This window comes from Caulobacter sp. 17J80-11 (assembly GCF_014349105.1).
GTDB lineage: Bacteria > Pseudomonadota > Alphaproteobacteria > Caulobacterales > Caulobacteraceae > 17J80-11.
This window is the reverse complement of sequence record NZ_JACSJI010000010.1, coordinates 112,406-160,802: the sequence shown is the minus strand read 5'-3', so window position 1 is coordinate 160,802 and position 48,397 is coordinate 112,406. Positions and strand designations below refer to the sequence as shown.

The following is a 48,397-nucleotide window of genomic DNA, read 5'->3' as shown; positions in this document are numbered from 1 at the left end:
GCTCCGGCCGCCGCCGGCGCTGAGCCGTCCGCCGCTGCGGGCGCCCCCGCTCCGACCGCCACCCCGAGCCAGCCGGCCGCCCAGAAGGCCGCCACGGCCGAGCCGGGCAAGGCGGAAGCCCCGGCCCGCTGATCCCGGCGACGGACTGAAAATTGAGCCCCCGACGCTCCGGCGCCGGGGGCTTTTTCATGCGTCCGGCCTGAGGCGCGAGCGCGGTCAGCGCCAGGTGGCGGCGGCGATCAGGGTGGCGGGCGCGCGGCCGTCGTCGAGGCCGGTCTCCGGGAACTCGCCGGGCTCGGGCCGGCGGTACTTGCCGCTGACGAGGTCGTAGATCGGGAACAGGGCCGAGTAGTTGCAGTCGTGGTACTCGCTGGCCGTCGCGTGGTGCATGCGGTGGTACTGGGGCGCGTTCAGCAACCAGGACCAGCGGCCGAAGCCTAGCCGGATGTTGGCGTGCACGACGTAGTGCCAGAAGCAGATCAGGCTGTAGGCGGCCAGCGCCGCGGGCGTGACCCTGAACAGCAGGCCGACGATCGCGAAGATCGACACGCCCTTCAGCAGCGGGTCCAGCCAGTGATGGCGGTTGCTCGTGGTCACGTTCATGGCCGCGTCGCTGTGGTGCAGCGAATGCAGCCGCCAGAGGAACGGCACGACGTGCTGGGCGCGGTGGAACAGGTATTCGCCGAGGTCGGAGACGAGCACGTAGAGCGCCACGCCCCAGAGGCCCAGCGGCCCTAAGTCGATCAGGCCGCCGCCCAGGCGGTTGACCAGCAGCGCGGTGGCCGGCCCGACGGTCAGCAGCATCAGCTGGGTGCCGGCGTGGTTGATCAGGCCGATCCCGACGTTCAGCCGCCAGGCCCCCTGCCGGCCCGCCGGACGCGCCAGCTCGACCATCCGCAGGAAGCCGTAGATCAGGGCAGTGGACGCAATGAACACGAGCAAGTTCGTCACGCCGACGCTCCCCGATCGCTTCGGCGGGGAGAGTGGGCCTAGAGGGCCCCGACTGACAAGCTGGCGCTCGCGAGCCTCAGAGGCGGCGGAAGGTCGTCGGCGCGCCGACCCGGGCCACGGCCGCGGCGAGCGGCTCGACCGCCACCTGCATGTGCCAGGAGGTGGCGTGAATGATGCGGGCCTCGTCGACCATCAGCGCGACGTGGTCTTCCCAGAACACCAGGTCGCCGCGGCGCAGGTTCGCGAAGCCGTCGCCGGCCTCGATCGTCTCGCCGGTCTCGCGGGCCTGCATGTCGGCGTCGCGCGGGCAGGCGCGGCCGCAGGCGTACAGCGCCTGCTGCACCAGGCCCGAGCAGTCCAGTCCCAGGCTCTCGCGTCCGCCCCACTGGTAAGGCGCGCCGAGGTAGCGTTCGGCGACGGCGGCGGCGTCGCGCTCGAAGATGTCGAAGGCGGCCAGGTGGTCCTCGACCACCCAGCCGGCGCGGGCGATCTTCACGAACCGTCCCTCGCGGGCCTCGACCGTGACCAGGCTGTTCAGGGTCAGCAGCACGGCGACCGCCGACTTGTGGTCCGGTTCGGCGAAGGCGTAGGTGCGCAGGGCCGCGACCCGGTGGGTCGGCGCCAGCACCGGCTCGGCCAGGGCGGCGGCCTCGACCCAGCCCACATAGCCGTCGCGGCGCGCGCGGCCCCAGACCCAGCCGTCCTTTTCGTCGAGCACGTCGAAGGCTTCGCCGAAGACCAGCTGGTCCTGCTGTTCGGAGGCGGCGTCGGACGCCTTGCGGATGGCCGTCGCGGCGACGGCGCACTGGCGGCGGCTCGGCTCGGCGTAACGCTGGGCGCGCACGATCCCTTCCAGGGCCTGCTCGGCCAGATCGGGCCGGGCCAGGGTGGTGCGGGGATCGAATTCTTCGGTCACCGGGGACTCCGGGCGATGAACTAGCGGACCGCGATCCTTAGTCCCCGGTTCCGAAGACCCGGTTAACGCGCGGCGGGAAACCGCTTGGCGAGCATCGCGAACACCGCGCGGATCGCCTGCGCCTCGCCGCCGACCGGCCAGCCCGGCCGCCCGCGCGAGTTCCAGGCGAACACGTCGAAGTGGGTCCAGCTGCCCGCCTTCGGCGCGAAGTGCTTCAGGAACAGCGCCGCGGTCACCGAGCCGGCCTGGGCCCAGTCGGCGGAGTCGTTGCGCACGTCGGCGATGTCGCTCTTCACCGCGTCCTGGTAGCCGGGCCACAGCGGCATGCGCCACATCGGGTCGGCGTGCGCCTTGGCGGCGGCGGCGATCTCCACCGCCAGGCCCTCGTCGTCGGTGTAGAACGGCGGCAGCTCCGGCCCCAGCGCCACGCGCGCGGCGCCCGTCAGGGTCGCGAAGTCGAAGGTCAGGGTCGGCTCCAGCTCGCCGGCGCGGGCCAGCACGTCCGACAGGATCACCCGGCCTTCGGCGTCGGTGTTGCCGATCTCGATGGTCTTGCCCAGCCGCGTGGACAGCACGTCGCCGGGCCGGAAGGCGTCGCCCGAGATGGCGTTCTCCACCGCCGCGACCAGCACGACCAGCCGCACCGGCAGGTCCGCCTGCATGATCAGCCGGCCGAGCGCCAGGGCGTGGGCGGCGCCGCCCATGTCCTTCTTCATGTTGCGCATGCCCGACGCGGGCTTGATGTCCAGGCCGCCGGAATCGAACACCACGCCCTTGCCGACCAGGGCGATCAGCGGCAGCTCCGCGCGGTCCTCGCGCCAGGCCAGCTCGATCACACGGGGCGCGCGGTGCGGGGCGGCGGCGCGGCCCACGGCGTGGACGGCCGGATAGTTCTCCTCCAGCAGGTCGGCGCCGGTGACCACGCCGATCCGCGCGCCGTGCGCCTCGGCGATCTCGCGGGCGATGGTTTCGATCTGCAGGGGGCCCATGTCGGCGGCCGGGGTGTCGACCATCTCGCGCGCCAGCTCGCAGGCGCCGGCCACATGGCGGACGTGGTCGAGGTTCACGCCTTCCGGCGCGACGAGGCGCGGACGGACCCGGTCCTCGCGCTTCTTGTAGCGGTCGAACACGTACGACCCCAGCGCCCAGGCCAGGGCGACCATCTCGCCGGCGTCGGCCGGCGGGTTCTCGATCACGTAGTCGCCGGCCGGCAGCTTGGTCGGCAGGGCGCGCAGGCTCATCGGTTCCAGCTTGCCGCCCAGGCCCCAGATGATCCGCTCAAGCTTGCCGTCCGGTCCCGAGATCGAAGCGACGTGTCCGCTCTGCGCCTTGAACCGCTGGGCCTCGCAGGTGGCGCGCAGCACGCCCTCGGGCAGCGCCTTGAACTCCTCCTCCAGCATCAGCTGAACCGGGATGGCGGCGGCAGATTGGGCGGCGGTGATCAGAACGTCGTGCATGGGGCCTCGGACGGGCTGTTAACGCTTCCTTGGGGCGACGCGCCGACCCTCCGGACGAAGGTTCAAGGAGGCGCTCTGATGTCGCGCAAGCTGGCGTTCGCCGCAACCGTCGCCGTGGCGGTCTTCGCCGCCGCCGCGCCGGCGCAGGCCGGCCTGTTCGGCAAGTCGAAGAAGGACGCGCCCGCCGAGACCACGGCCAAGGCGCCGGCCGGCAAGACCGCGCCCGCCGCCGCAGCGGCCGCGCCGCGCAAGGCCAGCAAGGAGGAACGCGCCCAGGCCGACCGCCTCGACCCGCTGGCCCGCGCGGCCTTCTGGGGTTCGGTGTTCGACGCCGACCCGCAGGACGGGGAGGCGGGCGTGAAGCTGTCGGCCGCCCTGCGCGCTATGGAACGCTATCCCGAGGCCGCCGCCGCCGCCGACCGCGTGCTGGTGACGGATCCGGGCAATGTCGAGGCCATGCTGGAGCTGGGCCGGGCGCACATCGGCCGCGGCCAGGGCTTCTACGCCATCGATCCGCTGAAAAAGGCGATGGCCGCCGCGCCCAAGGACTGGCGCGCTCCCTCGTTGCTGGGCGTGGCCTACGAGCAGGTCAGCCGCCACGACGACGCCGTGGTCGTCTGGAAAGAGGCTCTGAAGCTGTCGCCGGAAAATCCGGCGGTGCTGACCAACCTGGCGCTCAGCTACGCGGCGAACGGCAACGCGGCCCAGGCCGAGACCCTGCTGCGCCAGGCCGTGGCCCGTCCGGGCGCGAGCCTGCAGACCCGCCAGAATCTGGCCCTGGTGCTGGGCCTGCAGGGCAAGACCGCCGAGGCCGAGCGGCTGATCCGCGAGGACCTGCCGCCCGAGCAGGCGGAAAAGAACCTGGCCTGGCTGCGCGCCAAGACCGCCGCCCCGGCCCCGGCCTCGACCGGGCGCACCTGGAACTCGCTTCAGGGCGGGTGAGACTGGATTCTCCCTCCCATGAAGGGGAGGGAGATCTGTCAGTCCCGCAGCAGGTCGTTGACGCTGGTCTTGGACCGGGTCTGGGCGTCGACGCGCTTGACGATGACGGCGCAGGCCAGGCTCGGGCCGCCCTTCGGGTCGGGCAGAGAGCCCGGCACGACCACCGAATAGGGCGGGACGTGGCCGCGGAACACTTCGCCCGTGGCGCGGTCGACGATCTTGGTCGAGGCGGACAGGAACACGCCCATCGACAGCACCGCGCCCTCGCCGACGATCACGCCTTCGGCCACTTCCGAGCGGGCGCCGATGAAGCAGCCGTCCTCGATGATGGTCGGGTTGGCCTGCAGCGGCTCCAGCACGCCGCCGATGCCAGCGCCGCCGGAGATGTGCACGTTCTTGCCGATCTGGGCGCAGGAGCCGACCGTGGCCCAGGTGTCCACCATCGTGCCCTCGTCGACGAAGGCGCCGATGTTCACGAAGGACGGCATCAGCACGACGTTCTTGCCGATGTGGGCGCCGCGGCGCACCACCGCGCCCGGCACGGCGCGGAAGCCGCCGGCGGCGAATTCTTTGTCGCCCCAGCTGGCGAACTTGTTCGGCACCTTGTCCCACCAGGGGCCCATGCCGGGCAGGCCGGCCGCGCTCGGCATCACCGAGTTGGGGTGCAGGCGGAAGGACAGCAGCACGGCCTTCTTCAGCCACTGGTTGGTGACCCATTCGCCGTGGACCTTCTCGGCCACGCGCGCCTTGCCGGCGTCGAGCAGGGCCAGCGCCTGCTCGACCGCGTCGCGCATCGGGCCGCGGGTGTCGGGGGTCAGCTCGACGCGCGCCTCCCAGGCGGCTTCGACTTCGGCTTGCAGGGGGATCAGCTCGTTCATGCGGCGGTCCTGATCCGCGCGTTCATCAGGAACGGCGGGAGTTTGTCGGTTCGGTGGTGGACGAAGTCGGCGCTGGACAGGGCCGCGTGGGCGCCGACCAGGACGGTGGCCATGCCCAGCACGGCGGCCGGCTTCAGGTTGCGTTCGCTGTCTTCGAAGAAGGCCGCGGCGCGCGGATCCACGCCGTGGATGCGCACCAGGTTCTCGTAGGTGGCCTGGGCCGGCTTGGGCACGAAGTCGGCCGCCTCCAGGTGGAAGACGTCCTCGAACAGGTCGCCGATCTGCAGGCGCTCCAGCACACGTTCGGCGTGCTTGGAGCCGCCGTTGGTGAACACCAGACGCCGTCCCGGCAGCCGCGCCAAGGCCGCGAGCAGGGCCGGGTCCGGCGTCAGCCGGTCCATGGCCACGTCGTGCACCTCGTCGAGGAAGGCGCGCGGATCCACGCCGTGGTGGGCCATCAGGCCGGCCAGGGTGGTGCCGTGCTCGTGCAGATAGCGTTTCTGCAAGGCCTTGGCCTCGTCGCGCGGCAGGCCGGTCTCGCGCATGACGAAGGCGGTCATCTTGCCTTCGATCAGGGCCATGTACTCGCACTCGGCCGGGTAGAGCGTGTTGTCGAGGTCGAAGATCCAGGTCTCGACCCGGCTCAGGTCCGCGCTCATCCCGCCTTCACCATGGTGCCGGCGCCGTGCTCGGTGAACAGCTCGACCAGCATGGCGTGCGGGCGGCGGCCGTCCAGCACGATCACGGCCTCGACCCCGCTCTCGACCGCGGCGATGGCGGTCTCCAGCTTGGGGATCATGCCGCCGGTGGCGGTGCCGTCGGCGATCAGCTTGCGGGCCTCGGCCACGGTCATCTGACGGATCAGCTCGCCGTTCTTGTCCAGCACGCCCGGCACGTCGGTCAGCAGCAGCATGCGCTTGGCCCGCAGCGCGCCGGCGACCGCCCCGGCCACGGTGTCGGCGTTGACGTTGAAGGTTTCGCCGTCCTCGGACACGCCGATCGGCGCGATCACCGGCACGTAGTCGGCCTCGGCGTAGATCAGCGCCTCGATCAACTGCGGGTCGACGTCCTTGGGCTCGCCGACGAAGCCGAGGTCGACGATGCGCTCGATGTTGCTGTCCGGGTCGCGTTTTGTGCGCCGCGCCTTTTCGACGGTGATCAGCCGCGCGTCCTTGCCCGACAGGCCCACGCCGCGCACGTCCGCCTCGCGGCCGGCCAGCGTGATCCAGTTGGCGATCTCCTTGTTGATCGCGCCGGACAGAACCATCTCGGCCACTTCCATGGTCGCCCGGTCCGTCACCCGCAGGCCGTCGACGAAGGTCGACTTCACCCCGGCGCGGTCCAGCATGGCCGAGATCTGCGGCCCGCCGCCGTGCACCACCACGGGGTGCACGCCCAGCAGCTTCAGCAGCACCACGTCGGCGGCGAACTGCTTGGCCACGGCTTCCTCGCCCATGGCGTGGCCGCCGTATTTCACGACCACCGTCTCGCGGTCGTAGATCTGGATGTAGGGGAGGGCTTCCGCCAGCGTCTTGGCGGTGGCCCAGCCCTGGTTCTCGGCGTCGGGGGTCGTGGTCATGTCGGGCGCGCGATAGCGCACGCGGACAGGCCTGTCACGGGCCTACCGCACGAAAGTCCGGGCGCGCGCTTCACCTCATGCCGGTCGGTGAACATGACGAGAGCCGGATCGACGGCCGGGGCGGCGACTCCCGGGGCTTTTCCGAAACCGCGCCTGACGCCGACGCGTTCTCCTGCCGGAGGCGCGTCATGAAAGAGCATGAGATCGACGACCAGGGCCTCGGTCCCCGCCCGGAGGGGGATCCTGTCTCCGCCGAGAACGTCTGTCCTGAATGCGGAGGCTCCGGCACGCTCGGCTCCGGCGAGGTCTGCCCGATGTGCGGCGGCACCGGCCGGCTCAACGAAAAGCTGGGCGGAGGCGGGGCCGTCTAAGCGGCGCCGTTGATCGGCGCGCGGCCGCGTGAGAGCGTCCCCCTCGAAGATTGGGGGAGTTCACATGTCGCGTTCGCTTCTCGGGGCCGCCCTGGCCGCCCTGCTGGCCGCCGGTGCGGCCCACGCTGAAACCGTGGCGGTCACCGCCGACCGCATGATCGACGTCGAGTCGGGCAAGGTGGTCGAGCGCCCGGTCGTGCTCGTCACCGACGGGCGCATCACCGCCGTCGGCTCGCAGGACCTTGTGCGGCTGTCGTCCGATGTGAAGCGGGTCGACCTGCCGGGCATGACCCTGCTGCCGGGCCTGATCGACGCCCACGTCCACCTGGACAGCCTGGCCGAGGTCGGCGGCTACAACTACCTGCAGTACTCCGACGCCTTCTGGACGGTGGTGGCCACCAAGAACGCCAAGGACACGCTGAACGCCGGCTTCACCACCGTGCGCAACGTGGGCTCCAGCGCCTATTCCGACGTCGGCCTGCGCGAGGCGATCGACGCCGGCTACGTGCCCGGGCCGCGGATCGTGACGGCGACCTACGCCATCGGCGCGACCGGCGGCCACTGCGACTCGACCTTCTTCCCGCCCTCGATGGAGGAGGTCAGCCCGGCGGTGATCGACAGCCCCGACGAGGGCCGCAAGATGGTGCGCAAGCTGCACAAGTACGGCGCCCAGGTGATCAAGATCTGCGCCACCGGCGGGGTGTTCTCCCACGGCGACACGCCCGGCGCCCAGCAGCTGACGCTGGAGGAGATGAAGGCCATCGTCGACGAGGCGCACATGACCGACATGAAGGTCGCCGCCCACGCGCACGGCGCCTCGGGCATCCGCGAGGCCATCCTGGCCGGGGTCGACACCATCGAGCACGTCAGCCTGGTCGACGACGAGGGCATCCGCCTGGCCAAGGAGAAGGGCGCCTACTTCTCTATGGACATCTACAACACCGACTACACCCAGGCCGAAGGGCGCAAGAACGGGGTGCTGGAGGAGAACATCCGCAAGGACGCCGAGATCGGCGACATCCAGCGCGAGAACTTCCGCAAGGCGGCCAAGGCCGGGGTGAAGATGATTTTCGGCACCGACGCCGGCATCTATCCGCACGGCGACAACGCCAAGCAGTTCGCGGTGATGGTCCGCTACGGCATGACCCCGCTGCAGGCGATCCAGGCCGCCACCGTCACCGCCGCCAAGGCGCTGGACCGCGACAAGGACGTCGGGGCCATCGCGGTCGGCCGCTACGGCGACATCATCGCGGTGAAGGGCGATCCCCTGAAGGACGTCACCGTGCTCGAGCACGTGCCGGTGGTGATCAAGGGCGGCGTGGTGGTGAAGGACGCGCGGTGATGGGCCCCGAGCGCCCCCGGCTGCACGGCAAGGTCGGGCTCGCGCTCGGCCTCGCCGCGCTGGCGGCGATCGTGATCGGCGCCCTGCTGGCGTCGGGGGTGGTCTGACGACGACTGTCCTTCTCCCCTTGCGGGAGAAGGTGGCGCGCGGAGCGCGTCGGATGAGGGGTGTCGGCGCGAGGCCTGAAGGCCTGGCGCTCGACAGCTCTTCATTCTGAAATCGAGGTGCAGGCACCCCTCATCCGGCCGGCTCCGCCGGCCACCTTCTTCCGCAAGGGGAGAAGGGAGGGTTAGATGCCGCCCAAGTCGATCTCGCAGGCCTGGGCGATCTCGGCGCGCAGCTCCGGCAGGCCGAAGCCCTTTTCACTGGAGGTCGCCTGCACCCGCGGGAAGGCCGCGGGGCGCTTGCGGATGGCCTCCAGGGTCTCGGCCGTGACCTTCTCGACCTCGGCCGGCTTCAGCTTGTCGGCCTTGGTCAGCACGATCTGGTAGCTGACCGCCGCCAGGTCGAGCGCGTCCATGGCTTCCTTGTCCGGCGCCTTCAGGCCGTGGCGGGAATCGATCAGCAGATAGACCCGCTTCAGGTTCGGCCGGCCGCGCAGGTAGGACCGCCCCAGGTTCTGGAACTTCTTGGCCGTCTCGCGCGACACCTTGGCGAAGCCGTAGCCCGGCAGGTCGACCAGCCGCAGCCGCTCGTCCAGCACGAAAAAGTTCACCTCGCGCGTGCGGCCCGGCTCGTTGGAGGCGCGCGCGAGGTGCTTCTGGTTCACCAGACCGTTGATCAGGCTGGACTTGCCGACGTTGGAGCGGCCGGCGAAGGCCACCTCCGGCAGGTCCGGGGCCGGCAACTGGTCGATCTTGGCCGCGCCCATCAGGAAAACGGCGGGCCGCGCGAACAGGATTCGCGCGGCCTCGATCGTCTCGGCTTCGGACGTCCCGGATTCGTACGTCCCGGAGTCGTGCGTCATTGGGCGGGCTTCGGCTGGCCGCGCAGCTTGGCGATCAGGTCGTCGATCGGGTTCTCCGTCCCGAACCGGCGCATGATCACGTACTGCTGGCCGATCGACAGCACGTTGTTCCAGATCCAGTACACCAGCAGCCCGGCCATGAACCCGGCCATGATGAAGGTGAACACGATCGGGAAGAACTGCATCATCTGCTTCTGCACCGGATCGGTCGCCGGCGGGTTCATGCTCTGCTGCAGCCACATGGTCAGGCCGTAGAGAATGGCCAGCACGCCGATGTGCAGGTTGCCGTGCAGCAGGCCGCCGATCATCGGCGCCGTCGACGGGTCCCACGGGATCAGGCCGAACAGGTTCCAGATGGTCGTCGGATCGGGCGCCGACAGGTCGTGGATCCACCCGAAGAACGGCGCGTGCCGCATTTCGATGGTGACCGACAGCACCTTGTAGAGGGCGAAGAAGACCGGGATCTGGATGAAGATGGGCAGGCAGCCGGCCAGCGGGTTGATCTTCTCCCGCTGATAGAGCGCCATGGTCTCCTGCTGCTGCTTCTGCGGATCGGAGCCGTACTTCTTCTTCAGCTCCTCCATCTTCGGCTGCAGCTTCTTCATCTTCGACATGGACTCGAAGGCCTTGTTGGCCAGCGGGAACATGATCGCCTTCACCGTGACGGTGAGGATGAGGATGGCGACGCCGAAGTTGCCGGCCAGGCCGTAGAACTTCTCCAGCAGCCAGAAGATCGGGCGGGTCAGGAACCAGAACATGCCCCAGTCGATCGCGTCGTCGAAGCGGGGAATGTCGAGCTTCTTCTGGTAGCCGCTCAGGATCTCTTCGCGCTTGGCGCCGGCGAACAGGTGGCTGGTCGAGCTGACCTGGCCGCCGGCCGGCACGACCACCGGCTGGCCGACGAAGTTGGCTTCGTACACGTCCACGGCGCCGCGCGGGGTGACGCGGAAGGCGCCGTTCATCTTGTGGGCCTGGTCGGGGATGACCGCGGCCAGCCAGTACTTGTCGGTGATGCCGACCCAGCCGCCGTTCGAGTCGGCGGTCTCCTGGATCAGCCCCTTCTTGCGCCAGTCCTTGTAGCGGGCCTTCTTGAACAGCTTCTGGCCGAACACGCCCACGGCGCCTTCGTGCGAGATCATGGTCTGGCGGCCGGTGACCGGGGGGACGCCCTGGCGCTGCACCGAACCGTAGGGGGCGAGCGTCAGCGGGCGGCCGCTCTCGTTCGCCACCGTGTCGGTGACGGTGAACATGTAGTTGTCGTCGACCGAGATGGTGCGCGTGAAGCGCAGGCCCGTCAGGTTGGCGTAGGTCAGGGTGATGGGCTTGCCCGGGGCCAGCACGTCGCCGGCGGCCAGCTGCCACTGGGTCGCACCGCCCGGCAGGTCGGACACGGCCGACGCGGCGTTGCCCGGGGTCCAGCCGAAATCGGCGAAGTAGGCGTGCTCCGCGCCCTCGGGGCGGAAGAGCTCGACCGGGGGCGAGTTCTTGGCCAGGGTCTCGCGGTACTGGGTCAGGAACAGGTCGTCGATGCGACCGCCCTCCAGCGACACCGAACCGGCCAGGTGCGGCGTCTGGATCTTCACCCGCGGACTGGAAGCCAGAGCCTGGCTACGCTCGGCGAACTGCGTGACCGCCGGGCGCCCCGTCGGGCCGGCCGCGGGCGCGGTCTGCACGGCGGCCGCCGCCGCCTTCGCCGCGGCCTGGCGCCGCTCGGCCTGCGGCTGCAGGACGAAGTGCTGGTAGAGAAGCAGGATCGCCAGGGTGCACACGATGAAGATGATCGTGTTGCGGGCGTTTTCTTTCTGCATCGCGGGCTTCTTTTCGCGGGAAACTTAAGGGCGCACGCTCAGGCGCCGGGGGCGCGCTCGCCGCCGGCCGCGAGCCTTATCAGCGCGGTTTTCACGTCGTCAAGCAAACGGACCCAGGCCCGCGACGTCGCGCCGCCGCGGGCGATGAGCACATAGTCGAAACCGGGCGTGCCGAACTGCGGCACCAGCAGGCGCGCGGCCTCGCGCATGCGCCGTTTGGCGCGGTTCCGCTCGACCGCCCCGCCGATCTTGCGCGTGGCGGTGAAGCCGACCCGGATGCGGGTGTCGCCGTCGGCGCGGTCCAGCGCCTGCAGCACGATGGCGCCGCGGGGCATGGAAACGCCTTTGGCGGCCGCGAGAAACTCGGGCCGCCGTTTTAGGCGATCGATTTTGGGCTGATCGGCCATTCTTTCGCCCGCCGGGACGAGCGGAAGAAACCGCTTAGGCGGTCAGGCGCTTACGGCCCTTGGCACGACGGCGCGCGACGATCTTCTGGCCGTTCTTGGTGGCCATGCGCGCGCGGTAGCCGTGACGGCGCTTGCGCACGAGTCGGCTCGGCTGATAGGTCCGCTTCACGAAACTGGCTCCACATCAAGAAGGCCCGCCGGTGGACGGGCCGTCGTCGAAACGAGGCGCGGTGTCTAACGGAGCGCTTTTCGAGAGTCAATCGCCCGGCGTGCGATCCGCTGGGGGACGCCCCTGCGACATGCTAGACTGCTGATCAGATGAAGACGCTCCTCCGGCGCGGCGCGCCGCTGCTCCTGATCGCGGCCCTCGTCGCCGTGGTCTATTTCAGCGGGCTTTACCGCTACGTCTCGCTCGACGTGCTGCGCGAGCGTCACCAGCAGCTTCGCGACTTCGTGGACGCGCACTTCTGGACGGCGCTGGCCCTATACGTGGCGGCCTACGCGATCGCCACCACCGCGGCCATCCCGGGCGCGCTGTTCCTGACCCTGACCGGCGGCTTCCTGTTCGGCACCTGGGTCGGCGGATCGGTCACGGCCGTGGCGGCGACCGCCGGCGCGATCTTTGTCTACTACGCCGTGCGTTCGGTGCTGGGCGGCTGGCTGCGCGAGCGGGCCGAGCACTCCGGCGGGACCATGGCGCGCCTGCGCGCCGGGTTCGACCGCAACGCCTTCTCCTACATCCTGACCCTGCGGCTGATCCCGGTCGTGCCGTTCGTGTTGATCAACATCGCCTCGGGCCTGGCCGCCGTGCCGATCCGCGCCTACGCCGCGGCCACCGTGATCGGCATCCTGCCGGCCACCTTCATCTACAGCGCGGTGGGCGCCAGCCTCGGCGAGGTCTTCGACCGCGGCGAGACGCCGAACCTGAAGCTGATCTTCGAGCCGTTCGTGCTCTTCCCGCTGCTGGGCCTGGCCTTCCTGTCGCTGGTCCTGCCGCCGATCGTCCGCGCCATAGCCGGGCGCAAGGCCCCGGTCCTATGACCCGCCGGCGCGTACGCGCCGACCTGGCGGTGATCGGGGCCGGCTCGGGCGGCCTGTCGGTCGCCGCCGGCGCCGCGCAGCTGGGGCTCAAGGTCGTCCTGTTCGAAAAGGGCGAGATGGGCGGCGACTGCCTGAACTGGGGCTGCGTCCCTTCCAAGGCCCTGATCGCCGCCGCCGACGCCGCCGCGTCCGCGCGCTCGGCCGAGCGGCTCGGCGTGCGCGCTCAGCCCGAGATCGACTTCCCCGCCGTCATGGCCCACGTGCGCCGGGCCATCGAGACGATCGCGCCGCACGACAGCCAGGGCCGCTTCGAGGGGCTCGGCGTCACCGTCGTGCGCGAGGCCGCCCGCTTCACCGGACCACGGGCCGTCGAGAGCGACAGCGTGGCGGTGACCGCCCGCAAGGTCGTGATCGCCACCGGCTCGCACCCCCGCCTGCCGGCCGTACCGGGCCTGGAGAGCGTCGCCTATCTGACCAACGAGACGATCTTTTCGCTGCACGAGCTGCCCGCACGCCTGCTGGTGCTGGGCGCCGGTCCGATCGGGCTGGAACTGGGCCAGGCGTTCCGCCGGCTGGGCTCGGAGGTGGTGGTGATCGAGCATGGCTCGCCGCTGCCGCGCGAGGACCGCGACCTGGTCGAGCCCCTGCTCGAGCAGCTGCGGCTCGACGGCGTCGAGCGTCTGTCCGGCGCGCGCGTCTTGGAGGTCGAGCACGCGCCGGCCGGCGTGGGCCTGACGGTCGAGGTCGGCGGCGAACGCCGGCGGCTGGAGGGCGCCCACCTCCTGGTGGCGGTCGGGCGCAAGCCGGCCCTCGACGGCCTGGACCTGGAAGCCGCCGGCGTCGCCTACGACGCGCACGGCGTCCACACCGACAGCATGCTGCGCTCGGTCTCCAATCGCGCGGTGTTCGCGGTCGGCGACGCGGCGGGCCGCCAGCTCTTCACCCATGTCGCCGGCGCCCACGCGGGCCTGGTGGTGCGCAAGGCGCTGTTCGCCCAGCGCGTGGACGTCGAGCGGCTGGTCGTGCCGCGGGTCACCTACACCGATCCGGAGGTGGCGGTCGTCGGCCTGACCGAGACGCAGGCGCGCGCCGCCCACGGCGACGCGGTCCGGGTCCTGACCGTCCCGTTCAGCGGCAACGACCGCGCGGTGGCGGAGGGCGACGTGCGCGGCTTCGGCAAGCTGGTGCTGGACCCGCGCGGCAAGGTCCTGGGCGCGGCCCTGGTCGGCCGTTCGGCCGGCGAGCTGATCCACCCGTGGGCGCTGGCGCTGGACGCGAAGCTGCCGCTGCGCGCCTTCACCTCCTTCATCGCGCCCTATCCGACGCGCGGCGAGATCCACAAGCGCCTGGCCGGGGCCTTCTACACGCCGATCCTGTTCTCCGGGCGCACGCGGGCGCTGGTTTCGTTGCTCAAACGGTTCGGCTGAAGTAGTCCGTGGTCTGCGGGCCGCATGTCGCGGTTCGCGCACGGTGACGCTGATGAAGCGCCTTTGGCCGCCGCTCAAGATCCGCTGGCCGAGCGGGCTGCACGCGCGCCTGCTGTTGCTGGCCAGCGCGTTCGCCCTCGTCACGGCGGCGATGATCCTGCTGCCGTCGCTCGCGGCCTACCACGAGCGCTGGTTGCTGGACCGTGTGCGCTCGGCCGAAATCGCCTCCCTCGCGGTCGAGGCGGCCCCCAACAACGAAGTCGCCGCCGACCTGCGCGGCCAGTTGCTGCAGGGCGCGGGCGTCACGGCCGTGGCCGTGCAGGTCGAAGGCGCGCGCCGCCTGCTGTCGGACGTGCCGCGCTTCAACCGGCCGCCGGTGCTGGTCGACCTGCGCCGCGGGCGCGACGCCTGGTGGCTGGTCGATCCGTGGCTGACCCTGTTCGGCGACCGCGACCGGATGATCCGGGTCGTCGCCAAGCCGCAGTTCCGCAGCGGCGAGTTCGTGGAGGTGGTGGCGCCCGCACGGCCGCTGCAGCAGGCGCTCGGGGTCTATCTGCTTCGCTCGCTGCTGGTCTCGGCGGCGCTGTCCCTGCTGGCCGGCGGCGCGGTGTTCACCGCCCTGACGGTCTTCATCGTGCGGCCCATGAAGCGCATCACCGGATCGATCGAACGCTTCCGGGCCGATCCCGAGGACCCGTCCGCCGCCCCTGAAGTCTCAGGCCGCCACGACGAGATCGGCATCCTCGAGGAAGAACTGGTCCGCATGCAGGAGGAGGTGCGCCAGGCGCTCCGCGCCCGCGCGCGTCTGGCGGCGCTCGGCGAGGCGGTGGCCAAGATCAACCACGACCTGCGCAACATGCTGACCAGCGCCCAGATGGCCTCGGACCGCCTGGCCGCCTCCGGAGACCCGGCCGTGGCCAAGGCCCTGCCGCGGCTGGAGCGGGCGCTGGACCGCGCCCTGGGCCTGGCCCAGAACGTGCTGAACTACGGCAAGAGCGAGGAGCCGGCCTCCGCGCCCCGCGCCCTGGCCCTGGCGCCGGCGGTGGAGGCCGCGGCCGAGGACGCCGGGCTCGCCCCGCAAGGCGTGCGGCTGGAGGTCGAGGCGCCGTCCGACTTCCGTCTGGAGGCCGACCCCGAACAGCTGCACCGCATCCTGCTCAATCTGATGCGCAACGCCCGCCAGGCGATCGAAGCCCTGCCCGAGCGGGAAGGCCGCGGCCAGGTGACCGTCGCCGCCGAGGTCCGCAGCGGCGACACCGTGGTGCGCATCGCCGACGACGGTCCCGGCCTGCCGGAGAAGGCCCGCGAGCACCTGTTCCAGCCGTTCGCCGGCTCGGCCACCGCCGGCGGCGCGGGCCTGGGCCTGGCCATCTCGCGCGAACTGGCCCGCAGCCACGGGGGCGACCTGGTGCTGGTGAGGACCGGCCCCGATGGCTCGGTGTTCGAGATCCGCCTGCCCGGCGCCCTGCGGGCGAACGCGCGCGGGGCGGCCTAGCTCTTCGGCTCTTACTGCGCCGTCAGCACCACGCCCTCGCGCCGCTTGTCCGCCCCGCCTTCCAGCCGGTCGCCGCGACGGATCACGCCGTGCAGGCCCGAGCCTTCGCCGCGGCCGGTCTGGACGGTCACGCCGCGCTCGGTCAGGCCCGCCCGCACCTCGGGGCTGAGCTTGTCCGCCTCGCCGTAGGTGGTGTCACCACGCGAGATCACGTTCGGCAGGTCGATGGCCTGCTGCATGCTCAGGTTCCAGTCCAGCACGCCCAGCAGGGTCTTCAGGTTGTAGGCCAGGATGTTCGAGCCGCCCGGCGAGCCCAGGGCGGCGACGAAGCGGCCCTGGCGGTCCAGCACGATCACCGGCGACATCGACGAGCGCGGCCGCTTGCCCGGCGCCACCGCGTTGGCGGCCGGCACGCCGTCCTTCTCCGTCGGCGAGAAGGAGAAGTCGGTGAGCTGGTTGTTCAGGAAGAAGCCCGCGGCCATGCGCCCCGATCCGAACAGGCTCTCCACCGAGGTGGTCATGCTGACCACGTTGCCTTCGCGGTCGACCACGACGAAGTGCGAGGTGCCGGCGGGCTCCCGGGTGCGGTCGGGGGCGCGCACGCCCGCGCCGGGCGGCGTGCCGGGCGAAGGCGCCGGGCCGGCCCGCTCGCCGATCAGGGCGGCGCGGCTGTCGACGTAGGCGGCGTCCAGCAGGCCGCCGGTCGGCACCTCGACGAAGGCCGGGTCGCCGACATAGCGGTCGCGGTCGGCGTACATCAGCCGCTGCGCCTGGGTGAACAGGAACCAGCCCTGCGGGTCGCCCGCGCCGTGCCGGGCGACGTCGGTGCGCTCCAGGATCTCCAGCGCCTGCAGCAGCGACACGCCGCTGGACGGCGGCGCGGCCGAGCAGACCAGGTAGACGCGGTAGTGCGTGCACACCGGCGCGCCCTTGCCGGGGCGATAGCCCTTCAGGTCGGCGACGCTCAGCGTGCCGGGGCGGGGGCCTTCGTGCACCTTGGCCTCGATGGCCGAGGCGATGCGTCCCTCATAGAAGGCGCGCGGGTCGGCGGCGATCTCGCGCAGGGTGGCGGCGTAGGCCGGGTTTTTCAGGGTGTCGCCGGTCTCCACCAGCGTGCCGTCGGCCTCGGTGAAATAGGCTCGCACGTCCGGCCGGGCGTTCTGCGGGGCCTGGCCGTTGACGAAGTTCGACAGCCGCGGGCTGACGGTGAAGCCTTCGTCGGCCAGCCGCTCGGCGCTGCCGAACAGGTCCTTCCAGGCCAGTCGGCCGTGCTCGCCGTGGGCGGCCGACAGCATGGCCACCACGCCGGGCGCGCCGGTGGAGCGGCCGCTGATCACCGCCTGGTCGAAGGGCAGGGGCTTGCCGGCCTCGTCCAGGAACATGGTCGGCGAGGCGCCGGCCGGAGCGGTCTCGCGGCCGTCATAGGCGGTGATCTCGCCCGATTTGGCGTCGTAGACCAGCATGAAGGCCCCGCCGCCGAGCCCGGAGCTCTGCGGCTCGACCAGGCCCAGCACGGACTGGATAGCGACCGCGGCGTCGACGGCCGAGCCGCCGCGCTTCAGGACGTCCATCCCGGCCTCCGCCGCCAGCGGGTTGGCCGCGGCCACCAGCATCTGCGGCGCGGCGCCGGCCGCGGGCGCGGCCGGCTTCTCGGCCGGGAACGGATTGATCTGCGCGCAGGCCGAGACGGCCAGGGCGGCGGCGAGTACGGCGACGAGACGCATACGACCTCCAGCTTCACCGACGCAGATAACGCGCGAACGCTTCCTCGCAAACCGTCGATGGACCCCGGACGTCGCTTCGCCGACCATGGTTCCTCATGAGCACCCCCGATTCGCCCCGCCGCGCCGGCCCCGGCCCGCGCAACCTGATCACCGACGTCGCTGGTCTTTCGGTCGGCTCCGCGCACGACGAGCTGGCCCGCACCGGCGTCACCGTCGTGCTCGCCGACGCCCTGACCGTGGCGGCGATCGACGTCTCCGGCGGCGGGCCGGGCACCCGCGAGGGCGACGCCCTGGCCCCGGAGAACCTGGTCGGGCGGGTGGACGCGGTGGTGCTGTCGGGCGGCTCGGTCTACGGCCTGGCCGCGGCCGACGGCGTGTGCGCGGGGCTGGGCGCGAGCGGGCGCGGCTACCGGGTGCGCGATATCGACGGGGTGCCGCCCTCGCCGATCGTGCCGGCGGCCATCCTCTACGACCTGAACAACGGCGGCGCGAAGGCCTGGGTCGACGCTCCGCCCTACGCCGCGCTGGGTCGCGCCGCCCTGGCGAACGCCGGGTCGGAGTTCGCGCTGGGCACGGCCGGGGCCGGCTACGGCGCGGTCGCCGGCGCGCTGAAGGGCGGGCTGGGCTCCGTGTCGGCGGTGACGGCCGACGGGATCACCGTGGGCGCGCTCGCCGCGGTCAACTCGTTCGGCTCGGTGGTCGGGCCGGACGGCTGCTCGTTCTGGGCCGCGCCCTACGAGATCGGCCGCGAGTTCGGCGGCACCGACCCGGGCGAGCTTTACGCCGAGCCGGACGCCTGGCCCTACGCCAAGCTCGACCCCGGCCCGCGCGAGAACACCACGGTCGCCTGCGTCGCCACCGACGCGGTCCTGACCGCCGCCGAGGCCAAGCGGGTGGCGGTGATGGCCCGCGCCGGCCTGGCCCGCGCCATCCGCCCGGTGTTCGCGCCCTTCGACGGCGACGTGGTGTTCGCGCTGGCCACCGGCCAGGTGGAGATCGCCGAGCCGCGCGCCTTGGCCGTGGCCCGCATCGGGGCGCTGGCCGCCGACTGCCTGGCCCGCGCCGTCGCCCGCGGCGTCTACGCCGCCCGCGCCTGGCCGGGCTGTCCGGTCGAGGACTGGGCGACCTCGGTGGCGGCCCGATAGGCAGGCCGATAGCCGGGCAAGCGTGGCTGTGTTAGGAACCTCGTTGTCTCATATAACGAGGTTCTCCGATGATGGAGTGGCGCAAGGCGACCGTGCTGGCGGCTGCGTTCATGGGCGTGGGCGCGGCCCCGGCCCAGCCCCAGCAGCAGGTGACCGGCCCGGTTTCGACCTACTGGATGAGCGCCGAGACCGCGAACGGCATGTTCGCCGGCGGGGGCGGCCGCCCGGACATGAGCGCGATGATGAGCATGGCGGCCGGGGGCGGCAGCCCCGACCAGGTCGTGCATACGCTTGATCTGCGGCTCGGCTCCTCGACGACTCCGACGGGCGCCCCCAGCGCCGAGCACCTGCCGCCGGCCGTCCTCAAGGCCGGCCAGAGCCTGCCGCTGGTCACCCCCGTGCGCGGGCCGGCGCCGGCGACCACCGGGCCGATGAGCTTCGAGGGCATGGAGAAGCCGCGCGGCAAGATGCTGATCTACTGGGGCTGCGGCGATCGCGCGCGGCCGGGCCAGCCGGTGGTGATCGATTTCGCCAAGCTGGGCCCGAACAGCCCCATGACGAACCTGCAGACCATCGCGGTCTCGCCGATGAAGGGCCCCTCGGCCGACCGCAACGCGACCTACGGCGAGTGGCCCAACCCGAGGACCCGCACGCGCGTGCCGGGCGACGGCTCGCTGATCGGCGAGCACCTGATCCGCGGCAACTACACCTCCGACATCCGCTTCGCCCTGGCCCAGGGGCAGGACTTCCTGGCGCCGCTGACCCTGACCTCGAACGATCCGACCGAGGCGGGTTCGGTGCGGCTGGCTTGGAAGCCCGTCGCCGGGTCCCAGGCCTACCTGGCCAACGTGGTCGGGGGCGACGGCGAGACCATGGTCATGTGGAGCTCCAGCGAGGTGCAGGGCCTGGCCATGGGGTGGCGCGACTACATGGCCCAGGACGACCTGCATCGCCTGGTGGCCCAGAAGGCGCTGATGAACCCGCAGACCACCGAGTGCCGCGTGCCGGCCGAGGTGGTGCAGGCCGCGCCCAGCGCCATGCTCAGCATGATCGCCTTCGGCGGCGAGGCGAACTTCAGCTATCCGCCGCGTCCGGCCGACCCGAAGGTCCCCTGGAACATCGAGTGGGCGGTGAAGGTCCGCTACAAATCCACCACCGGCGGCCTGCTCGGCATGGACATGGCCGCGATGGCGGACGGGGACGGCGAAACGCCGCAGGCCCCGCCGCAGAAGCCGTCGAAAGGGGACAAGACCCGGGCTGTCCTGCGCGGCCTGGGCTCGATCATCCCTTAATCAACAGCAGATTTTCCGCGCGCGCAGGTTCGTCGAGAAAACCGTCGCGGGACGGCTTGCGCGCCGGAAAGTTTCCGACTAGGTATCGCGCCCTCGCCGCCGGCCACCCGGCGGAAAGACAGGCGCCCGTAGCTCAGCTGGATAGAGCACCAGACTACGAATCTGGGGGTCAGAGGTTCGAATCCTTTCGGGCGCGCCATTTCCCTTCAAGGGATCGCGAAGAGGCCGGGTCGCAGGACCCGGCCTTTCTCGTTTCCGGCGTCGACCATCGTCAGCGGCTCTTCCGGGCGCGCAAACGCCCGCTTGACTCATTTAGACAATTAGCTAATCGTCTCATCATGAGCCATGTGTTCAAAGCCCTTTCCGATCCGACCCGCCGCCGCGTGCTGCTGCTCCTGCGCAAGGGGCCGATGAGCGCCGGCGAGCTCGCCGATCAGTTCGACGTCTCCAAGCCGACCATGTCGGCGCACTTCGCGGTGCTGAAGGAGGCCGACCTGGTGCACGCCGAAAAGGCCGGCAAGTCGGTCATCTACCACCTGAAGCTCTCGGTGCTTGAAGAGGCGCTGCTGGGCTTCGCCCATTCGTTCGGCTTCGGCGCCGAGGCCTCCGAGCCGAAGTCCGAGCCCAACAAGGAGACCGGACGATGAACAAGGACCTGAAGGGCGCGCTCGCCTGGGGCGGCGGGATCCTCGTCGTGGCGCTCGCCGCCAGCTACGCGCGCCACCATGGCTACGTCGACAACGACACGGTCACGCGGCTGGTCGTCGGCCTGAACGGGCTGATGATCGCCTGGTTCGGCAATCGCATTCCCAAGACCGTGGTCCCCAGCGCCTGCGCCCGCCAGGCCCAGCGGGTCGCCGGCTGGTCCATGGTGCTGAGCGGGCTCGCCTACGCGGGGCTGTGGGCCTTCGCGCCGATGCAGGTGGCGATCACGGCCGGATGTGGCGCGGTCATCGCGGGGATCGTCGTGACCATCGGCTATTGCCTGTGGCTGCGGGCCAGGGCGAAGACCGCCTAAGCAGGCGTGCGTTCGATCAGGATCGCGCGGAAGTCGTTGACGTTGGTCCGGGTGGGCCCGGTGAAGACCAGCCCGCCGACGGCCTCGAAGAAGCTGTGGGCGTCGTTGGCGGCGAGCCGGTCCTTGGCCGACACGCCCAGCGCCGCCGCGCGAGCGAGCACGTCCGGGCCGATCATGGCGCCGGCGTTGTCTTCCGACCCGTCGATCCCGTCGGTGTCGCAGGCCAGGGCTTCGACGCCTGGCGTGCCGTCCAGCTCGACGGCCAGCGCGAGCAGGAATTCGGCGTTGCGGCCGCCCCGGCCCGGGCCGCGCACGGTGACCGTCGTCTCTCCGCCCGAAAGCACGACGCAAGGCGCCTGGACCGGGCCCTTGCCGGCGAGGATGTCGCGCACGACCCCGGCGTGCGCGCGGGCGACCTCCCGGGCCTCGCCCTCGAGGTAGGGCCCCAGCACCAGGACCGCGTAGCCGAGCGCCTCGGCCGCCCGCTTCGCGGCTTCGATCGCCAGGGCCGGCGAGGCGATGATCCGGAAGTCGGGCGTCCGTTGCGGGTCCGGTTTCGGCGTCTCCGAGGCCGGGTCGGCCAGCCACGCCGTGACCGAGGCCGGGGCGTGCGGCACGTAGCGCGCCAGAATAGCCGCCGCGTCCTGGCGGGTGGTCGGATCCGGCGTGGTCGGCCCCGACGCCAGCACCGACGGATCGTCGCCGGGCACGTCGGAAACAGCCAAAGTCACCACGCGGGCCGGCGCGGCCAGTTCCGCCAGGCGCCCGCCCTTGATGGCGGACAGGTGCTTGCGCACGCAGTTGATCTCGGCGATCGGCGCGCCGCTCTTCAGCAGCGCCCGCGTCACCGCCTGCTTGTCGGCCAGCGGCACGCCCGGCGCGGGACGGGTCAGCAGGGCCGATCCGCCCCCGGAGAGCAGGCACAGCACCAGGTCGTCCTCGCCGAGGCCTGACACGCGTTCGACCAGCCGGTCGGTGGCCGCCAGGCCGGCCTCGTCCGGCACCGGATGGGCGGCCTCGACCACCTCGATCCGGCGGCAGTCGGCGCCGTGGCCATGGCGCGTGATAACCAGCCCGGACAGAGGGCCGGGCCAGGCGGCTTCCAGCGCCTGGGCCATGGCGGCCGCGGCCTTGCCGGCCCCGACCACGACCGTCCGTCCGCGCGGGGGCTCGGGCAGCCGCGCGGCCAAGCAGGCCCGCGGCAGCGCGGCCTCGACGGCCGCCCGGTAGAGGCGGCCGAGGACGTGCCGCGCCTGTGCGGCGCCCTCTACGCCCAGTAAGTCCATGCCTCGACCTATGGCCGGCCTCCGTTCTCCCGACGCTTTTATTCGATCGGGCTCCCGCCCGTCCTGCTTTTCGGTCCGGACGCGAACGCCCGCGCGGCTCGGCGGTTGAACCGGCAGGACCGGTCGCAGCGGGCGCCCATGGCGATTCCACGACAGAGGCTCGTCGGCGTCGTCGCCTTTCTGGCGGCCTACACCCTGCTGTCCTACGCCGGCCTGCAGTGGACCACCTCGACCACGCCGGTGTCCCAGGTCTGGCCGGCGTCCGGCGTGGCGATCGCGGGCCTGCTGATCGGCGGCCTGCGGCTCTGGCCGGTGGTGTTCGTGGGCGCGCTCGCCGCCGGCGGGCTGGACCGGGCGCCCTATCCCGTGGCGCTGAGCGTGCTGATGGCGGCCGGCAACACCGCCGCCTCCGCCGCCAGCGTCTGGGGGTTGCAGCGGCTGGGCATGGACCGGTGCCTGCGCCGCCCGCGCGACATGCTGAACCTGACCTTCGTCGGCGGCCTGGGCAGCGGCGCGATCTCGGCCCTGATCGCGGTCCTCGGCCTGATGGCCCTGACCGGCATGAGCCGCGGCGCCGCCGAGGTGGTCTTCGCCCGCTGGACGTTGGGCGACATGCTGGGCGTCGTGGTGGTCGCGCCGGCGATCCTGACCTGGGCCCGGCCCGAGCCGCTGAGCCGCGAGCGCCAGTGGTGGCTGATCTTCGCCGGCCTGCTGGCGGCGACGGCGGTCATGGGCTGGGCCGCCTACGTCGCCCCTGACCATCCCGGCGGCATCTATCCCATGCACCTGGTGCCGGTACTGATCCTCACCGCCTTCCTGCTGGACGCGCGCGCCACCACCACCGTCACCCTGTTCGCCGCCGCCCTGGCCCTGTTCGGGGCCCTGACCGGCTCACGAACGCGGGCCGGCCTGCAGTGGCTGGGCGACGAGCAGTTCGTCACCATCATGGCCTTCACCCTCGCCGTGGTGGCGATCATGACCGAGAACCTGCGCCGGGCGCGCTCGGCCATGGAGGACCAGCGCCTCTATCGCCTCACCGCCGAGAACGAGGAGCGCCTGCGCATGTCGCAGGAGATCGGCCGGGTCGGCAGCTGGGACTGGGACGCGCGCACCGGCCACGCCGTCTGCAGCGCGACCTTCTGCGAGATCTTCGGCTGGCCGCGGGAGAAGCCCTACGTGACCTTCGGGGAGTGGGCCGGACGCGTGCACCCCGATGACCGCGACCAGGCCATAGCCGACGTGCGTGGCTGCATGGAGGGGCTCGGCTCATGCGACCGCGGCTATCGCATCGAACTGCCGTCCGGCGCGGTCCGCCACATCGAAAGTCGGGCCCGGGTGATGGAGCGCGACGACGGACGCGCGCTGCGCCTGCTGGGCGTCGTCCAGGACGTCACCGAACGCAAGGAGGCGGAGGAGCACCAGCGCCTCCTGATGCGCGAGGTCGATCACCGGGCCAAGAACGCGCTCGCCGTCGTGCAGGCGGTGGTGCGCCTGACCAAGGCCGAGACCCGCGAGGCCTTCGCCGCCGCCGTCGAGGGCCGCATCCAGGCCATCGCCCGGGCCCACGACCTGCTGGCCGCCTCGCGCTGGACCGGCGCGAGCCTGGGCAAACTGGCCGAGGAGGAGGTCGAGGCCTACCAGGGCGTGCTGGAGGGCGGCCGGCGGCGGATCCGGCTGGACGGGCCGGAATTCATGCTGCGCCCCGACGCGGCCCAGCCGATCGCCCTGGTGCTGCACGAACTGGTCACCAACGCCGCCAAGCACGGGGCCCTGTCCGTCCCCGGCGGCTCGGTGGACCTGAGCTGGAGCGTCGACCGCGAGGCGGGCCGGCTCAAGCTGGTCTGGAGCGAGAGCGGCGGCCCGCAGGTGCCGGAGGCGCGCGGCAAGGGCTTCGGCTCGGTGCTGGTCCAGGCCTCGGTCGAACGCCAGCTGAACGGCGTGCTGCGCCACGCCTGGCGGGCGGAGGGACTGCAGGTCGAGCTGGAGATCCCGCTGACCCGAACCCCCCGGCGCGGCGGGGCGGCGCCGGGCGACGCGGGCGCGCAGCCCCTGCTGCTGGTCGAGGACGAGGCCCTGGTCGGCCTGGACATGAAGGAGCGGCTGGAAGGCCTGGGCTGGCGCGTGGTCGGCCCGATCGCCGACGTCGAAGAGGCGCTGCGCGCGATCGACGTCGCCCGGCCCGCCGCCGCCGTTCTGGACGCCAATCTGGGCGGGCTCTCGAGCACCCCGATCGCCGAGCGGCTCGACGCGTTGGACGTGCCCTTCGTGTTCGCCACCGGCTACGGCGACTACGCCAACGGGGCCGGCGACTTCGACGCGCCGGTCCTGGTCAAGCCGATCACCACCGAGGAGCTGGCCCAGGTGCTGCTGGGTCTGGGCGTCGTTCCGCCCGAGCGGGCGAACTAGCGATCGTCCGGCATTTCAGCCGAGGCGGACGCAGAGAGCATTTTCAGCCGAAGTGGACGCCGGTTCGGCGCGGAAAATGCGCAAACAAATGGATCAGGACATCGGCTCCGGCGTCGGCTTCGGCGGGTCTTCGGGCAGGGGGATGAACTCCTGATTGTCCAGCGTGGGCAGCGGGATCCGCCCGGCCTTCCAGTCGGCCTTGGCCTGCTCGATCCGCTCGCGGCTGGACGAGACGAAGTTCCACCAGATGTGCCGCGGCCCCAGCGGCTCGCCGCCCAGCAGCAGCACGCTCGAGGCCTCCAGCGCCCGGAGCGCCGGGCCCGCCTGCGGGCCGAACACCACCATCTGGCCGACGCCGTATTCCTGGCCCTCCACCTCGATCCGCCCGCGCGCGACGAACGCCGCCCGCTCCGGATGGCCCTCCGGCAGGCCCAGGCTCGCCCCGGCGGCCAGGTCGGCGTGCACGTAGAACATCGGCGAGCGGGTCTTCACCGCATTCTTCACGCCATAGGCCTCGCCGGCGATCAGCCGCGCCTCCACGCCCGGCTCGCCGAAGCGGGGCAGGGCGTCCGCGCCGTAGTGATCGAAGGCCGGCGCCATCTCCTCGTCGGCTTCCGGCAGGGCCACCCAGGCCTGGATGCCGTCCATGAAGCCGCCGTGGGCGCGCATGCCCTCGAACCGCTCGGAGTGGCTGATGCCGCGCCCGGCCGTCATCCAGTTGACCTCGCCCGGCCGGATCACCTGCTCCACGCCCAGGCTGTCGCGGTGGGTCAGCTCGCCGTCCAGCAGGTAGGTGACCGTGGCCAGGCCGATGTGCGGGTGCGGGCGCACGTCGGTGGTGCGCGGAATGTTCGGCGGCAGGGTCACCGGACCCATGTGGTCGAAGAAGGTGAAGGGCCCGACCATCCGCCGCTGGGCGAAGGGCAGCACCCGCCCCACCTCGAACCCGCCCAGGTCCTTGCGCCGCGCGGGGATCACCAGTTCGATCATGTCTGCGTTCCGTGGAGGCCTGCCAGAAAGAACACGCGAAGCGCGCCCTCGGCGCCCGCCCGTCACTTTTCCCTCTCCCAGAGGGAGAGGGCGGGGGTGATGAGCGCCGGCCTGCGAGAGCAGGCCGGTTGCGATCGACAACGATTTGTCGATCGCCGCGACGAACGCCCGCGCTCGCGGCGCGGGCTGGGGCGAAGCGTGGGAGGGTGAGGGGTTACGCGCCCGGCCGCGCGTCGCTCAGCCCGGCCAGCAGCAGGGCGACCGTGTCGGCCCCGGCGCGGCGGTCCTCGGAGATCGCCTGGTATTCGTCGGAGTCGCGGAAGCGCAGGGCGGCCGCCTCGTCGGCGAACTTCAGCAGCACCACCTTGTCGTGGGGCCAGTCGCCCTCCAGCACCTGCGGGCGCGCGTCGGCGACCAGCACCTCCCCGCCGTACCGCGCGAACACGGCCGGGAAGGCGGCCAGGTAGCGCCCGTAGGCGGCCCGGTCCTTGAACTTCAGCTGGGCCAGCAGATAGGCGGGCATCGCGCTCTACTCCGTCCGTCCCGACGAACGTCGGGTCCCAGGTTCGTCCACCACGCCGAGCGGGCTGGAGGCGGAACGGCCTACCAGTCCGAGCGCACCGGCAGGCGCGACCAGCCGGTCTCGCGCGCGCGGCGCGGCTTTTCCGGCTTGGCGGGCGCCGCCGCCGCCGGGGCCGCGACGGCCGGCGCGGCGTCCGCGACGGGCGCCTCCGGCGCGGCCTCGCTCTGGGCCGGCTCGGGGGCGTCGGAAATCAGCGCCGGCGTGTCCAGCGACGCCACCTCCAGCACGGCCGGCTCCAGGGTGACGGCGGCGCCCGCGCCCGGATCGAAGGCGGTCTGGTACAGCGCCGGCTCGCCGCCGGCCCACAGGCCGGTGAAGGCGCCCGGCCGGCCCTCGCCGCCGTTCCAGCGATAGAAGATGTGCGCGCCGATCTGCGCCACCTTGGTCAGGGTCGGCGCCCAGTACGGCGCGACATAGTCGGCGTGATAGTGCGTCGCCGAGCCCACCTTGGTCATGACGAAACCGTCCAGCGCCGCCGCCGCCACCTGCCGCGCGCGCCGCCAGATCGCCGGTTGGGGCGTGCGGTTCAGCGAGCCGTCGCAGGTGAAGGTGAACTGGCAGCCGGTGGTCCGCGCCGCGCCCTGGAACACCACCCCGCACACCGTCTTCGGATAGGCCGGATGGCGCATGCGGTTCAGCACCACCTGGGCGACCGCCTGCTGGCCCTCGAGGCTCTCGTAGCCGGCCTCGTAGTAGACGGCCGCCGTCAGGCAATCGAGCGCGCGGTTGGCGTCCAGCAGGTCGGCGGCCTTCAGGAAGAACGGCCGCGCCGCCGGGTTGGCCTCGGCGGAAACGGGGATGCCGGCGTTCCACAGCCGCGCCAGGTCGGGCGTCAGCTCGCGCCAGCCCAGCGGCGGCGGGGCCGCGGTCGGATCCGGCCCCAGCCCAGATCCTGGAATTGGCGCGCCGCCGGCCAGCACCACCTCCGGCGCCGGCGCGATCCGCCGCGCCAGGGTGCGCATGGCCGGGTCCATGGCTGCGGCCAGGGCGTCCAGCCCGCGCTCCGAAAGATCGCCGCCCGACAGCGCCACCACGCGCCGCACCGACGGCGGCGCGGCCTCACGCGCCTGGACGTGCGCGAACCAGCCGACGCACAGCACCAGCGCCATGCCGAAGGCGGCGACGACGTGGGGCCACGCCTCGTGCGTCTCCCCGGCGCGCGGCGCCCAGGGTTTTGCGGTTTCCAGCACTCGAGCGAGCATCGCGGGGCCGTACGGTTAAGGTTTTGTTCATACCTCAGGTTCGGCGAACGGCGAAGCTTGAATCAGGGTTAACGGGCGAGCGGCGTATCTGTTCCCTCTCCCCTTGCGGGAGAGGGTTCTAGTGCTTGCGGTCGGCCGCCGCCCGCGCCCTCGCCGCCCGCTCCAGGCTCCGCACCTCCGCCGCGAAGGCCAGCCGTCCGGCCGGGCTGCCGACCTCCGCCGCCGTCGCCTTCAGGGCTTTTCGCATCGGATAGCGCGACCACAGCGCGTCCAGCTCGGCCAGCGCCGCCTTCCGCAGCTCCGGCGTCAGGCTCTCCCAGTGCTCCAGCGCGAACCGCAGCCGCCAGGTCCCGACGTCCGGGGCCAGCGGTCCGACCCGGTAGCTCTGCGCCAGCGCCTGCGCCGCCGCCGGCGACCAGCCGCCCGCCTTCTGCCGCTCGGCGTAAGCGACCTGCAGCCAGGCCTCCGTGCGCGCCGGGCTGAGCTTCAGCGCCGCCCGCGCCTCGCGTTCGGCCGCGTCCAGGCGCTGCGGCGTCGGCGGCTCGGCCAGGGCGCGTCCGGCCCGCGCCAGATGCGTGTCGGCCAGCGGCAGGACGGCGATCGCCGGCTCCCGCTCGGGCGCCGCGGCCAGCTGCAGGAAGCCGGCGAGGGCGACGATCGCCGTCACGCCCGCGAACAGGGCGGCGCCGATCGCGGCCGGCGGCCAGGAAGTACGAAGCGTGCTCACCTGGGCTGTATAGCAGGGGCGGTCAGGGAAGGGAGGGTGCGCGCCGGGCCTCGCCTCTTGTCGTCACCCTCGGGCTTGTCCCGAGGGCCCAGGGTTCAGCCCGCACGATCAGCGCCGTCTCATCCGCACGGCGCGCGGCTGCGAACGGCCTGGGCGTGGTGCGGCGGACGGCTGGGCCCTCGGGACAAGCCCGAGGGTGACGTGCATTGGGAGCCCTAGATCGCCGTCTCCAGCGACACCCACGTCAGCAGGTCCGTCGGCGACTGCCGCGCGGTCCAGGCGTAGTCGACCTCGCGCCACGGCTTCACCTCGGCCGACAGGTTGTCCAGCACGTAGTCGCCGTGGTCGGTTGAGGCCAGCAGCACCGCGTGCGGCTCGCCCCACGACGTGCGCACCAGGGCGATCGACAGGCTGGCCGCCGGCACCCCGCGCGCGATCAGGGCGCGTCGCTTCTCCAGCACGTAGTCCTCGCAGTCGCCCTTGGGCTTCAGCCCCTGCGACAGCGGCGCGGCCCACCAGTCCTCGACCCCGAAGGCGTCCTTGTCCGAGGCCTTGTGGATCTTGCGGTTGATCTCGCGATTGACGGCCTTCAGCACCGACCACACGCCCGGATCCAGCGCCATCGCCGGGCCCGCCTCGGCCGCCGGCTCCGGCGCGGGCATGGCCGGCGCCAGCGGCTCGGCCGGCGCGATCAGGGGCGCCGTGTCGACCGCCTTCAGCCCGAACGAGGCCAGCCCGATCGAGGCCGGCCGCGTGTCGGCCAGCTCGGCGAACACGACCGGCGTCGCGGCCGCCGGGCTCTCGCCGGCCAGGACGGCGAAACGGGGGCTGAACAGGGCGCGCCAGCGCTGGCGCGACAGGTCGCGCGCCTCGGCGATCACCCGCACCCGCTCCGGGAAGCTGTCCTCGACCGCGCAGTCGGTCGGCGAGCGCATGCACAGGTTCAGGAAGCCGTCCGGCGCCGTGACCTTCGCGCCCAGCGTCATCGACGTAGAGGCCGCGGGCAGGCCGGCCTTGCGCGCCGCCGAATCCGGACCCTGCGTCGTCGCGCAGGCCGACAAGGCGAGCGCCAGCAGAACGGCCCCGAACGGGGCGCCTCGGCGAACCTGTTTACTGCAAAGCTTGGCGACCATGAAAGCTCCGCCGTGGAAATCGACGAAGGCTCTACATGGTTCCCCGATAAATAATGGAAAACGACTATGCCTAACTGTTCAATGACGTTCTTGGTTATCGCGAAGTTGACGAAAGTAATCCTGGTAACGGGTCGTATATTCTCATTGCGACGCCGTTAACTGTAATTCTTCCCTCTCCCCCTGCGGGAGAGGGCGGGACCCACGCACCGGACCCCGGCGTAGGCCGGGGGGAGGTCTGCGTGGGAGGGTGAGGGGTCGCGCGCCCTGTCCGCCCGTCGGCCACGAGGCGCCTGGGCGAGAAAGTCCGGCGCGACCCCTCACCCTCCCACACTGCCCTCCGCTTCGCTCCGGCGTGCGGGCCCCTCCCTCTCCCGCAAGGGGAGAGGGGACAGCCGCCCCGCGGTTGCGCTATCCTCCCTGCCGGGGTGAGTGGGCGTGCGATGCTGTCGACCTTGAGGAAGTTCTTGCGCCCAGTGGGGCGTCTCGACGGGCGCGCCGCGGCCGCGCCCGTTCCGGCGCCGCCGGCCTGGTCGCCTGAGCGCGTCTACGCGATCGGCGACGTGCACGGCCGGCTCGACCTGCTGGACGCCTTGCTGACGAAGATCGCCGACGACCGCAGCGACCACGACGGCCGGCCGTCCCTGGTCTTCCTCGGCGACCTGATCGACCGCGGCCCGGCCTCGGCCGGCGTAGTCCAGCGCGTGATCGAGCTGACCCGCGACCCCGCCTGGGACGTCACCGTGCTGAAGGGCAACCACGAGGAGGCCCTGCTGCTGTTCCTCGACCAGCCCGAGTTCGGCCCCACCTGGGCCGAGCACGGCGGCGGCGCCACCCTGGCCGCCTACGGCGTGCGCCCGCCCGCGGGCCGCACCGACGCCGCCGCCTGGACCGCCGCGCGCGACGCCTTCGCGAAAGCCCTGCCGGCCGACCACCTCGAGCTCTATCGCGGCATGGAGCTGTGGACGCGGCGCGGCGACTACCTGTTCGTCCACGCCGGCGTGCGCCCGGGCGTGCCGCTCGAGGCCCAGGACCCCAAGGACCTGCTGTGGATCCGCGGCGAGTTCATCTCGGCCCCCCGCGCCGCCGAGCACGTCGTCGTCCACGGCCACACCCCGGTCGAACAGGCCCAGCTCACCCGCTGGCGCATCGGCGTCGACACCGGCGCCTACGCGACCGGCCTGCTCACCGCCGTCCGCCTCGACGGAACCGACCAGCGGCTGATCCAGGCGCGGGCGTAGAGTCCACGGGGTCGCAATTTCTATCGTCACCCTCGGGACAAGCCCGAGGGTGACGACATTTCGGCGCCCGCGAGCGCCGGGCTTCCCCCTCCCGACCCCGCCGACCGCCCGCCCAGGTTGCGCCGGAACCTCCGCCGTGGCATTCGCTTTGACGTCGGGGAGACCTCCATGTTCGCTCGTTTCTTGGCTTTGCTTTCGATCCTGTCGGCCTTCGCCGTCGCCGGGTGCCAGCAGGGGCCGGCCCAGGGCCCGGCCGTCGAGACCTCGGCCCAGGTCCAGAACTTCGAATACCGCCTCGGCGCGGCCGACAAGCTGCGCGTCATCGTGTTCGGCGAGGAGACCCTGTCGGGCGAGTTCGTCGTCTCCGGCGCCGGGACCGTGTCCATGCCGCTGATCGGCGAGATCAAGGCCGCCGGCCTGACCGTGCCCCAGGTGCAGGCCGCCATCGAGGAGCGCCTGCGCGACGGCTACCTCAAGGACCCCAAGGTCAGCACCGAAGTGCTGAACTACCGCCCGTTCTACATCCTGGGCGAAGTGAAGAAGCCCGGCGAATACCCCTACACCAACGCGCTCACCGTCATGAACGCGGCCGCCCGCGCCGAAGGCTTCACCTACCGCGCCGACACCCGCCGCGTGTTCATCAAGCACGCCAACGAGACCGCCGAGCGCGAATACCCGCTGACCTCCTCCACCCCGGTGGCCCCGGGCGACACGGTGCGCGTCGGCGAGCGGTATTTCTAAGCCGTCCTGATCCCTTCTCCCCTTGCGGGAGAAGGTGGCCGGCGGAGCCGGCCGGATGAGGGGTGCCGGCGCTACGGCGTCAGGATGGGGAGCGTGGTCGCGCCAGACGGTTCAGGCGTCGCGCAAACACCCCTCATCCGGCGCGCTCTGCGCGCCACCTTCTCCCGCAAGGGGAGAAGGGAAACGGGTGATGACTCGCCCACAACCCTCAGTGGGTCTCACCTGGGCCCCGACCTTCGTCCGGGAAACCGGGAAACGAGCCGCTTTCCCGCTGAAATGCCCCGAAACAGGCCCGAAAACCGCCTCTGTCTCAAAAATAACGCTGTCAGTCGCCCTCCGCGACGTGGCGCCTTCTTCACCCGTTAAAAGAGTGCTAAGAGCTTCACCATAACGGGTTGGGGATTCTCCATGCGCCGATCGGTCCTGGTCGCGGCCGCCTTCGCGGCCGCTTTTACGTGTCTGGCTTTCGCCGCCGAGGCGAACACGCCGCCGCCGGCGGCCGTGACCAATTCGGCTGAGGTCGAGGCCCTGTCCGACGCCATCGCGAACGCCGCCAAGGCGGCCGAAGCCGCCGCGCGGGCCAAGGGCCTCACCGAGGCCGAGGTCCAGGCCGAGGTCGAAGCCGCCGTGCTGGCGGTGATCGCCCAGAGCGGCGCGGACGCCGGCACGGTGACCGCCGCCCTGAACGCGGCCAAGGCCAGCGGCGCCCTTTCGGGCACGGCCATGGCGGCGGTGAACAGCGCCCAGCAGGTGGTGGCCCAGGCGGCGACCGGCGCTCCGGGTTCGACCGGGTCACGCGCCAACGGCGCCGGCGGCCCGGGCAGCGCGCCCATGGGGCCGCCGCCGGGCGGGGCCGGTGGGGGCGGCGGCTCGGGCTACCGCCCGACCGGCGGCTAAGCGTCAGCGAGATCGAGAGAGTCCCGAGCGAACACCGGCAGGAAGTCGGGGGCGCTCGTGTCTGCGTGGTGTGGGGGCGAGATGAAGAAAATCGTACTCGGCGTCGTGGCTGCAGCGGCTTCGCTGGCGACGACCCAGGCTTATGCGCAGCAGTCCTCCTTCGAGCGCGACCGCAACGTGAGCGTGCGCGAACGCCCGCACGACGATTATGAGTCGGAAGGCCTGCAATGGGGCGCCTTCACGGCCTTCCCGAAGCTGACCGTCGACGCCGAAGTCAACGACAACATCTTCGCCACCACCGACGACGAGGAGCAGGACCTCGTCTGGCGCGTGCGTCCCGAGCTCGCCGTGCAGTCCGGTTGGTCGCGCCACCAGCTGCAGGCCTATGCGCGAGCTTCGGTGAACCGCTACGCCGAGTTCGACGGCGAAAACACCGAGGACTGGGGCACGGGCTTCTCCGGCCGCCTCGACGTGGTCGGCCACAGCTATCTCTACGGCGGCGCCGATTACCTGCAGGCTACGGAATCGCGCAACTCGTCCAGCACGCCGGGCGCCGCCGCCGAACCGGTGCGCTACGACCTGACCTCCGCCCAACTGGGCGGCGTGCACGAGATCAACCGTCTGCGCCTCTCGGGCGTGTTCGGCGTGCGCGACTACGACTATCATGACGTCGCCCGCGACGGCGGCGGCCCGGACATCGACCAGGACGACCGCGACCGGACCGTTAGCTCGCTGGGCGCCAAGGCCGAGTACGCTATCAGCCCGGCCACGGCCGTGTTCCTGACCGGTTCGGCCAACAAGCGCGATTACCGCCTGGCCACGGCCGGCCGTGACTCCGACGGCTACGAACTGGCGGTCGGCGCCGACTTCGACGTCAGCGACCTTGCCCGCGGCCAGGTGGCGGTCGGCTACCTGGCTCAGCAGTATGACGCGCCCGGGCGCAAGGACGTCGACGGCCTCGGCATGCGCGGTCAGATCGAATGGTTCCCGACCCAGCTGACCACCGTGACCTTTAAGGCCGAGCGTTCGGTCGAGGACTCCGGCGTCGCCGGCTCGGCCGGCTACCTGTCGACCAACGGCTCCGCTCAGGTCGACTGGGAGGTCCGCCGCAACCTCATCCTGACCGCCAACGCCGGCTGGGGGCGCGACGAGTACAAGGACATCGATCGCGACGACGACCGTGTCACCGCCGGCGTCAGCGCGGCCTGGCTGGTCAACCGCAACGTCGGGATCAACCTCGGCTACCAGTACTACGACCAGGCCTCGTCCGGCCTCGACGACGGTCCCGACTTCAAGACCAACCGCGTCATGACCTCGCTGATCTTCCAGCTTTGATAACGTCTGGAGGCGCTCCCTAGGGGGCGCCTCTTTTGGTCTCTCCGGCGCCGTCAGGCGCCGCCTTCGTACCCACTCGCGCCGTCAGGCGCCCTCGTATCGCCGGTGCTTGCCCCATGGACGCCAAGGTCCACCAGCTCCCCGTTTCCGCTCCGGCTCCGGCCCCGGCCGCTGGCTTCGACCAGGATCGCCTGGCCCGGCTCGTCGACCCGCAGGTCCTGATCGCCACCTTCCGTCGGCACATGAAGGTGTCGCTGGCGATCGCCGCGGTGGTGTTCGTCGCCGTCGCGGTCTTCACCCTGCAGGCCACGCCGAAATACACGGCCACCGCCAGCGTGTTGCTGGACCCGCGCAAGCAGAAGGTCACCGGCATCGAGGACGTGCTGTCCGGCCTGCCGGCCGACTCCAGCACGGTCGACACCGAGGTCGAGGTCCTCAAGTCGCGCGCCCTGGCCGAACGGGTGGTCACCGTCCTGAAGCTCGACCAGGACCCCGACTTCAATCCCGCCCTGAAGAAGCCGGGCCTGATCGCCGGCCTGATGGGCCGCGGCGGGCCCGCCACCACCGCGACGCTCTCCGACCTCGAAATCCAGAAGCGCCGCGAGAAGATCGTCGACAACGTCCTGTCGAACCTGAAGGTCAGCCGCGCCGGCCTGACCTACATGATCAAGGTGTCCTACGAGAATAAGGACCCGCAGAAGGCGACCGCCATCGCCAACGCCTTCGCCGACCGCTACCTGCTGGAGCAGCTGGAGGCCAAGTTCGAGGCCACCCGCACCGCCAACGAGTGGCTGAACGGCCGCCTCGCCGAGCTGCGCGTGCAGGTCCAGACCGCCGAGGCCGCCGTCGAGCAGTTCAAGGCCGCCAACGGCCTGCTGAGCACCGGAAGCACGACCCTGACCGAGCAGGAAATCTCCAACCTCAACCAGCAGCTCGCCGCCGCGCGAGTCCAGCAAGTCGAGAGCGAGGCCCGCCTGCAGACCGCCCGCGCCCAGCTGGCCCGCGGCTCGACCGGTGAGGACGTCGGCGAAGCGCTCGGCTCGCGCGTGGTGCAGGAGCTGCGCAGCCAGCGCGCCGCGGTGAGCGGCCGGGTCGCCGACCTGGAGGGCCGCTACGGCGGCCGCCACCCGGAGATCCTCAAGGCCCAGCGCGAGCTGGCCGACATCGACGGCCAGATCCGCGCCGAAATCAGCCGCATCATCTCCAACCTCGAAGCCCAGGCTGAGGTGCAGCGCCAGCGGACGGCCTCACTGGCCGGCAGCCTGGCCAACTCGCGCGGCACCCTGGCCGGCAACAACCGCGCTTCGGTCCGTCTGCGCGAGCTGGAGCGCAACGCCGAGTCCGTCCGCAGCCTCTATGAGAGCTTCCTCGGCCGCTTCAAGGAGACCAGCGCCCAGGAAGGCATCGAGCAGTCCGACGCCCGCGTCGTCTCGCGCGCCCGCATCCCGACCGAGCCGTCCAGCCCGAACCTGCCGCTGAACCTGGCCCTCGGCCTTGTGCTGGCGCTGGGCGCCGGCGTCGGCGCCACCGTGCTCCGCGAAATGCTCGACACCGGCCTGGCCACCGCCGACGACGTCGAACAACAGCTGGGCCTGCCCTACCTGGCCGGCGTGCCGATCCTGGCCTCGACCCTGGACCGCGCCCTGGCGGACGAGGCCGGCGCCCCGGTCGACCACGTGGTCGACAAGCCCCTGTCCAGCTTCGCCGAGGCCTTCCGCAACCTGAAGACCTCCCTGCAGTTCGCCAAACTGGGTGAGCCGCTGAAGGTCATCGCCCTGACCTCGTCCCTGCCGGACGAAGGTAAGACCACGACCACCCTGTGCCTGGCCCGCACCCTGGCCATGAGCGGCGCCAAGGTGGTGGTGGTCGACTGCGACCTGCGCCGCCGCGCCGTCAACGACGAGCTGGGCCTCGATCCCGAGAAGGGCCTGATCGAGCTTCTGGCCGGCAAGGCCAAGCTGGCTGACGTCCTGGTCGACGACACCCGCTCGTCCGCCAAGGTCCTGCCCCTGGCCAAGCACGCCTACACGCCCAAGGACGTGTTCGGCTCCGTGGCCATGACCAGGCTGCTGGCCGAGCTGAAGGCGTCCTACGACTACGTCCTGCTCGACACCGCCCCGGTCCTGGCCGTGGCCGAGACCCGCGCCCTGGCCCCCAAGGCCGACGCCGTCGCCCTGCTGGTCCGCTGGCGCAAGACCCCGAGGAAGGCCACGGAGTCGGCGCTGCGCATGCTCCAGAACGGCCAGACCTTCGTCGCCGGCGCCGTCCTGACCCAGATCGACCAGCGCGAACAGTCCAGCTACGGCTACGGCGACCCCAGCTACTACCATCGGTCGTACGCCAAGTATTACGCGGAGTGATGTCGGCTGCGGGCGCAAGCTCCCTTCTCCCCTTGCGGGAGAAGGTGGCGCGCGGAGCGCGTCGGATGAGGGGTGTCGGCGCGACGTTTGAAAGCTCAGCGAAAGCGACGATTCTCGTCCTGATGACCCGGTCCTCGGCCTATCCCCTCTCCCCTTGCGGGAGAGGGAGGGGCCCGGCGCGCAGCGACGGGAGGGTGAGGGGTCGCGCCACGCTCTCCAAGCTCGCGCCTGGGCGCCGCCGGTCGGACAGGTCGAGAAACCCCTCACCCGCCCACGCTGACCTCCGCTTCGCTCCGGTGCGCGGGGCCCACCCTCTCCCGCAAGGGGAGAGGGGACGATGACCGCCCAGCCCGCCCGCTGGGCCCCGTCGCGCGCGCCCGCCGCCACGCCGGCCCTGCCGCGCGGCACGACCGCCGCCCTGGCCGCCGTCGCGCTGCTCCCCTTCGCCGGCCACCTCCTGTTCGGCGCCAACTCGTCCGCCCTGGCGCTCCTGTTCACCGCGCTCGCGGCCGCCCTCCTGCTGGCCCTGACCGCCCTCCAGCCCGGCGCCCGCACCGCGCTCGCCGCGCGCCCGCTCGCCGTCCCCGCCGTCCTGTTCGTCACCGCCGCCGCGGCGCTCACCCTAACCCTCACCCCCTGGGCCCAGTCGATCCGGCCCCCGCTCGTCGCCGGCCCCGACCTCTCCTCAGGCCTGGTCGAGCTGCTCAAGCTCGCCGGCGCGGCCTGCGCCTTCGCCGCCGGCTTCGCCGTCGCCCGCTCCGACGCCGCCACGCGCCGCTGGTTCCAGATCCTCACCTTCGCCTTCGCCGCCTTCGCCGCCTGGGCGCTCCTGGCCTTCATGGCCGACCCCCAGGGCGTCTACGGCTTCAAGCGGGTGATCGGCGGCGGCCGCCTGGCCGGCGCCTTCGGCAGCGCCAACAGCGCCGCCACGGTGCTGGGCGTGGGCGTGCTGGTCGGCCTGGCCGGCCTGCTGCGCGCCGCCGACCTGTCCGCCCACCGCGGCGGTCGCGGCCGCGGCGTCGAAAAGCTGCTGCTGGAAGGCTGGCCCTCGGCCCTGGGCCTGGCCCTGTGCGGCGCCGCCCTCATGCTCACCGCCTCGCGCGGCGGCATCACCTCGACCCTGCTCGCCGCCCTGGGCTTAGGCCTATGGGGCGCCGGCCGCTCCCGCGAGGGCCGGCTGTGGATCCGCCGCGTGGGCCTGGGCCTGCTCGTCCTTCTCGCGGTCCTGGCGCTCAACGGCGGCGAGCTCGCCGTCCAGCGCTTCGGCCTGGCGCTCGAGGACGCCGAGGTCCGCCGCGCCATCTTCGAAGCCCACTGGCGCGCCTTCCAGGCCTCGCCCCTGGTCGGCTATGGCCCGGGTTCGTTCGAGGCGATCAACGACGCGATCATGACTCCAGGGAACTACGACACGCTCTGGCGGATCCGCGCCGCCCACAACGCCTGGCTCGAACAGCTGGAGACGGTCGGCCTGCTGGGCTTCCTGCCCCTGCTCGCCCTGGTCGCCTGGCCGCTCGCCCGCATCACGCTGGCCGCCCGCGACCCCCGTCGCCGCGGCGTCGTGTGGCTGCGCGCCACGACCTGCGCCGCCCTGCTGATCGGCCTCCACGGCCTCAGCGACTACGCCCTCCAGGAACCCTCCATCGTGCTGGCCTTCGCCACCCTGCTCGGCGTCGCCTACGCCGCGGCCGTCCGCGATCCGAAGCCGAAGGGCTGACGAGGGAAGATCTCCCCCCTCTGGGGGGAGCCGCCGCCCAGAGGGCGGCGTGGGGGGCTCCAGCGGAGCGCGCGTGTTCAGCCCCAAACCCGCTCAGCGCGACCTTTCCCGGTGTCGTCACCCTCGGGCTCGTCCCGAGGGCCCAGACATCCGGTGCGCGATCCCTTCCGGCCGAAGCGCGAGCTGAACGCTGGGCCCTCGGGACAAGCCCGAGGGTGACGCTAAGAGGGAAGGGCGAGGGGCCTCCAGCGGACCGCGCCGGTTTAGCCAAGCTCGAAATCCCCTCTCCCCTTGCGGGAGAGGGTGGGGCCCAGGCGAAGCCTGGGAGGGTGAGGGGTTTCGCGACCGCTCCGATCGTCGGCGGCTAGGCGCGAGGCCGGACAGTACAGTGCGACCCCTCACCCTCCCACGCCTTCGCTCACGCTCCGGCGCGGGCCCCTCCCTCTCCCGCAAGGGGAGAGGGGCGATTCAGGGCGCCGCCCGCGCGCTTGGCTGGGACCTTCGCCCCCACCCCCACCACCGCCGCCACGACGTCCTCCGCCGCCGCCCCGGCCAGGGTCCACGGCTCGACGAAATACCGCTCGAACAGCCGCCCCGGGTCGCGCGCGAACCGGTACAGCCACTCCAGCCCCAGCCGGCCCAGCCAGCGCGGCGCCGCCGCCTGCACCCCGGCCTCGTAGTCGAACGCCCCGCCCACCGGGAACAGCACGCCGCGGGTCAGCCGCGCGCGGTTCTGGGCGATCCACAGCTCCTGGCGCGGCATGCCCATGCCCACGAACACCACGTCCGCCCCGAACGCCTCGATCTGGGCCAGCACCGCCTCGTTCCCCGCCGAGCCCGGCGTCATGTCGAAAAATCCGTCGTGAGTCTCAATCACGACTCCGGGCCGTTCTTCCCGCAGCTTCTCCGCCGCCGCCTCCGCCACACCCGGCGCGGCGCCCAGATAGAACACCCGCCAGCCGCCCTCGGACGCGCGCCGCCAGAACGCGTCGCGCCAGTCCAGGTAGGTGCAGCGGTGCGCCCGCGACAGCGGCCGCCCCAAAAGCTGGCCCCACCAGACCAGCGGCACGGAGTCGATCTCGATCAGGTCGGCCACGTCGTACAGCGCCCGCATCCGCGGTTCGGTCTTCAGCAGGGCCAGGCTGTGCAGGTTGTGGTTGGCCACCACCCCCGGCTCGCCCGCCGCGATCCGCTCGGCCGCGAAGTCCAGCACCTCGTCCGGCGTGACCAGATCCACGGCCCCGCCCAGAAGGGCGACGCGGGTCGGTGCGGAGAGGCGTTTCATTTCGTCACGAATCCGACGCGGCTGAACTCAGTCGGAAGCGACCGGTGCAACGCCCGGGCCAGTCCGTGAAATTCGGGGGGAGGGCTGCGCCCGCTTAACCCTCTCCCCTTGCGGGAGAGGGAGGGACCCACGCACCGGACCCGGCGCAAGCCGGGGGAGGTCCGCGTGGGCGGGTGAGGGGTCGCGCTGCGCTGTCCGCTCGCCCCCTCTCCCGCAAGGGCAGAGGGAACACACCGAACAAGGGTTTGCCGGCGCGCGCCCGCTCAAGTTAAGGTTAAGCTCCACGCCAGCCAGAGGAGGGAAGCCCGTGTCCAGACGCCTGCGCGACGCCTTCGCCCTCCTCGCCGCCGCGATCCTGCTGCCGCTCTACGCCCTGCTGCTGGCCCCGCTCGCCGCCGCGATCTTCATCGCCGCCCGCCTCTCAAAGATCTCCCCCCTCTGGGGGGAGGAGCCCGCCTAGCGGGCGATGGGGGCTCCAGCGGAGCGCCCGCGTTCAGCCCCCAACCCGCTCATCCCAGCGCAAGCGGAGACCCAGAGCTCGACGCTTCCAAGTGTCGTGACCCTCGGGCTCGTCCCGAGGGCCCAGCGTTCAGCTCGCACGTCGGCCCGACACGCTCGCGCACCGGAGGCCTGGGCCCTCGTGACAAGCCCGAGGGCGACGCCAAAGGGGAGAGCGCGCGGCAGATCTCCCCCCACTGGGGGGAGGAGCCCGCACAGCGGGCGATGGGGGGCTCCAGCGGAGCGCTCGCGTTCAGCCGCACCAACCGTTCGGACACGCGAGGTTTCCTGGTGTCGTCACCCTCGGGCTCGTCCCGAGGGCCCAGCGTTCAGCTCGCACGTCGGCCCCACACGCTCGCGCACCGCAGGCCTGGGCCCTCGGGACAAGCCCGAGGGTGACGCCAAAGGGGAGGGCGCGCGGCAGATTTTGAAAAGTGAGCGTTAAGGTCGAGCCTGGAGCCCGGATCAGCGCTGACGCTTCAGAGCAGCGCCTTGACCGCCGCCGCGATCGCCACCCACAGCCCGGCCGACACCGCCGCCGCCGCGCTCAGCGCCACCATCGGCGGCCAGCGCCGCGTCCCGCGGGACCGGCTCTGCGCCGACGACGCCCGCGTGGGGCCTGCGCCGATCGTGTCAAAACGGGACATCGACAACTCCTGACTGCGCCGGTCGTACAACTCCTGCGTTAATTGTTCGTGTCCCGGAACGTCGGGACTTGAACGTGCTTAAAAAACCGTTACTGGAACGGCCTAGCTTACAGGGCATGGTTGTACGGGGGGCGAGTACATGTTCGATGCGTTTCCTAGCACGGCCGAAACGGCGGTGGTCGCCGCGGTCCCGTGCCCGGATGTCGCACCCGCGTCCCTGGCCGGCCCCGCCGCCAGCCGCCTGAAGCGGGCCTGCGACGTGGTCGCCGCCGCCGCCCTGCTGGTGCTGTTCGCTCCCTTGCTGCTGCTGGTCGCCGCCGCGATTCGTCTGGAATCCAAGGGCCCGGCCCTGTTCCGCCAGCGCCGCACCGGCCTGAACGGCCAGGTGTTCCAGATCTACAAGCTGCGCACCATGACCGTGGCCGAGGACGGCGCCGCCGTGCGCCAGGCCACCGCCGGCGACGCGCGCGTGACCCGGATTGGCGCCCTGTTGCGGAAGTCCAGCGTCGACGAGCTGCCCCAGCTCCTCAACGTGCTGAAGGGCGACATGTCGATGATCGGCCCGCGCCCGCACGCCCTGGCCCACGACGAGTTTTACGGCGCCCTGCTGCCGGCCTACGCCGCCCGCTTCCGCGCCCGCCCGGGCCTGACGGGTCAGGCCCAGGTCACGGGCCACCGCGGCGAGACCCGCACCATCAACTGCATGGCCAAGCGCGTGAACGCCGACAACGCCTACATCGAGGGCTGGTCGCTGCTGCGCGACGCCAGGATCGTGGCGCAAACCTTGCTGCTGCTGTGGCGGGATCCGCAGGCGTACTGAGACCAAAAGTGACCGTACAGTTGAGCCGCGCCGCCGCCGATGAACCGGCGCGAACTGCCACGGGGCCATCGTCCTGGCTGTCCCGTGTCGGGCGGTTGCTGCACGACCCGAAGGTGCTCCGGGGCGCCTCGTTTTTCGATCAGGCGCTGATCTCGGCGGCGAACTTCGTCACGACGGTCGTCCTTGCACGGCACTATTCGAGCGAAGAGTTTGCGGCCTATGGCGTCAGCCTGGCCCTCGCCATCACCTTGCAGGCGGTGCAGCGCACGACCTTCGTACTGCCGATGACGCTCTTGGGCGATCGCGTGTTCCGGCGGCGGTCGGCCGGCGTGGCCGGGCAGCATCTGCTGATCCTGACGGTGGTTCTGACGGTCGGGCTCGCGGTCGTGGCGGGCGGCGCGGCTCTCGGCGTTTTCCATGTCTCGCTGGAAGCGATGCTGTCGTTCCTGGCTTGCCTGGTGATCTTCTTCTCGCTGGATTTCGATCGGGCCTTCCAGCTGAAGAATGGGCGGCCGCTCTGGCCGATGATCGGCTCCGGCCTCTACCTGTCGGTCAATCTCGTCCTGGCGTCGCTCGCCCTCTGGGCGCGCCTGCCGTTCCTGGCCTACGTCGGGGCGGTGGCCGCCTTCGGCGTCGCCAAGACCTTGGTAGGCATGCTGTCGGTGACGCGGCCGAACTTCGGGCATGGCGCCCTGCTGCTCCTGCGCAGCCTGCGCACGAACTTCGGATGGTCCGGCGCCGGAACCCTGGCGAGCGCGGGTTTCATTCATGCGCCCCAGTTGGTGCTGGCCAGCTTCGCCCCGGCCCTCAACGTCGCGGCCTACACCGCCGTCCGGACGCCCATGCAGCCGCTGGGGCTGTTGCTGCGCAGCCTGGACGTCGTCGACAAGTTTCAGTTTTCCAAGATCGACGTCACGGATCTCGGGGCGCAGAACCGCCAGGCCCTGCGCACTTGGTTCATCTATCTGGCGATCAGCGCCTTGGCCGCCGTGGCGGCCTGCCTGGCTGCGGGGCCTCTGCTGGGGTTCGTCCTCGGTCCCAAGTTCGCGGGGTTCACCACGAGCTTCCGCCTTTGCGCGGTCGCCCTGGCCCTGTCCTGCTCGATCCAGCCGCTGGAGACGCTGATCTACCGGCTCGGCCGCTACAAGGGTTACGCCCTGTGCCAGATGACCGGGGCGGGGTTCGCGCTCGTGGTCGCTCCGCTGCTCGTCCACGCCTGGTTGGATGTCGGCGCCACGACGGCCTACATGCTCGGCTGGATCGTCGCCTACGTCGCTACGCTGGCCTTCGTGATCTGGCCGATGATGGCGCGTCGTTCGCTCGCCGGAGCCGCATCCGCGGCCTGAGTGCGTTCAGGCGGCGAGCGCCGCTCCCACGGCCTGGCCTGAGAACGGCCTGCGGAGCTCCATCTGCCGCTTCGCCGCGCTCGCCAGCACGAGCCCGATACCGAGGCCGAGACCGACCGTGTCGAAGTTGGCGCTCCCCAGGAACGGCGTCGACTCCGTCAGCCCGGTCACGAAGGCGAAGATCAGCAAGCAGATCGCCGGCAGGTGCCTCAGGGCCACGGCTTGCGCCACTGTCGCCACGAAGGCGAGCACGCAGAAAGCCGCCGCGAACACGCCCGATGAAAACAGCACGTGCAGGAACATGTTGTGCGCGTGCGGGGCGACGTAGCCCGGCAGGAAGCCCATCGCGGACGAATAGCTCGGGAGGATCAGACTGGACGCGCCATAGCCCCACCCGGTCAGCGGGCGTTCCCAGGACAGCGCCCAGGCCATCGGCCAGATCTTGTTGCGCCCGTTCAGTTGCAGGACTTCCGACGAGTCTCCGGTCCGCGAGACGTGGTTCAGAAGGTCCGCGGCATGGGGGTTCATTAGAACAAGGGCGACCAGGCACGCGGCGGCGCTGACGCCGAGCAGTTGCAGCTTGGGGCGTTTCCGCAGCAGCCACAGCGTCGATACGAGCGCGAGGGCCAGAAGTGGAGTGCGGCTGTCGCTCAGGATCAGGACGGCGGCGGCCAGGGCGCCGCTAACGGCGATGACGGTGCGACTGAGGCGGCTCTGCGTGCGGGCGAAATAGATCATCGCGAGGATGATGCAGTACCCGGCCAGTTGGGCCGCGGCCTTCGGGTGGCCGGCCAAGCCCCCAAGCCGGCCTGACGCCACCAGTCGTCCAAAGGTCGACGAGGTGAAGAAGATGACCAGGGAGATCGCACAAAACAAGCCAAGGACCAGAATGGCGGTCCTCGCTGCGGTTTCCTCGCCGATCGTCGACACCGCGAGGCTTGGAAAAAGCAACGCAGAAATCATAGTGAATACAGCTGCGGTGCTGACCATGGGGAACATAGAACTCGGCACGCTGAATGCGACGGCGAGCACGAACCCTGTCCAGAGAAGCCCTGCCGGCGACTTCAGAATTTTGAATAGTCTGGGGGCCAGCCAGATCATCACGACGGCGCAAAGTCCGACCGACGCCAATTTCAGCGCGACCTGAAAATCCAGCGACTTCGCGGTGAACGCGCGCGTGCGGAAGACGGCAGGCATCAGAAAGCACAGTAGGGCCCAAGCGGCGAGTACGACGCGATCTCGAACGGATGTTGCGCGGGGCATCGACACTGGGGGCATTGAAGCAGGTCCCTGAACTTGCGAAGTGAAGTATCAGTCCCGGGAACGGTCACAAAATCGAATCTGGCGAACTGCGTCGTGTGTCGCTATCGAACTATGGGGTCGATCGGGCCGGTGATGGCGATCGCTGACAGCTGACCTTTCGTTGGGGCGATCAAGCATGAGCAAGCCAGATCCATTGCAGTCTGCGCGCGGGATCGCTGCGATGGCTGTGTTGCTTCACCACTGTTTGTCCGTGTTCGCGACCGCGGGCGTGGTTTCCGCGGTGGCGGCGGCGTCAGAGGGCGTTGCTCATTTCGCCGTCGTGTTTTTCTTTGTGTTGAGCGGATATGTCTTGGCTGCGTCGTTGCTTCGCCGCGGCGTCACTGCAGGCTCGACGCTTACCTTCTATTTGAGGCGCGTCTTCAGAATTTACCCGGCGCTCTGGGTCGGAGTTTCGTTCGGGTTTGCTTACATCGTGCTGTTCCCGGCGGGCGTCGTAGGCGCTTCCGGATGGTTCCGGCAGTTTTTCGACGTCAACAAATTGGACTTTTGGCACGTTGCCGCGAGCTTCGTCGGCTTATCCAGTTTCTTGCTCATCCCGGCCTGGTCGATTTTCGTGGAGCTGGTGGGGTCGGTCGCCATGCCGGCTGTTGTGTTAAGCTTGCGTAGGCCTTCACTGTTCTTGGGGCTCGTCGCGTCACTTGCCGTTCTTGCGTTCTTGTATGCGGGCCGAATGAGCTTCGGCGTGTACCTAGTTCACTTTGCCGTGGGAGCGTCTTTGGCGTCCGCATGGCGTCTCCCGACTTTGCCCCGTTGGGCTTCTGGAGGCGCGCTCCTTGCCGCGGCGCTCTTAGTTGGTATTCGCCTGGTCTTAGCCTCGCCCTATCATGATCCCGCCCTTGCTTTGCTGGAGTCCGCTGCGGCGCTCGTCCTCGTGGCTGCGATTAAAGATGGGCAGTTGGGGGATGTTTTGAGATGGCGTCCGGCGGCCAGCATTGGGAATTGGTCGTATAGTCTATATATTTTGCACTTCCCTATAATGTGCATTGTCGCGGCGCTCGCTGCGTCAGTTCTCCCCGCGGCGTCGGGTGAGGCGAAGACGGCGGTTGTCGTATCTGTTGTTTTACCGTTGTCCTGTTTGCTGGCCATGATGAGCTATCGCTTTGTCGAGCTCCCTGGAATACGTGCTGGGGCTGCTTTGACCGGCCTCCTGAGCCAGAAATGGAGCAGGTCAACTGAGCGCCCTCGTGCGGTCGCCTAGCTCTAGGCGCGGAGCAATTCTCTCAGCGTGTAGATTGTCGTTGCCTTGAGCGCTCGCCTATACACGTCATGCGTGCTATTGGAGCCGCGAGCGCGGGTCATGGGGTGGCGCTGGCGGGGAAGACATGGCGCAGAGTCTTACTAAGAGTTGGCTTAAACGGCTCCTGCGGCCCGTTCCCGACGCCATCTATCTTCGCGCGCGTTTCCTCGCTCGCCACGGCCACTGGCCGAACTTCAAAAGCCCGGCCTCGTTCAGCGAACTGGTTGTGTCGCGGATGATGTACGCCCGCGACCCTCTGATGCCGGTCACGGCGGACAAGCACCTCGTGCGCGACTTCGTGCGTGAGCACGTGGGGGATCGCTACCTCGCCGACGTCTTCGCCGTGTCCGAGGGTGTTGATCGCGCTCTCTTCGATTCCTTGCCTTCGGCCTTCGTCATGAAGGGCACCCATGGCTCGAAAATGGTCCGCCTGGTGACCGACAAGTCGGCGGTGACCGCCGAGGAATTGGACCAGGAGGGGCGGTCGTGGCTGGCGCGCGATTACTCCGATGACTGCCGCGAGTGGGTCTACAACCGGATCCAGCCGAAGCTGATCTTCGAGGAGCTTTTGGTTTCCCCCGGTCACCCCGTGCCGCCGGACTTCAAGTTCTACGTGTTCAACGGCCGGGTCGGCATGATTCACGTGGATAGCGACCGCTTCGGCGGGCATTCGCGGACGTTCTACGATCGGGACTGGAACCGGTTCCCGGTGTCGCTCTGTGTACCGGCCGGCCCGGACTTCGATAAGCCCGAGGCCCTCGCGGAAATGATCGAGGTGGCGGAGAAGCTCGGGCGCGCTTTTGAGTTCGCACGCGTGGATCTCTACAGCGTCGGCGATCGCATCGTTTTCGGAGAGATCACGCACTTCCCGGGGTCCGGAAACGAGCGCTTCACGCCGCAAAGCTTCGACCAGGAAATCTTCGAGAAGTTCTGCCGCGCGGCCTGAAGCTGCGGGGCAGGTGAAAAGCTCGTCTCTTCGGAAAGAAGAGGCGTTTGAACTACGGGCGCGAGCATGCGCCGTCCAAAGCAGCGCCGGGGGGGGCGAAGGTGACGAGTGTGGCGGCCGCTGATTGCGCGGCGACGATTTCGACGGTGTGCATCTTCAACACCTCCGACGCCAAGGGCGGGCGGCGGGAGGAACTGGACCGCCTGTTCGCGTCCCTGTCCGCGGCGAACGCTGCGCTCGGTGGGCGGCGGGTGCGGCACTACCTGCTGCTGCAGAATTGCGACGAGCACGCGCTCGCCGAAGTCGCCGCGCGCGCGCCCGCGTTCACGACTATCCGCCGGGTCGACGGGCGGCTGTCCTTGTCCGCGGCCCGCAACCGCCTTCTGGAAGAGTTTGGCGCCGAAATGGGCGCGGACGACGTGGTCAGCTTCCTCGACGACGACGCCTGGTTCGCGCCGGCGACGCTCGAGTTCGTGGTGGCGGCTTTCGCGGCCGCGCCCGAACTGGACCTGTTCTTCTGCCGGTGCGGGTCCGGACCGGCGGCACCGCCGGAACCGGCCGAACTGGTCGACCCGCGTCTGCTGGACCTTCTCCGCTATGGTTCGTCGAACACCCTGATCGTGCGCGGCGCCGTCGCCCGCGCGGTCGGTCGCTTCGACGAGAAGCTGGGCCTGGGCACGCCCCACGGCGGCGGCGAAGACACGGACTACGCCCTTCGTGCGTGGACGAACGCGCGGCGAGCGCGGTTCCTGAACGCGCGCGTGATCGGACACCGCGATCCCTTCCAAGGGCTTCGCGCTCAGTATTACCGCGGCGCCCTGGCCGCCCTCGCGCGGAACGCCGCCAGCGGCTGGCGGGTCAAGCTTCAGCTCGTCCGCAAGGTGCTGGTCGGCCTCTACCTGGTGCTCCGTCGCGAGCACAGCCTGGCCACCTGGCTGCAGAACACGCGCCTGGCCTTCCAATGAGCGCGCAAACCAAGCGGAGCCCGGGCGTGAGATCCTGCGTCATCGTCGTCGAGAACCTGCCGGTGCCGTTCGACCGGCGGGTCTGGCAGGAGGCCTGCGCCCTGCGCGACGCCGGCTGGCGCGTGTCGGTGATCTGCCCGGCCACCGACAAGTATCCCGTCCGGTTCGAGCGACTGGAAGGGATCGACGTTTGGCGCCATCCCCTGCCGCTTGAAGCCGACGGCAAGTTCGCCTTCCTGGTCGAGTATCTGGCGGCTTTGTTCCACGAGGCGCGCCTCCTCGTGAAGGTATGGCGCGGCGCCGGCTTCGACGTCATCCACGCCTGCAATCCGCCGGACCTGATCTTCCTGCTGGCCCTGCCGTTCAAGCTGCTGGGCAAGAAGTTCGTGTTCGACCACCACGACATCTGCCCGGAGCTCTACGAAGCCAAATTCGGCAAGCGCGGCCTGTTCTGGAACATCCTGTCCTGGTGCGAGCGGGCGACCTTCCGGGCCGCCGACTTGGTGATCTCGGCCAACGATACCTTCCGCGAGCTCGCGATCTCACGCGGGGGCAAGCGGCCGGAGGATGTCACGACCGTGTACAGCGTGCCGACCAGCACGCGCATGCGTCGTACCGAGGCCGATCCGGCCGTGCGCGACGGCTGCCGCCTGGTGGTCGGCTACATCGGCATCATCGGCGGCCAGGACGGGGTCGACCACCTGGTGCGAGCGGTGGCCGAGCTGGCCCGCGACCCGGCGTGCGAGGGCGTGCGGACGGTGGTGGTCGGCGACGGCCCGGCCCTGCCGGGGGTGCGCGCCCTGGCCGAGGAACTGGGTGTGGCCGACCGCATGGTGTTCACCGGCTATCTCAGCGGCGACGCCCTGCTGGCGGCGGTCAGCAGCTTCGACGTCGGGGTGATCCCGGACCCGCTGAACGTCTACAACGACAAGATCAGCATGAACAAAGTCTTCGAGTACGCGGCGCTGGGCCTGCCGTTCGCGGCCTATCCGCTGTCGGAGACCCGTCGGCTGGCGTCTGACGCCGCCGTCTACGCCCAGGGCGACCAGCCGGAGCAACTGGCCGCGGCGGTGCGCACGCTGATCGTCGACGAGGCCCTGCGCCGCCGCACCGCCGAGCGTTCGGCGGCGGTGGCGGCCGAGCGTTTCTCGTGGCCGCGCGAGGCCGCCAAGCTGACGGCGGCCTACGACCGGCTCGTCGCGCCGCCGGCGCTCGTTGCAGAGACTGCCCCGGCGGAGGCCGCTGCGTAAAAGCGGTCCCGGCCTTTCGCTACACCGTCTCAGCTTAGGTCCCGCTGAATCTCGTCCCCAGCCGCCGGTCGATGTTCGCCGTGCCGTAGATCACGTCGAACCGGTGGTTGTGGGTGTCCGACGCGCCGTCGGAATAGCGCCAGTAGCGCACCGTCAGGCCGGTGTCGGGGTCGCTGGCGTGGTCGGCCTCGCCGCTGAACGGCGTCACCAGCTTGGCCGAGACCAGCTTCAGCGCGCTTTTGTGGAACGCCGCGTTCTGCCGATAGGTGGTCGCCGCCGTCCCCATCCAGGTCACCGCCGCCCCGGCCGCCGGCGCGGCCGACACGTTCTGGTACGCGCCCGTCGTGATGATCGGGTTGGCGATGGTCAGGGTCGCGGCCCCCGATCCGTTCGCCGTGGCGTCGGCCAGCACCACGAACTGCTGCGGGAAGCCCAGGGGCGCCTTGGTGCGCGGGTTCACCGCCCACACGCCGGCGATGGAGAACACCTCGCCGGCCTTCACCGTGCCGCCGGCGCCCAGGCCGGCCACGTTCAGGCTCTGCTGGAAACTGGTCCGCACGGCGGGAAAACCCACCTCCTGGCCGGCGCCGGCCACCGTGCCGTTGGTGCGCGTGCCGCAGGTCAGCGACGCCACCGTCTGGGTCATGTACGGCTCGGTCGAGCCCAGCACCGGGATCTTGGCCTTCTGCAGCGCCCCCTTGGCCACCT

General features: G+C 70.8%; 45 protein-coding genes and 1 tRNA gene (1 of these 46 only partly in view). 26 read left to right on the top strand and 20 right to left on the bottom strand.

Translation table 11 applies throughout. From position 1 onward, the window contains the following. Positions 1-216: 216 nt before the first annotated feature. From H8B08_RS12250 to H8B08_RS12240, 3 genes are all read right to left on the bottom strand, one after another. Positions 217-951 carry a sterol desaturase family protein gene (locus tag H8B08_RS12250; RefSeq protein ID WP_187450479.1) on the bottom strand — a complete coding sequence of 245 codons (735 nt, stop codon included), beginning with the start codon at positions 949-951 and terminating at the stop codon, positions 217-219. Between the two features lie 76 nt (positions 952-1,027). Next, a complete protein-coding gene (locus tag H8B08_RS12245) occupies positions 1,028-1,867 on the bottom strand; it encodes an NlpC/P60 family protein (RefSeq protein WP_187450478.1) in 840 nt (279 codons plus the stop codon). Between the two features lie 62 nt (positions 1,868-1,929). Then, positions 1,930-3,324: a leucyl aminopeptidase family protein gene (locus tag H8B08_RS12240; protein ID WP_187450477.1), complete on the bottom strand. Its 1,395-nt coding sequence runs from the start codon at positions 3,322-3,324 to the stop codon at positions 1,930-1,932. Positions 3,325-3,402: 78 nt separating this feature from the next. Between H8B08_RS12240 and H8B08_RS12235 the strand changes: the two genes are divergently transcribed. After that, a complete protein-coding gene (locus H8B08_RS12235; RefSeq protein WP_187450476.1) occupies positions 3,403-4,266 on the top strand; it encodes a tetratricopeptide repeat protein in 864 nt (287 codons plus the stop codon). Between the two features lie 38 nt (positions 4,267-4,304). On the opposite strand, the gene dapD is transcribed toward H8B08_RS12235, so the two are convergent. From dapD to argB, 3 genes are read right to left on the bottom strand one after another with little or no spacing between them, the layout of a single operon-like run. Next, on the bottom strand, positions 4,305-5,144 hold the full coding sequence (gene dapD / locus H8B08_RS12230) for a 2,3,4,5-tetrahydropyridine-2,6-dicarboxylate N-succinyltransferase (protein WP_187450475.1): 840 nt from the start codon (positions 5,142-5,144) through the stop codon (positions 4,305-4,307). Then, positions 5,141-5,803: a pyrimidine 5'-nucleotidase gene (locus H8B08_RS12225; protein ID WP_187450474.1), complete on the bottom strand. Its 663-nt coding sequence runs from the start codon at positions 5,801-5,803 to the stop codon at positions 5,141-5,143. The genes dapD and H8B08_RS12225 overlap by 4 nt, the downstream gene beginning before the upstream one ends. Then, entirely contained in the window at positions 5,800-6,723 is a 924-nt protein-coding gene (gene argB, locus H8B08_RS12220; protein ID WP_187450473.1) for an acetylglutamate kinase, read from the bottom strand. Before argB ends, H8B08_RS12225 begins: the two co-directional genes overlap by 4 nt. A 77-nt stretch (positions 6,724-6,800) precedes the next feature. Between argB and H8B08_RS18930 the strand changes: the two genes are divergently transcribed. Beyond that, the gene (locus tag H8B08_RS18930; protein ID WP_222934445.1) at positions 6,801-7,094 is read left to right on the top strand and encodes a hypothetical protein; all 294 of its coding nucleotides are present in this window, start codon (positions 6,801-6,803) and stop codon (positions 7,092-7,094) included. Between the two features lie 64 nt (positions 7,095-7,158). Then, positions 7,159-8,436, top strand: a complete 1,278-nt coding sequence (locus tag H8B08_RS12210; RefSeq protein ID WP_187450472.1) for an amidohydrolase family protein — start codon at positions 7,159-7,161, stop codon at positions 8,434-8,436. A 289-nt stretch (positions 8,437-8,725) separates the two neighbouring features. Here H8B08_RS12210 and yihA read toward each other — a convergent pair whose 3' ends face one another. From yihA to rpmH, 4 genes are read right to left on the bottom strand one after another with little or no spacing between them, the layout of a single operon-like run. After that, a complete protein-coding gene (gene yihA, locus H8B08_RS12205) occupies positions 8,726-9,403 on the bottom strand; it encodes a ribosome biogenesis GTP-binding protein YihA/YsxC (RefSeq protein ID WP_187450471.1) in 678 nt (225 codons plus the stop codon). Next, positions 9,400-11,211, bottom strand: coding sequence for a membrane protein insertase YidC (gene yidC, locus H8B08_RS12200; protein ID WP_187450470.1), 1,812 nt, complete (start codon positions 11,209-11,211; stop codon positions 9,400-9,402). Before yidC ends, yihA begins: the two co-directional genes overlap by 4 nt. 38 nt (positions 11,212-11,249) lie before the next feature. Next, positions 11,250-11,618, bottom strand: a complete 369-nt coding sequence (gene rnpA, locus H8B08_RS12195) for a ribonuclease P protein component (RefSeq protein WP_187450469.1) — start codon at positions 11,616-11,618, stop codon at positions 11,250-11,252. 34 nt (positions 11,619-11,652) lie between these two features. Then, positions 11,653-11,787, bottom strand: coding sequence for a 50S ribosomal protein L34 (gene rpmH / locus H8B08_RS12190; protein WP_163263467.1), 135 nt, complete (start codon positions 11,785-11,787; stop codon positions 11,653-11,655). Positions 11,788-11,936: 149 nt separating this feature from the next. On the opposite strand from rpmH, the gene H8B08_RS12185 reads away from it, so the two are divergent. From H8B08_RS12185 to H8B08_RS12175, 3 genes are read left to right on the top strand one after another with little or no spacing between them, the layout of a single operon-like run. Further along, the gene (locus H8B08_RS12185; protein WP_187450468.1) at positions 11,937-12,659 is read left to right on the top strand and encodes a TVP38/TMEM64 family protein; all 723 of its coding nucleotides are present in this window, start codon (positions 11,937-11,939) and stop codon (positions 12,657-12,659) included. After that, positions 12,656-14,086, top strand: a complete 1,431-nt coding sequence (locus H8B08_RS12180; protein ID WP_187450467.1) for an NAD(P)/FAD-dependent oxidoreductase — start codon at positions 12,656-12,658, stop codon at positions 14,084-14,086. Before H8B08_RS12185 ends, H8B08_RS12180 begins: the two co-directional genes overlap by 4 nt. A 52-nt stretch (positions 14,087-14,138) precedes the next feature. After that, positions 14,139-15,581 carry a HAMP domain-containing sensor histidine kinase gene (locus H8B08_RS12175; protein WP_187450466.1) on the top strand — a complete coding sequence of 481 codons (1,443 nt, stop codon included), beginning with the start codon at positions 14,139-14,141 and terminating at the stop codon, positions 15,579-15,581. 11 nt (positions 15,582-15,592) lie between these two features. Here H8B08_RS12175 and ggt read toward each other — a convergent pair whose 3' ends face one another. Continuing rightward, positions 15,593-17,305: a gamma-glutamyltransferase gene (ggt, locus tag H8B08_RS12170; RefSeq protein WP_187450465.1), complete on the bottom strand. Its 1,713-nt coding sequence runs from the start codon at positions 17,303-17,305 to the stop codon at positions 15,593-15,595. A gap of 95 nt (positions 17,306-17,400) precedes the next feature. On the opposite strand from ggt, the gene H8B08_RS12165 reads away from it, so the two are divergent. From H8B08_RS12165 to H8B08_RS12145, 5 genes are all read left to right on the top strand, one after another. Next, complete coding sequence (locus tag H8B08_RS12165; protein WP_187450464.1) at positions 17,401-18,450, top strand: P1 family peptidase; 1,050 nt, start codon at positions 17,401-17,403, stop codon at positions 18,448-18,450. Between the two features lie 68 nt (positions 18,451-18,518). Beyond that, a complete protein-coding gene (locus H8B08_RS12160) occupies positions 18,519-19,742 on the top strand; it encodes a hypothetical protein (RefSeq protein WP_187450463.1) in 1,224 nt (407 codons plus the stop codon). A gap of 122 nt (positions 19,743-19,864) precedes the next feature. Continuing rightward, positions 19,865-19,941, top strand: a tRNA-Arg gene (locus tag H8B08_RS12155). A gap of 139 nt (positions 19,942-20,080) precedes the next feature. Continuing rightward, a complete protein-coding gene (locus H8B08_RS12150; RefSeq protein ID WP_187450462.1) occupies positions 20,081-20,389 on the top strand; it encodes an autorepressor SdpR family transcription factor in 309 nt (102 codons plus the stop codon). Beyond that, on the top strand, positions 20,386-20,760 hold the full coding sequence (locus tag H8B08_RS12145) for an SdpI family protein (RefSeq protein WP_187450461.1): 375 nt from the start codon (positions 20,386-20,388) through the stop codon (positions 20,758-20,760). Before H8B08_RS12150 ends, H8B08_RS12145 begins: the two co-directional genes overlap by 4 nt. Here the strand turns inward: H8B08_RS12145 and H8B08_RS12140 are convergent. Continuing rightward, positions 20,757-22,046, bottom strand: a complete 1,290-nt coding sequence (locus H8B08_RS12140) for a glycerate kinase (protein WP_187450460.1) — start codon at positions 22,044-22,046, stop codon at positions 20,757-20,759. The genes H8B08_RS12145 and H8B08_RS12140 overlap by 4 nt on opposite strands. A 138-nt stretch (positions 22,047-22,184) precedes the next feature. Here H8B08_RS12140 and H8B08_RS12135 point away from each other — a divergent pair, with 138 nt between their 5' ends. Then, positions 22,185-24,452, top strand: a complete 2,268-nt coding sequence (locus H8B08_RS12135) for an HWE histidine kinase domain-containing protein (protein WP_187450459.1) — start codon at positions 22,185-22,187, stop codon at positions 24,450-24,452. Positions 24,453-24,545: 93 nt separating this feature from the next. On the opposite strand, the gene H8B08_RS12130 is transcribed toward H8B08_RS12135, so the two are convergent. The 5 genes from H8B08_RS12130 to H8B08_RS12110 all read right to left on the bottom strand — a co-directional run bounded on the left by H8B08_RS12130 (position 24,546) and on the right by H8B08_RS12110 (position 29,087). Beyond that, positions 24,546-25,442: a pirin family protein gene (locus H8B08_RS12130; protein WP_187450458.1), complete on the bottom strand. Its 897-nt coding sequence runs from the start codon at positions 25,440-25,442 to the stop codon at positions 24,546-24,548. A 214-nt stretch (positions 25,443-25,656) separates the two neighbouring features. Beyond that, positions 25,657-25,965 carry a DUF1330 domain-containing protein gene (locus H8B08_RS12125; protein ID WP_187450457.1) on the bottom strand — a complete coding sequence of 103 codons (309 nt, stop codon included), beginning with the start codon at positions 25,963-25,965 and terminating at the stop codon, positions 25,657-25,659. 80 nt (positions 25,966-26,045) lie between these two features. Further along, positions 26,046-27,227: a cell wall hydrolase gene (locus tag H8B08_RS12120; RefSeq protein ID WP_255500801.1), complete on the bottom strand. Its 1,182-nt coding sequence runs from the start codon at positions 27,225-27,227 to the stop codon at positions 26,046-26,048. 118 nt (positions 27,228-27,345) lie between these two features. Next, positions 27,346-27,954 (bottom strand): hypothetical protein, encoded by a 609-nt coding sequence (locus H8B08_RS12115; protein WP_187450456.1) that lies wholly within the window; start codon positions 27,952-27,954, stop codon positions 27,346-27,348. Between the two features lie 215 nt (positions 27,955-28,169). After that, entirely contained in the window at positions 28,170-29,087 is a 918-nt protein-coding gene (locus H8B08_RS12110; RefSeq protein WP_187450455.1) for a transglutaminase-like cysteine peptidase, read from the bottom strand. A 473-nt stretch (positions 29,088-29,560) separates the two neighbouring features. Here H8B08_RS12110 and H8B08_RS12105 point away from each other — a divergent pair, with 473 nt between their 5' ends. The 6 genes from H8B08_RS12105 (at position 29,561) to H8B08_RS12080 (ending at position 37,372) form a co-directional block, all read left to right on the top strand. Then, positions 29,561-30,325 carry a metallophosphoesterase family protein gene (locus H8B08_RS12105; protein WP_370545463.1) on the top strand — a complete coding sequence of 255 codons (765 nt, stop codon included), beginning with the start codon at positions 29,561-29,563 and terminating at the stop codon, positions 30,323-30,325. A 168-nt stretch (positions 30,326-30,493) separates the two neighbouring features. Beyond that, positions 30,494-31,066, top strand: coding sequence for a polysaccharide biosynthesis/export family protein (locus H8B08_RS12100; protein WP_187450453.1), 573 nt, complete (start codon positions 30,494-30,496; stop codon positions 31,064-31,066). Positions 31,067-31,474: 408 nt separating this feature from the next. Continuing rightward, positions 31,475-31,963 (top strand): hypothetical protein, encoded by a 489-nt coding sequence (locus tag H8B08_RS12095; protein WP_187450452.1) that lies wholly within the window; start codon positions 31,475-31,477, stop codon positions 31,961-31,963. Positions 31,964-32,044: 81 nt separating this feature from the next. Next, the gene (locus tag H8B08_RS12090; protein ID WP_187450451.1) at positions 32,045-33,298 is read left to right on the top strand and encodes an outer membrane beta-barrel protein; all 1,254 of its coding nucleotides are present in this window, start codon (positions 32,045-32,047) and stop codon (positions 33,296-33,298) included. Between the two features lie 116 nt (positions 33,299-33,414). Continuing rightward, positions 33,415-35,658, top strand: a complete 2,244-nt coding sequence (locus H8B08_RS12085) for a polysaccharide biosynthesis tyrosine autokinase (protein WP_187450450.1) — start codon at positions 33,415-33,417, stop codon at positions 35,656-35,658. A gap of 337 nt (positions 35,659-35,995) precedes the next feature. After that, on the top strand, positions 35,996-37,372 hold the full coding sequence (locus tag H8B08_RS12080) for an O-antigen ligase (protein WP_187450449.1): 1,377 nt from the start codon (positions 35,996-35,998) through the stop codon (positions 37,370-37,372). 418 nt (positions 37,373-37,790) lie between these two features. Here the strand turns inward: H8B08_RS12080 and H8B08_RS12075 are convergent, their stop codons facing one another. Continuing rightward, positions 37,791-38,657 carry a WecB/TagA/CpsF family glycosyltransferase gene (locus H8B08_RS12075; protein WP_187450448.1) on the bottom strand — a complete coding sequence of 289 codons (867 nt, stop codon included), beginning with the start codon at positions 38,655-38,657 and terminating at the stop codon, positions 37,791-37,793. Positions 38,658-38,964: 307 nt separating this feature from the next. On the opposite strand from H8B08_RS12075, the gene H8B08_RS12070 reads away from it, so the two are divergent. From H8B08_RS12070 to H8B08_RS12055, 4 genes are all read left to right on the top strand, one after another. Then, a complete protein-coding gene (locus H8B08_RS12070) occupies positions 38,965-39,117 on the top strand; it encodes a hypothetical protein (protein WP_187450447.1) in 153 nt (50 codons plus the stop codon). 530 nt (positions 39,118-39,647) lie between these two features. Beyond that, positions 39,648-39,815, top strand: a complete 168-nt coding sequence (locus tag H8B08_RS12065; RefSeq protein ID WP_187450446.1) for a hypothetical protein — start codon at positions 39,648-39,650, stop codon at positions 39,813-39,815. A gap of 126 nt (positions 39,816-39,941) precedes the next feature. Beyond that, a complete protein-coding gene (locus tag H8B08_RS12060) occupies positions 39,942-40,622 on the top strand; it encodes a sugar transferase (protein ID WP_187450445.1) in 681 nt (226 codons plus the stop codon). Between the two features lie 8 nt (positions 40,623-40,630). Continuing rightward, positions 40,631-41,968, top strand: a complete 1,338-nt coding sequence (locus H8B08_RS12055) for a lipopolysaccharide biosynthesis protein (protein ID WP_187450444.1) — start codon at positions 40,631-40,633, stop codon at positions 41,966-41,968. Positions 41,969-41,974: 6 nt separating this feature from the next. On the opposite strand, the gene H8B08_RS12050 is transcribed toward H8B08_RS12055, so the two are convergent. Continuing rightward, positions 41,975-43,165 (bottom strand): O-antigen ligase, encoded by a 1,191-nt coding sequence (locus H8B08_RS12050; protein ID WP_187450443.1) that lies wholly within the window; start codon positions 43,163-43,165, stop codon positions 41,975-41,977. A 241-nt stretch (positions 43,166-43,406) separates the two neighbouring features. On the opposite strand from H8B08_RS12050, the gene H8B08_RS12045 reads away from it, so the two are divergent. From H8B08_RS12045 to H8B08_RS12030, 4 genes are all read left to right on the top strand, one after another. Continuing rightward, positions 43,407-44,489: an acyltransferase gene (locus H8B08_RS12045; RefSeq protein WP_187450442.1), complete on the top strand. Its 1,083-nt coding sequence runs from the start codon at positions 43,407-43,409 to the stop codon at positions 44,487-44,489. Positions 44,490-44,613: 124 nt separating this feature from the next. Then, complete coding sequence (locus tag H8B08_RS12040; protein WP_187450441.1) at positions 44,614-45,474, top strand: ATP-grasp fold amidoligase family protein; 861 nt, start codon at positions 44,614-44,616, stop codon at positions 45,472-45,474. A 47-nt stretch (positions 45,475-45,521) separates the two neighbouring features. Continuing rightward, positions 45,522-46,439 (top strand): glycosyltransferase family 2 protein, encoded by a 918-nt coding sequence (locus H8B08_RS12035; protein ID WP_187450440.1) that lies wholly within the window; start codon positions 45,522-45,524, stop codon positions 46,437-46,439. A gap of 26 nt (positions 46,440-46,465) precedes the next feature. After that, positions 46,466-47,689: a glycosyltransferase family 4 protein gene (locus H8B08_RS12030; protein ID WP_370545462.1), complete on the top strand. Its 1,224-nt coding sequence runs from the start codon at positions 46,466-46,468 to the stop codon at positions 47,687-47,689. A gap of 34 nt (positions 47,690-47,723) precedes the next feature. Here the strand turns inward: H8B08_RS12030 and H8B08_RS12025 are convergent, their stop codons facing one another. Beyond that, a protein-coding gene (locus H8B08_RS12025; RefSeq protein WP_187450438.1) for a P22 phage major capsid protein family protein crosses the window boundary here: on the bottom strand, positions 47,724-48,397 show its 3' portion. The gene runs 568 nt beyond the window's last position; the window shows 674 of its 1,242 coding nt (coding positions 569-1,242); its start codon lies beyond the right edge, outside the window; it ends in the stop codon at positions 47,724-47,726.

Coding starts and splice junctions, on each gene's coding strand:
- H8B08_RS12240 (WP_187450477.1), bottom strand. CDS start 3,324: ATGCACGACGTTCTGATCACCGCCGCCCAATCTGCCGCCGCCATCCCG.
- H8B08_RS12235 (WP_187450476.1), top strand. CDS start 3,403: ATGTCGCGCAAGCTGGCGTTCGCCGCAACCGTCGCCGTGGCGGTCTTC.
- dapD (WP_187450475.1), bottom strand. CDS start 5,144: ATGAACGAGCTGATCCCCCTGCAAGCCGAAGTCGAAGCCGCCTGGGAG.
- H8B08_RS12225 (WP_187450474.1), bottom strand. CDS start 5,803: ATGAGCGCGGACCTGAGCCGGGTCGAGACCTGGATCTTCGACCTCGAC.
- argB (WP_187450473.1), bottom strand. CDS start 6,723: ATGACCACGACCCCCGACGCCGAGAACCAGGGCTGGGCCACCGCCAAG.
- H8B08_RS18930 (WP_222934445.1), top strand. CDS start 6,801: ATGCCGGTCGGTGAACATGACGAGAGCCGGATCGACGGCCGGGGCGGC.
- H8B08_RS12210 (WP_187450472.1), top strand. CDS start 7,159: ATGTCGCGTTCGCTTCTCGGGGCCGCCCTGGCCGCCCTGCTGGCCGCC.
- yihA (WP_187450471.1), bottom strand. CDS start 9,403: ATGACGCACGACTCCGGGACGTACGAATCCGGGACGTCCGAAGCCGAG.
- yidC (WP_187450470.1), bottom strand. CDS start 11,211: ATGCAGAAAGAAAACGCCCGCAACACGATCATCTTCATCGTGTGCACC.
- rnpA (WP_187450469.1), bottom strand. CDS start 11,618: ATGGCCGATCAGCCCAAAATCGATCGCCTAAAACGGCGGCCCGAGTTT.
- H8B08_RS12185 (WP_187450468.1), top strand. CDS start 11,937: ATGAAGACGCTCCTCCGGCGCGGCGCGCCGCTGCTCCTGATCGCGGCC.
- H8B08_RS12180 (WP_187450467.1), top strand. CDS start 12,656: ATGACCCGCCGGCGCGTACGCGCCGACCTGGCGGTGATCGGGGCCGGC.
- H8B08_RS12175 (WP_187450466.1), top strand. CDS start 14,139: ATGAAGCGCCTTTGGCCGCCGCTCAAGATCCGCTGGCCGAGCGGGCTG.
- ggt (WP_187450465.1), bottom strand. CDS start 17,305: ATGCGTCTCGTCGCCGTACTCGCCGCCGCCCTGGCCGTCTCGGCCTGC.
- H8B08_RS12165 (WP_187450464.1), top strand. CDS start 17,401: ATGAGCACCCCCGATTCGCCCCGCCGCGCCGGCCCCGGCCCGCGCAAC.
- H8B08_RS12160 (WP_187450463.1), top strand. CDS start 18,519: ATGATGGAGTGGCGCAAGGCGACCGTGCTGGCGGCTGCGTTCATGGGC.
- H8B08_RS12150 (WP_187450462.1), top strand. CDS start 20,081: ATGAGCCATGTGTTCAAAGCCCTTTCCGATCCGACCCGCCGCCGCGTG.
- H8B08_RS12145 (WP_187450461.1), top strand. CDS start 20,386: ATGAACAAGGACCTGAAGGGCGCGCTCGCCTGGGGCGGCGGGATCCTC.
- H8B08_RS12140 (WP_187450460.1), bottom strand. CDS start 22,046: ATGGACTTACTGGGCGTAGAGGGCGCCGCACAGGCGCGGCACGTCCTC.
- H8B08_RS12135 (WP_187450459.1), top strand. CDS start 22,185: ATGGCGATTCCACGACAGAGGCTCGTCGGCGTCGTCGCCTTTCTGGCG.
- H8B08_RS12130 (WP_187450458.1), bottom strand. CDS start 25,442: ATGATCGAACTGGTGATCCCCGCGCGGCGCAAGGACCTGGGCGGGTTC.
- H8B08_RS12125 (WP_187450457.1), bottom strand. CDS start 25,965: ATGCCCGCCTATCTGCTGGCCCAGCTGAAGTTCAAGGACCGGGCCGCC.
- H8B08_RS12120 (WP_255500801.1), bottom strand. CDS start 27,227: ATGCTCGCTCGAGTGCTGGAAACCGCAAAACCCTGGGCGCCGCGCGCC.
- H8B08_RS12110 (WP_187450455.1), bottom strand. CDS start 29,087: ATGGTCGCCAAGCTTTGCAGTAAACAGGTTCGCCGAGGCGCCCCGTTC.
- H8B08_RS12100 (WP_187450453.1), top strand. CDS start 30,494: ATGTTCGCTCGTTTCTTGGCTTTGCTTTCGATCCTGTCGGCCTTCGCC.
- H8B08_RS12095 (WP_187450452.1), top strand. CDS start 31,475: ATGCGCCGATCGGTCCTGGTCGCGGCCGCCTTCGCGGCCGCTTTTACG.
- H8B08_RS12090 (WP_187450451.1), top strand. CDS start 32,045: ATGAAGAAAATCGTACTCGGCGTCGTGGCTGCAGCGGCTTCGCTGGCG.
- H8B08_RS12085 (WP_187450450.1), top strand. CDS start 33,415: ATGGACGCCAAGGTCCACCAGCTCCCCGTTTCCGCTCCGGCTCCGGCC.
- H8B08_RS12080 (WP_187450449.1), top strand. CDS start 35,996: ATGACCGCCCAGCCCGCCCGCTGGGCCCCGTCGCGCGCGCCCGCCGCC.
- H8B08_RS12075 (WP_187450448.1), bottom strand. CDS start 38,657: ATGAAACGCCTCTCCGCACCGACCCGCGTCGCCCTTCTGGGCGGGGCC.
- H8B08_RS12060 (WP_187450445.1), top strand. CDS start 39,942: ATGTTCGATGCGTTTCCTAGCACGGCCGAAACGGCGGTGGTCGCCGCG.
- H8B08_RS12050 (WP_187450443.1), bottom strand. CDS start 43,165: ATGCCTGCCGTCTTCCGCACGCGCGCGTTCACCGCGAAGTCGCTGGAT.
- H8B08_RS12045 (WP_187450442.1), top strand. CDS start 43,407: ATGAGCAAGCCAGATCCATTGCAGTCTGCGCGCGGGATCGCTGCGATG.
- H8B08_RS12040 (WP_187450441.1), top strand. CDS start 44,614: ATGGCGCAGAGTCTTACTAAGAGTTGGCTTAAACGGCTCCTGCGGCCC.